Origin of the sequence: Motilimonas eburnea (genome assembly GCF_021295345.1) — a bacterium.
Lineage (GTDB): Bacteria > Pseudomonadota > Gammaproteobacteria > Enterobacterales > CBDFNC01 > Motilimonas > Motilimonas eburnea.
In genome coordinates, this window is sequence record NZ_JAIMJB010000016.1 from 1 (window position 1) to 57,671 (window position 57,671).

The 57,671-nt window shown below is 47.1% G+C and carries 13 protein-coding genes (1 of these 13 running past the window's edge); 1 reads left to right on the top strand and 12 read right to left on the bottom strand.

Annotated elements, in window-relative coordinates:
• The 3 genes from K6Y21_RS15245 to K6Y21_RS15255 all read right to left on the bottom strand — a co-directional run.
• Positions 1-104: helix-turn-helix domain-containing protein (locus K6Y21_RS15245; protein ID WP_233072809.1), on the bottom strand; the 104-nt coding region annotated here is incomplete at its 3' end.
• Between the two features lie 509 nt (positions 105-613).
• Positions 614-2,491 carry a MobH family relaxase gene (mobH, locus tag K6Y21_RS15250; RefSeq protein WP_233072736.1) on the bottom strand — a complete coding sequence of 626 codons (1,878 nt, stop codon included), beginning with the start codon at positions 2,489-2,491 and terminating at the stop codon, positions 614-616.
• Entirely contained in the window at positions 2,460-2,885 is a 426-nt protein-coding gene (locus K6Y21_RS15255; RefSeq protein WP_233072738.1) for a hypothetical protein, read from the bottom strand. The genes mobH and K6Y21_RS15255 overlap by 32 nt, the downstream gene beginning before the upstream one ends.
• Before the next feature lie 324 nt (positions 2,886-3,209).
• Here K6Y21_RS15255 and K6Y21_RS15260 point away from each other — a divergent pair, with 324 nt between their 5' ends.
• Entirely contained in the window at positions 3,210-3,917 is a 708-nt protein-coding gene (locus tag K6Y21_RS15260; RefSeq protein ID WP_233072740.1) for a S26 family signal peptidase, read from the top strand.
• Position 3,918: 1 nt separating this feature from the next.
• Here K6Y21_RS15260 and K6Y21_RS15265 read toward each other — a convergent pair whose 3' ends face one another.
• From K6Y21_RS15265 to K6Y21_RS15305, 9 genes are all read right to left on the bottom strand, one after another.
• The gene (locus K6Y21_RS15265) at positions 3,919-4,389 is read right to left on the bottom strand and encodes a hypothetical protein (protein WP_233072741.1); all 471 of its coding nucleotides are present in this window, start codon (positions 4,387-4,389) and stop codon (positions 3,919-3,921) included.
• A 9-nt stretch (positions 4,390-4,398) separates the two neighbouring features.
• A complete protein-coding gene (locus K6Y21_RS15270; RefSeq protein WP_233072742.1) occupies positions 4,399-5,241 on the bottom strand; it encodes a hypothetical protein in 843 nt (280 codons plus the stop codon).
• 243 nt (positions 5,242-5,484) lie between these two features.
• The gene (locus K6Y21_RS15275; RefSeq protein ID WP_233072743.1) at positions 5,485-5,700 is read right to left on the bottom strand and encodes a hypothetical protein; all 216 of its coding nucleotides are present in this window, start codon (positions 5,698-5,700) and stop codon (positions 5,485-5,487) included.
• Between the two features lie 209 nt (positions 5,701-5,909).
• Positions 5,910-6,815 (bottom strand): hypothetical protein, encoded by a 906-nt coding sequence (locus tag K6Y21_RS15280; protein WP_233072744.1) that lies wholly within the window; start codon positions 6,813-6,815, stop codon positions 5,910-5,912.
• A gap of 13 nt (positions 6,816-6,828) precedes the next feature.
• Positions 6,829-13,191 (bottom strand): hypothetical protein, encoded by a 6,363-nt coding sequence (locus K6Y21_RS15285; RefSeq protein WP_233072745.1) that lies wholly within the window; start codon positions 13,189-13,191, stop codon positions 6,829-6,831.
• Between the two features lie 15 nt (positions 13,192-13,206).
• On the bottom strand, positions 13,207-16,497 hold the full coding sequence (locus tag K6Y21_RS15290; RefSeq protein WP_233072746.1) for a peptidase associated/transthyretin-like domain-containing protein: 3,291 nt from the start codon (positions 16,495-16,497) through the stop codon (positions 13,207-13,209).
• 66 nt (positions 16,498-16,563) lie between these two features.
• A complete protein-coding gene (locus K6Y21_RS15295; protein ID WP_233072747.1) occupies positions 16,564-17,451 on the bottom strand; it encodes a peptidylprolyl isomerase in 888 nt (295 codons plus the stop codon).
• Position 17,452: 1 nt separating this feature from the next.
• On the bottom strand, positions 17,453-18,289 hold the full coding sequence (locus K6Y21_RS15300) for a peptidylprolyl isomerase (RefSeq protein WP_233072748.1): 837 nt from the start codon (positions 18,287-18,289) through the stop codon (positions 17,453-17,455).
• Positions 18,290-18,409: 120 nt separating this feature from the next.
• Positions 18,410-57,671: the 3' portion of an Ig-like domain-containing protein gene (locus K6Y21_RS15305; protein ID WP_233072749.1), read on the bottom strand. 5,825 nt of this gene lie beyond the right edge of the window; only the last 39,262 of its 45,087 coding nucleotides appear in the window; the start codon falls outside the window, past its right edge; it ends in the stop codon at positions 18,410-18,412.

Sequence of the window (57,671 nt, forward strand, 5' to 3'; positions counted from 1 at the left end):
CGATGGCACTGAACAGCTTTAGCTATTTCAGAAATCGAAACTCCCCGTTCCAAAAGAGCAGAAATCTGGTATCTTCTGCCTTCGGTCAACTGCTGATAATTCATGGTAGTACTGCTTGTTTCTTTGGGGAGAAGAGCGTACCACTTTCAGCAGTTGGCTTCCTCTTCTACGCCTTTCCATGAATGTCGCACTTATTATCTGAAATCGGGCGTTACGAAACTATAACTCCCTAAAACTGAGCCAAGCTAATCTTTTGCAAAAGCCTATCTATTAAGGTGTAAGTATGTATTGATGCGTTCCAGCGACTACGTTCACCCAAAACCATCTTCAAGCCTGAACTAATTTTGCGTAAATTATGATGTTTTATTTATTTTTATTCAATGTAAATATCAATATAATCAGCAATAAGCGATATTTAGCTCAGTAAAGCCACTCTAGACAACGTTGTAAACCATAAAGCAGCCAAATTTTAGTTAAATTCGCTATAACTTATCGATTTAAATATCAACTTATCTCTCACTTGGCGGAAAAATAAAAACAACCCTCCAACCTGATGCGAATAATATTGCATGCAGTTTATTTTCATTATTTATAATAACGATATTGCTTCATGCTAAATCATGGGAGCCAATCCCCACTCTAAGGAATTGTTATTTTCTGGTATCTCATCAAACATCAAACGTCCATCTTTTAGAGCTATCACCTTCATCATTAAGCGCTTTTTTTTACCCTTAATCAAAACTGTCAACTCATTATCACCTGAGAATCCGGTAAGCGTTTTCGGATGCATTTTGATTAGGTACTGATGATGAATCGTTTTTTGTATCTGGCCTCGGCTTTGACCTTGAAGCTCTCTAATAGACTCTATCAATTGCGGGTTTTCATTAACAAACATCTTAAAAATAGAGGGGGTAACCAAACAAACCTTTCGCTCAAGAATATGAACTAGGCTGTTTGGCTGGTTATAAGTGATTTGGTTATGTTTGAGCATAAGCTTAATCCAATTATTCACTTCAACATCCCACGCGATGCTAGTTTTGCCGTCTTTTAATGGATTACTTGCAAGTGGGGCTATGCTATCTGGCAAACGGCTTTTCACATTCTTTGTCACATCGTTTAATAACGATTCATGTGATATTTTCTCTACTTCGTTGGGTTCAGTTTCTTTTTTTTTAGGTTCAGATTGAGTTTCTACTTTGGCCTTCTGTTTAGGGTGTTTTTCAACTTCATCATGTAAAGACTCTTGGGGTTTCAAGATTTCTTCAACAGCTGTAGACTCAAATCTTGTTACTTCGGTGATTTCCCCCTCAAACTCACCCAACGTTTTCTTTGGATCAATCTGCTCTTGGTCTATTACAATAAAGCTTAAGGTTTGTTGCCACACATCATCATTTTTGAACTTCCTATCGACAATCTTGAAGTAGTAAATTGCTTCGCCATCAGCGTTTCTAATGAGCAGGTTAGCCTCATTTAGCATGTTGATAATAGTAGTTAAATTCTTTGGAGTTGATGCTTGCACCGACTCATCTGCAAACATTTTGTTTCTGAGCATTTCTGCTGCTAGTTTGCTCACCAGGTAAACTCGGTTATTTTTGACCCAACCAGCTGCACCTGCCACATTGAGCCTTATTTCACCTTTTTGTAGCTCATCACGCAAAACTTGCACCAATTTGCTGGTAAACATTGATTCCGTATTGACTCTACTCTGTTGAAATCGATTGGAATTGACAGGCATAGCCGCAACCTTGCTGATGTTCTCTTGAACAGATTCTTGATCAGCACTTTTCACCAGTTCGCCCAGCAATCCCGCTTTCCCATACTGCCCAGAAACCGCATACACCCAAAGCAGGTAAAGCTCTTGATCACTAAATAGCCACATTTGGGCTTTTTTAGGTATCAGAAATGGAAGGACTTGTAGCCCAGCAATTTCATGCGGCTTTTGTGCTCTGTTACTGTTTGCTTTCCAAGTATACGTTTGGCCAATAGGCATATTTCCCAATGTTGGAGTCCAGATCTTTGGCTCATCTTGATTTTGAACCGTGTGAACGACCAGCAAATCAGTTATCACTTTCCCAACATCATGCAACAATGCAGCACTTGACACGGCGTAAGTAAAAATATCTGCCTTTTGGCTAATAAGATCTTCTTTACCGCCTATCGGATAGAGTACGCCACGCCTTGCTCTAACTGCATACTTCATAGCTTCTAGCGAGTGATCTAAAAGTCCCCCTGCATACGAATGATGATCCCCCTCAGATGCAGGCAGACTTTGTACGAATGTGACGAAATTAATGATTAACGAGCTATAGAGCTCTTCCCAGTGATTTTGGCTAATTGATATAGATTTATTTATCTCTTTGATGAGGCTAACTCTTTGGGGGCACTTTAGTAACTCAACGCCACTTAGCACCCTATTTTGAAACTGCCTTTTATCATTTTTACTTTGATGTAAAGTGTGTTTACTGGAGCGTTGCTTGAGCCATGAAAGCATAATTCTTTTCTTTTTTTAATCGGTTTATAATAATCAAGGGTTTAATTATGGGTTTAGCTGAATGCTCAATTCGTAGCAAGCCACATTGCGAGATAAACTCTTCAAAAGGTTGCATTGCTGGTTGCCAAAAATCACAAAAACCTAGCTCTTTACTGGGTGTTTTTGCATAAAACGATACGCAAAAAATGGATAACTCATGAATAATACTGTATAGCTGTTCAATATTTAGCTGATCATGCTCATTCAGATACTTTTCGACTTTTTCAGTTAATTGCTGATTAGGCTCGTATGAGTTATGCAGATAGCGCTCTATCCCCTGGTAGTGAGTTAACAACTTGTTGATTGGGTGAATCTCACTCTCCAGCCCATTTTCAGCTAAGTATTTTTTCCACATAGCGCACTCTTTGGGTGTTTTTTCGGTTAATCTTACTGGCTCAGTTTGCTAAGCGAAATAGAAAAGCTGGCACTCGGCCTTATTTTAGGGGTAGGTTTTTGTTGCTACACAATCACAAAAAGAAAGTTTTTTACTCTGATAAACAACTTTAAACCCAGTTTTATAAAGCACCATAAAAACCTTTCACAGCTTTGAGTAGCGGTGTATATCTTTCTTGTTTAAGGTCGAAATGATAAATGGATGAGAGAGGGTTACCTCTTCGAAAAATGCTTTACATGTTAACATCACATAAAAATTCAACTGATTGATATCAACCAATATCGAATGAGCAAAACAAACCTATCCCCTTTGATATTAGGGGTATTTATCCCCGGCAGTGCCTTGCTATTCACTCATAAGCCTATGCGAGTGATGTGGCCATTGGTGATGGCTTTACTTTGGGTGGCAACCCTTGCTATATCAAGGTGGGTGCTAGAGCCCATTGGTTTTACACTGCTCTTAGTGGGTTTATTCGGTATTCATTTGCTAAGCTATGTTGCCGCCCTTATTCTCTTTCGCCGTGATGGGCAGGCTTCGGTTAGCCTTAAGCGCTATATTGCTTTACTCATGTCAACCTTACTCTATTGCGGGGTGGCTTATCTTTGCCACACCTATAAAGCACAATGGTTTGGCTTTGCTTTTTACCATATTCCGTCAGCATCTATGACTCCTACACTGCAAGTTGGCGATGTGGTGGTCGTCGATACTTGGTCCAATCAAGCCAATACGATAACGACAGGTGATGTGATAGTGCTAAAACGCAGTGCTAGCGACTTGGTATTGGCAAAGCGGTTAAAGGAGAAAAGAAATAACAATGGCCAATGGGAGTTGTATCTCGCTGGCGATAACCCAAGTGGCAGCGTGGATAGTCGCCAATTTGGCTGGGTTACTTCCGATTACATTATCGGAAAAATATCTTTTGTTTGGTTTTCATTCGAAAATCGGCATCGGCTGTTGTTATCACTTGAACCGATACCATTAAACGAGAAATAAACTACTCGATATCTTCAAACGTGATTAAAAACGGAAAGTCAGCTTGAATGGTGTCAGGTATCACAGCTAGCCATTGTTGCATTTGACTATCATCGACCATATCGCCTTCTTCGCTGTCAAAATCAGCCTCGGGGCCGCCGGCAAAAAATGCCACTCGCTCACCTTGTGGATTTTGCGCAAAATAATACTCTCCGCCATATTCGTCTCTGGCGCGCAGGTATAAGCCAATCCCTGTGGCTGTTTTTGCTAACCGCTTAACGGTGGCGACCCAATAAGGTCGAGAAAAGTGAAACAAACCGCTGTCTCCTTTTATCTCTAGCTGATCAAAAAAGACATCGCAGTCATCATTAATGCTTTGTTCGGCTCCAGCGAAGGCCACTAATTGCTCTAATCCAGTATCGCGGTGCTGGTTAAAGCTGGCCACTACTTCAGCACTTGCCTGTACCACTACACATCCGTAAACGTCTGTCATTGGTATTCCCTAATTTACGCCTTTGTTACTCACGGAGGATGACTGGTTAGCCAAGGCTTCGGCTCTTTGCGCACCGAGCTGCCATGCTTGCGTAATATCATCTTGGCGTGCGATATATTGCTGAGCAACCTTTAAGGCTTGCCCAGTTAAATTGCCAAGCGCTAATTCTTCTTCAACCAGTTCAAGTGTGCTGGCTAACAACTTTTCTACACGCTTTCGTTTATCAACTTCTGTTACAAAAGATAAGGCAGACAAAAAATAGTTATAACGTGTCAGTACGGGGATCCATGTTATTTCTCCTTCTAACAATAACTCGATGCGGTATAAAAAGCCGGTACACCAATCGTATGGAAAGGGAGAAATTCGCTTTACTTGGTCAGCATAGGTTTGTGACTTGATAAGCTGATAGCCGCCACTAAAAAAGGCCGAGATAATAATATCGCAATGGCTTTGATACCAAGGCAGCTCTAGCTCTCCTTTTCGACAACTAAAAACAAAGCGACTTATTACCCTTGCTCGTTCGTCATCATCGAGTAGCGGCGAGTTAAACAGCGCTAAAAACTCGTCTTTGCTGGAAAAAGGTGTCAACAAAGTCAAGGTGATAGGATCAATATAACCAAACTCTTCGCCATACATAAAATACTGCTGATAAAGCTTGCGCTCCGCTTTGGGGGTATCATCAAAGCATACTTTAGCAAGGCGTTGCCAATCACGCTCGCGCTGAGCTAACCACTCGGGGTCATCCAAGTGCCAAAAGCCAAACGCGGTAATAGCTTGTGTCCTCACCTCTGGCCCTGTTCTGCGATCGGGCGTGATCCAAATTTCTGGCGGCGCTAACTGTTCCAGTGTCATACTGACTCCCTATCAAAATACCAAACGCGTATTAGGGCCTGAGTGTTGTTAGCCATTAAGCCCAAGCCAAGATTATAAAGTGGTTAATAATAAAGAAGTTTAACGATTTACCGCAGATGAAATTCAGATAAAGTTGACCTTGGTCGCACTCAAACTTAATCCAAATAACAAGAGACGGATTATCACGGCAAAAGGCGTTTTACATTGACTATCGCCAGAGCAATGTCAGGCGTTTAACGCAAGTTATTCATCCTCACTGGTCAGTTTGCATTCCATGTCACTCACCGGGCAGGTTTGTAACCAAGGGATAAAGTACTTGATTAACTGCTGCGCTACGCCCGCTCCCGTGACGATGTTGAGCGAGCATTGCTGCCCGTCCACCTTATAGGCGGCAACCCTGTGAGAGCTGTAATAACCCTGTGGGAGCTGCAGTAATGCAGCGATAAATTGTGTGCGCAAATCGCACCATGACTGGTGCGCCAACAGACGCCAAAGCAGCACAAGCAATAAGGTATTATTTTAACTTACAACAATAGTCACAATTGCACTATCACCTTAATGCTGCCCCTGCGTATCGTTGCTGCGCATTAGCTTTCAAGCAAAGCAGCGAGAAAAGCATTCGACTCGCTGCTATGCTTTTGGCGCTTATCCCCAAAATACAGGTTAACCTAGCGCTCACGCACCCAAGGGTCATTCACTTCAACTTCTCCCGCCTTCACCTGTTGCCACATTTGCTTAAACTCGGGTCGACATTCCAATTCATCCAGCCGCTTGCGTAAATAACGCACGGCATTGGCGCGCGGGGTGTCGCCCTCTTGCTCAAGGTCGAAATGATAAATGCGATAAAGGGCCTTTTGATACGTTGCAACACCAATGGGGTTTTGAATATCTGGGATAAAGCTTTTGTCATAAGGCAAAGAGGCTAAACACAACTCCAACACCTCTGGGTATTGAAACAAGCTGTAGCGACAAAAAGGAGAGGTATTAGACTTGAGCAACCAAAACCCCAAAAGCATAAAGCTGATGTACCCATCGTACCTAAATACGCCAGCAACAGCTTCAAGATAGTGGCGCTCAAAACGAAAGCGGGGCTTAAGTTGCGCTTTGATATAGTCATGGTCTTGGTACATTACCCGAAACAAGGTGATGTTCTTTTCCCCCACATAAGGATGGAGAGCGGCGTAGGCCTCAAGGTCATCATCGAAATCCCGACTAAAATAACTTAGCTCGGTTGTCATAAATTCGCCAAAACCACTTGGAATATCCTTAGGATGAATCAGTTTAGATTCCATATAAGCCCGATAGGCCTGACTCAACACAGCAACGTCATCACTGGGGTGAAGCCATAAGAACAAAAAGAGATTCAATGGCCGAGGCGACTTATCCCAGTCTTGGTATTTTTTCCAATTTGGTTGTTTGCCGCGCAAAAAATACTGCTTGATGGCATTCACTTCGGTTTTTTTGCGCTGTATTAGTAGCATGGGCTCCAACTGCTCCCACTTGGCTTTACGCTCGGCTACCCAAGCCTTGTCTTTGGTGAGCCAGTCGCTGGTGTCGAGTTGTTCTAAATCCATATTCGTGCCCCAATCATTCAACATCTAATAATTCTTCTTTCACAGCTATGGCAAGCTCAGAGCCAATAACGTCCAATAATTCAGTGAAGTATGAGCGTGTATTACGCAGCTCAACATAGGATTTAGCCTCTTTTTCACAATCCGCTTTTAACAGACTCTCTGAAGATTGGCTGAAGTTGTACTGTAAGTCAGCACTGGCTACATCCGTCGGTTTTTTACATGCTTTGGCGATGAAGTTTTCCAATTGCCTTGGCGTAGGTGGTTGCCCTTTGTTTCTAGTACCGTTTGGTACTTTGAAATCTTGAAATAACCACAACAGCTTATGACTTGGTTTATATACTGTATCTCCCACCTCTAAAATCAAGCTCTTGTGATTAGGGTCTTGGGTAATAAAGTGCCTATTCAAGCGGTAATCGTGGAAAAACTCACGATAAACGGCATTCCCCCGACTTGCCCCTTGACCTGGGTTAACCTGTCCAGTTGGCTTGATACTGCCACTAATTGTCGATTTACTGTATGACTTAAGCTCAACCCACGTTTCTTGTAACGCCTCTTCTTGTGCTTTCTCGAGCAAAATATCTACTTGCCGAGCGTATGCATTACCTTGCTGAACACCATTGGTTAAGTAATAAGCTGGACGAACAGTATCTATCCCTATCACTTTAGGAAATGTCTCACTGTTACCTTGGTGTAAAGCGTGGTAATAGGCCGTTTGTACGATTTGAAATACGGCACCATTAGCATTACTAATATTGTTAGACAGCACATTATTCACCAATGCGGTGATCTGACTACCATTTTCAAGTTGCAGTCGACCTTCAGTATATTCCTCGACTAAATACATCACACTGAACATAACCAGCCAGCGATTGACCCGCCAATCTTTGCTGTTTGCTACAAACTTTTGCAAATTACGTCCGCCAAATGAAGCAAATAAACGCAATGAGTAGGTACCACTCGCGGCTATTTTTTTCAAGTCAGCGTTGCGCATCACATCTCGAAGAATACTGGTCAATTGCTCTGCATCTTCTGTATCGATAGCTTTAACAACTTGCCGAATTTTTGCTTTCAATTTGTCGGCGATATTTTTAGTCGAGCCTGCATGAGCTGCTGAGATGAAATAAGAAAGGGGTAAAGAAGCAATGGCTTGCTCTTCTGATGCATTAACTTGACTTGCCAACACATCCAAGCCACCTTCAAGTCTTACTACTTCAGCTATGTATTCAACCCATACCCACAAATCATCTTCACTTTGAATCGCGGACATGAAAAATTCGAAAATTTCTGGGTCTTCGTATAGTTCAACAGCAATTAAGATAAACGGCAACATATCGACTAACTTTTCAGTTTTACCACTTAGCCCAGCTTTAGCGGCTGTTCCCATGGCTCCGGCAAAGTGTTTGGAGCCTGGAAATCTTCGCATACCATCAACCACTTTTTTGATTGGCCCTAACAAGGGCTTAAGCGGCTTAGCTACGGGAATGATGGTTGCCGCTCCAATGGAAGCAAATGCTAATGTCGTTGCGTCAAAGTTTTCCCAATCTTGGTTGTAAAGATAAACCAGTTGCTCACCTATGATGATAAAGTCTTCATAAGGAATAAAAACAGATACCGTGGTTTTTACTCCTTCCCACACCGAGTCCCAACTCCAAGCGTGAGCCGATGACATGATAAAACCAAGCGGTAATCCAACTTGTGCGGTTGGTCGTTGTGGTGAAACAGTAAATAGGTATTTAAGAGCGACTTCCTGATACCCAGCTGTTGTTAATAGCGATGCATAGTTGCGCTGGGTGTCGGTAATTAATGCTACGCGTAAACTTTTCAGTTGACTATTTAGCATTAACTTACCTAAGTTGCCCTGGCTTTTTACGGTAATTTGTTGGTTAGTTGACTGTAACGTAGTGCGAGTGCTGCCATCGGCGAAGGTGATTAATGGTAGGCTGCTGTAATCATAAACCCTGAATCCTCGGATCACCGCATCTAAACCACCCATGGCAATATCGCCCACGCTTGGTTGCAAGGCTCCATTTAATGTTAAGGTGTGCGTTTCACCGTTTACATATAAGACTAACTCATCACTGGTTGCCTTTGCTGCAACACTGTGCCAGCGGCCCAAGGTTGCAGGCACCTTAAGGGTTTGCCTGCCGTTTGACGTTCCCACACTTAACTCTAGCTGCTGGCCATAATAACTGAGCTTCAAACCACTGCTGGCATAATCTAGAATTTGGCCTTCGCCAAGAGGCTTAATATCGAGCCTAAAGCCTATATTTTCTCTAAAATCCAGCAGCGCATTAGCGGTGACCGTCATGGTACTATCAGCTAAGAATGCTGCGCTTCGCCCCCCCCCCAGAGGGTGATCATTGACTAGCGTGACGCCTTGAATTAAACCAGGGTTAAAACCATGGCCATCATTGAACTGATAACCATTATAGCCATAGTTAATTTGATTCATCGTGATAGATACTAGCGGCTCTAAGTTAGGATCGGCCATATCACCAATACTCAGAGTATCACCCACTTCACCGCGCACATTAACCGTCGCTTCGACTTCATAACCTGCAGTGGTTTCAACGCCATAGGCATCCATTGTCAAAATGCCTGCCGTCGATTTATCTGCTAACAGCATGGTATCTTGAGCATCAATTGAGCGCGATGAAGGTGATTTAACTTCATATTCATGCTGAGCAATACCGACAAAGCCTGCCTGGGCAACCCACTTATCGGAAACTTCATTCAAACCCGCGGTAAAGGTGGTTTTTATTTGGCCGTATGCATCGGTAATCAATTCTTGCTCTTTAAATAGTCCCTTACCCGCCGATAAGCTAACCGGTACACCAGCCGCTGGTTGCCCACTCAGCGTTGTCACCTTGACACTAACCTCAGTCGTTTCTCGCTTATTTAAAGTCGATTTTTCAGGTGTAATTGTAACCGTTAGGGGCTCTATCGCTAACGTGGTGGACGCCGTAACACCTTCACCTACACTAGCAGTAATAACCGTTTCATCTTTAGCAAACTCACCACCAGTAAAAATGGCGTAGGCGACACCATTTTTCGTTAGCAAGTCATGCTCTTTCATTACTAAACTATCTGCAAATTGAATGCTGACAGCCGTACCATCTTCCACTAAGTTGTTCGCTGGAGAGCCATCTCTCACGGTAAAAGTTAACTTGACGTCACTTTGACCTAGGGTTACGACGCTGTTAGCTGACTGCTCTATGGTAATACTTGCTGGTTTACCAGCTAACACTTCAACCGTTTTCCATTGAGCATTGGCTGATGAAGCACCTCCTTCTCTTAAACTAACGGATGCGATACCTTTAGCACCTTTTGTACTGGGCATGACTAAGGTGTTATCAAAAATGCCAATATTATTGTTTGGTTGTAATGGTTGTGAAAAGTTACCGTCCCCTGCAATTGACCAAAACATACTATATGGCCTCTGATCTTCTTGGCTTCGATTCGCATATCCCAAGACACCCGCTTTTAGTTCAACAACAGGGTTATCGGCGGTGACGTAATAGGTATCTTTAGTTTCATTGTTATCACCAATCAGTCTCGAATGAATAAATATATACTCAAAAGCATATTCCCAAAGAATGTTTGCAGAGTCATTGTTGGCAAATAAGCGAATACTGATAAAGTCTTCAACACTGAGGTCACTCAACACACTCAAATCATCAAAGGTGACCTGCTTGGTGCCTTGGTTAACGCTCGCTTTCACCTCTAACCCGTTAATATCAAAGATGAGCTCTTGCTCGCCATTAATAGCCCAAGCATCCAAAGCAAGGTTTTCATCAATCGCAATCAGATGAAGCAGATCAAGTAATTCATCGGTTGCTGTGATGACGGGAAGATCTTGGTTTATTATATTTTCTAGCTCCCCTCCATTAGGCTTACGGTTTATCTCATCGATCTGCAAAGTGTACTGACTAAACTGATACTCTGGGCGATAAACATAGTGATAAATCGGGTCGGCTTTGTACCATTCGAAATCTGGGTTGGCACTTTTTTGTGCATTTAAATTGTCTTGAATGGCACTGGTTGCATCTTCATCAAAGACGGGTACCTTAAAGGGCACGAACTCATCGGGGCGCTGACCCAATTTGCCTTGGTGTCTGCCGGTTGAGCTAAAATCAGGAGATTCGGCTTCGGGCTTGGCATGTACCTGCACATAAAAGCGTTGGTTGTCTACGTTGTCGCGAAATAGCATTAACGCTTGTAATTGAATGCCTGGGAGCACGGAGAATTGGCTCACTGAGCTGGCGTTATATTCTCCCAATACCTGATCATCAACTAGACTAGCCAGCCTAGCTGTATAACCAAAATCACTTAACACTGCCGGAATCGGTGAGCCGTCCTGGTTAGTCCATTCGGTATAAAGAGCAAGGAACATGTCCTGAGTTAAGCCCGCCCCTTCATTACCAATAAGGTATTCGTCAATTTGCCCTTGGTTAAGGCCGAGTTCTTGACGGGTTTTACGCGTTGACCAGACCTTTAGGTTCGGTCTTGTCATTTTTAGTTCGTCGATAGGGAAGCTAAGTAGCAAGCTCCCCCCTGTTGCGGCTTTAAGGCGCACCGGCATAACGCCCATGTAACCCGTTACACGGTTGATGGCATAGACTTCAACCAGCTCTCCCGCTCTTAAATGGTCGGCTTGGCGCTGCTGAAATTTAGGCTGGATATGGCCGTCTATCTGCCATTGGCTAAAATCTTGGTAGGTTTTGTAAGATAGCTCGGTAGCTAGGCCGCCACGTAATTTAACTGTGTAGTTAAAGCGGCCGTCTTTTATGCCGCTATCGAGTTCATCAACGGGGATCCCTTCGCGCTCATACACCAACTCACCGTTAGAGCTGCGAACCACATAGATATCGGTTTTTAATAAATCTTCTTTGCTGATTTCGGCTAGTTTACCAAAGTCATCGAAGTTATCACTCCAATCGGCTTGACGGGTAAAGTCTGGCTCGATTTCAATGACCCCCAAACTCGCCAGTTGGTCAACAATACCGGTATCGTCTTCACCTTTTTGCCTAAGTTCAAATAGCTGTTTCTGCAAAGCATGGGCGCTATCAAGCTTAGCCTTTATCTCTGGCGGTAGCTCACTACCTGATAACCAAACCCCCTGTATCTCTTCTGCTGCCGGGTTAAATACGGCAACATCAGGTTGTTCTGGTTCGTCAGCAGGCACATATTCAATGCCGCCAAGTAAAAGTGTGTCTGGAGTGCCATCTGAATCATAATCGCGATTTTGTCTGGCAATACGGTATAGCTGCTTGTCACCGGACTCTTTATAGCTTTCATAACGAGTTTCGCTGCCAATCGGCACGTTTTTACCGCCTTCAACTACGCTAGCAAAACCATTGAGTACAATAAGGTCAACCGGAAAATCTATCGCTGGCTTATAAGTTGATAAACTCGCTTTAATGGGGATCACGCGATGGTCATAGACTTCGTACCCCATACAGAAGTCATAATCATCACGCATCATGACATAAGGCATAATCCCATCATGATGTGGGTTAAACCTTTGGTAATACATGGTTGCCCAGAAGGTTGTGGTGTAATGAAATGAGAACCCTGGGCAAGGCGGCAATAAATAAGTGAAGGTATATTTGCCTTTTTCGTCGGTTACACCGCCTCCGGTGAAGCCCATTTGTAGCGGTACACCCGCCAATGGACCGAAAATTTCATCGCTACTTTCACGACCTGAGCGCTTATTTGCCTCGCTCATTGGAGCACTAGGATCACCATAAAAGCCAACACGAAAGCCAATATTGTTTGGGCTTTGAAAGATCACTTGCCCTTTTGGGTCAACCAACAAAGATTTACTATTGCCAGCGATGCTTTGAGAAGGATCTAATTGATACTTATCAAGTATCAAAAACTCCCCACTGGTACTAAAAATACGCTTTTCATTGACCACTAACACATGGGTATAAGGAGCACTGATAGGCTGCTTATTCACCGGCTTATCATCAATAGTGAAAAAATCAGTTTGATTATATGCCTCCACTGACATTAATTTCGGCAGGTCAGCATTTTGTTCCGAAGGTGTCATGTGATGCTGATAGCGAGCTTGGTAAGCAAGAAAAGTATCAGCAGACGTTTGCCAAGCATCTTGCCACTCAGGTGAGGCTAATGAGCCAATGTAGCCCACCTCTGCGCCCGTTGCGCCGTCTATTTCAACATATTGCGGGTGACCATTATCAAGCGCTAAGGCACGAGTAAAGATAGCGCCATGCTTCCAATAAAAGCTTGGCATATAAGGCCCAGGAATAGGCGAAGCCAGACCAACGGCATGAATGCTTTGGCTGTAGATAGCCGACATTAGCATTATCGCAAGTAGTAAGTACGCACGGTACATCTTAGACGCTTTCATGTTCTATCCCTGACTCTATTTACTTGATGCCGCGAGAGTTAATGCCTGCATTAACTTAGCCACATTCCATTGTTCGCTAATATATTTTTCAAATAGGGGTTGGTGCGACGGATCCACACTGGCATAGGCAATGTAATCAAGTCGCTTAAACTCGGTGTTGCCCACACTCACTACCCTGTGCTGCTTAATTTGCCCTGCGCCAACCGGGGTGAGCGTGGCACCATCAGCCGATGCCCCAAGCAATAACACATAGGTGCTTTCTTCTGGCAAGTATTCGTAGCCGCCGTTAAGCCGCGGCAAGGCAAAGTCCACCGCTAACTGCCCATCCACTAAAATGCCCGTGGGCTGTACCGCATAACTCCATAAAGGCATGGCCGCAGGGTTTAGCTGCACGGTTAACTGGTGATATTCCAGAAATTGGCCTTGAACCATGGTAGCAAGGCTGGTTTCAGGCAGGGTAAAACTGGCTGCCTGAAAGTCCAGTTTCAAGGCGCCATTCATCAAGCTATTCACTTGATTTGCCTGCAAAGTGGTAAAGCCTGATTGGTCGGATATCGGCGCTAAACGTTTAACTGAAATTTGGTTAAATCGACCTTGGCTAATGCGTTCACGACTCTCAGTGCTCGAGTAGCTGGCTTGATGCATATTAGGGTTAAAACGGATCAAGTAGTTGCCTGAACTAATTTCACGCTCTTCTTCAGCGGTAAACCTAAACTGGTAAGCCCCGTCTTGGTTGGTTTGCGCGGTTTTGTTTAAGGCCGGAATGTCGACCATGGCCCCCACCAAAGGTGAGCCGTTAATATCAAGTACATTACCCGTGACTATGGTCGGCAATAAGCGGGTTTGAAACTCATAGTTTGCCAGAGTGGCGCCGTCATAGCTCAATGCCACCGTTACCCGTGCGTTGTAAGCAAAAGGTCGTGCGGGGTAAAAGGTCAGGCTTTTATTGCCAGGTAATAGTGAAACCTGACCAGCCACTAATTCATTGGCGCGAGCGACATTAACGAGCTGATGCCCCTGACCATTGAAACTATCCGCTCCGGGTTGGTCCATATCTTGGTAGGTCAAGCCTGATGCCGTTTCAAACACTTTCAAGTCAAGCTTAGCCAGTTCAACGGCCTTGTTAAAATGCAAGGCTAAAAAGCCATTTGGCGCGGCGTCTTGGCTATTCATTTGCGGTTGAGTGCCCACCATGGCCAATTCGGTGGCCGTTGGATCAACAATGGTCAGCTGCGTGGTTTGCTTCGCGACCTCGTTGCCATTGCCATCCAGCAGCACGGCATCTAATGCCATGTCTCCGACGCTATTGTCTAAGGTCAATGGAAAGGAGAAGAAGGCCGAACTCAGCGCGTGTTGCGCTTGCGCGACTTGCTTGGCACCTTGTCGTAAACTTAAGCGAATGCTGGCTGATGCAGGCAATTGCGACAGGGTGCCACTGACCATTAAGGGGCCTGAGCCCAGTAATATTTTGCTGCCCGAAGTCGGTTGAGCAAGATTAAGCAGGTAACTTGAATCAAGTAAATAACGCAGGGCTACATCGCCCTTATTACCGGCTTGGTCATATGCCTCAAGGCTAACAATGTGCTCTTCACCCGGTGTTAACTGCATTTCATGATTAAACTGATAACGGCCGATACCTTTGGGTGATAAGCTGACGCTTTGGCCATTGATTAATAAGCTGGCTAGGTTGGCGTCGATGACTTCCCCCTGCAAGTTAACCGACTGTTCAATCACGGTATTCAGGGCAGGATAAGCCAGTACTGAGTTAGCTAACTCGATGATGGGTGATACGGTATCGCGCTGCCATTGCACCGATTTTGTGTATTCACGATCATTCACATCCACCACCTTGATATCAGCGGTGACGACATTGCTTCCCTCGGCAAACTGCTTAATCGCACGCAACTGGTAGTAGTTCATACCGGTAATATTATTGCCAACGGACTGACCATCTAAGCTAAGCTGCTTTATGCCCGCTTCTGCAATAATATCGGCCACCAGCATAAAACTGGCATCACTCAGTTGCTCAAATTCTTCTGGGGCAAGAATAACCACCTGCGGGCCGAGTGAGTCAACTTGCTCGGGTTGATAAAACAGGTAAAGCTTTTCCACCAGCTCATCTTGATCGCTGGCCACGGTTAACGCTGAAATATTTAAGCCTGATATTAAATCTAGGGCATGCGTGACGAACTCATATTCATTGGCTTTAACTTGCTGTAATTGCTGTACGGGTTTGCCATCTAACGCCACGCTAATGCTGTTTGAGGGCTGTTTTAATACAATCCGCCCTCTGACGACTGGGTTCGCTTGGGTTAGCAATTCACCTTGGACAGGAGCGGTAAAATTCACCACCAGTGGTGCATTATCTAGGGTGCGACCTATATTAAAATACTCTGCATGCTCAAAGCCGTTACTGTCCGTTAGGATTAACTGCAGCTGATTATTCCCTTCCAGCAAGGGCACGGTGATAGACCAACGCTGACCATCAATGCTGCCCGTGATCGGCACCCCAGCAATACGTCCATGCAAGGCTTTTACGCTACCTAGCGCCAAGTTGGTTTCGTTTGGCGAAGAGCTGGCCGACAAAACCATTCTACTTCGAGCAAGCGATCTTGGTTGAACAATAGGCGCAACCGTTTCAACTAAGGTACCTGTTAATGTTATTTCGCTGGCACTGATATAGCTGACCGGCGTCTCTAATCTCACTTCTACTGTAGGAGTAGGCTCTGTACTGGGTTCAACAGAAGGCTCAGTAGATGGGGTTGTCGAAGGACTGACCGTTGGCGCTAATGAAGGCTCAACCGAAGGTGTCAATGATGGCTCAGTTGAGGGCTCAGTTGAGGGCTCAGTTGAGGGCTCAGATGATGGCTCAGTTGAGGGGTCTACTGAAGGCGCCACGCTTGGGCCTAGCGATGGGCCCACCGAAGGCTCAGGCGTGAGGTCTGGCGATGGTTCAACCGACGAATCAGGCGTTGGTGCTAACGATGGCTCAGACGTTGGCCCACCCGAAGGGGTTGGCGAAGGTTCACCTGATGGGCGCTTAGAAGGTTCAACATCTGGCGGAAAAGTGGGCCATGGCTCATAAGTGGGCAAACTGCTCGGCCAAACGGGAGGGCGAGTTGGCCCAACGGTCGCAATAATCGGAGGTTGAACAGAAGGTGCAACACTGGGCTCGACTGAGACACTTGGAGGCTCTGTTGGCACCGCAGGCTCTTGGGATGGCTGTTTATCGTCGACAGAATCACTGCCACCACCACACCCAGCTAATAGCAAAACAGCTAACGTTACTAGTAACTTAACTAGCATAGTTTTACTTTGCTTTAGGTTTGCGCACAACATTCGGTCTCTCCATGACTCGGGCTGACTTAGGGCTTACCGCTCAACGACGACTTCAGCCAATATCTGCGAAGTTAACTGTTTTAATGCATCTCGTGTCGCCATTGGCGCAAGGCGAGTTCGGATCTCTTCTTTTACCAACGGGTAAGCTTTAGCTGGAATCTCTGTTTGCTTAAGCACCTTAACGACGGTTAAACCGTCTTGGCTAAAATGACTTTGCCCCACTTCGGTGGCTTGCAACAGCTCGGCTAATTGCTTAGGTAATAACGACACGCGCACTTCCGCATGCTGAAAACTCACTTGCTCAGCGTATTGATTGGCATAGGCTTGCCAATCATCCGACTCGGCAATTTTTTTGACGGTCGCGGCCAATAATTGTTTTGAGCCGTGCTGTTGAGGCTTGGCTTTGATCAGCAAGAATTCTTTTTTCCAGTCTTGCCCAAATAAAGGTAAGTTCTCTTGGTAATACGTTTGTAAAGCTTGCTCTGAAACCGGAGTAACGGATAGATGCGCTTTTAAATAACGTTTTACCAGTAACTCTTCTTGGTATGACTTTACCGCCAATGCCAGCTCAGCTAAATCGGCCTCACTCATGGCCGCTTTCGCCTCGTTTGCCATCACCCGGCTAACGATAAGGCTATCGAGCACTTTTTTCTGTAGTTGCTCTGTTGGCTCAACTAAATCGGCACCTAACTTATTAAGCGCGTATTCAAATTCATCAACATAAATGTGCTGCCCATTGACGCTGGCAATGACCTCTTGCGCTGACGTTTGCGGCGCTGGGGTTGCCTTGGCCTGCTGCGGCGGCGCTTGCGTGTTAGCATTTTGGCCACCACAGGCCACTAACATTAAACTTAACCCTAGGGTTAAGCCAATGCTTAAACTAACACTTAGCCCTTTGTTTAGTAACCCGTTCTGCTTCATCTTACTTCACTCGCTCAATGCTAACTTCAGAGAGCAACTGCTGACGGGTTTGCTGACGAATTTGTTGCTTTAATTCGTAACTTAGCTTGCCTTTGAGCTCCTCTAATGTTGGCGTAAACGCTTGCTCCGCAGACAAAGGCGTCACAATATGAAACCCATATTTAGTCGCGATAGGCAGAGAATATTGGCCCGTTTCCAAACTAAACGCTTGGCTTATAGATGCTTTTTCCGCTTGCTCTTTCCCGACCCAGCCTAGCTCTCCGCCTTGTTGCTTAGTGCGTTCATCTTCACTGTACTCAAGGACGATCTCGGCAAAGTCAGCCCCAGTATCAAGCTTGCTGTAAGCCTCTTCGGCTCGATTTTTTGCTTGCAATCGCTCAGCATCCGATGCCTCTTGGGGGACACGAATTAAGATATGGGCCAGCTTACGCTTGGTTTGGGTAAGCTCGTTAACGCGTTGCCCATACAATTTGGCAATGGCTTCATCGCTGACTTCATCGGCCACCGCCAGCTGTAACTGCTGACTGATTAACTGATGCTGTTGGTAGCTCGCCGCTTGTGCTTGGATCTTGTCCAGATCCACTTCACCACGGCGAATAACCGCTTGGCTTAGTGCCAACTGCTCTAAGTACTGTTGTAATGCTTGTTCTTGGGGAAGCGCTTGAACGGCACTGTTTTGAATACTCAACCAAAGCTCAAAACTGGACTGCGTCACCTCAACGTCTCCCACTTTCGCCACTACGCCTTCATCACTGCATGCAGCAAGTGACAGGGATAATGCCAATGCCGCCATTACCTTTACTAGCTTGCCCGCTTTTCCCACTTCTGTTCTTAGCATTTTTCTCTCAAACTTCGATTACAACTTTAAAATGCCGACAATTATGCCACGCACCTTTATATCAGTCACATTTATTTGACTTTTAGCTCACCCATTTCTTGCATAATTCATGCTTTTGAACTATGACCCATTCGCCACAAAGAGCGAGTCGAGCACGATGGCATCATCATTCGCCGCCGCGATAAACTCCAACCGCACCAATTGCACATCGGTGAGCTTAAGATCTAACACGCCATCTTGATTACCTGACATACAAGGCCCTTGCTGGTTATCTAACCAAACACATAAGCTGGCCGCCTCACTACCTTGTAGCTGGTAACTGACGCTCAATAGCGACACGCCTTGCTCAGTCACCGGCACAGTTAAACTTGCCATTTGCCCAGTGGACAATGGCGTGCTCACTGCGGCATAGCTGCCCTGTAAGTTCGCATTAGGCATCACTTGCAGGTTCGTTAACGTCCCCCCCGCTTGATTGAAGCCTTGACTGTCACCCGCTTCAAAATCAAACCATTGCCCCAGCGGCGCGCTGGCTGAATCATTTGGCACCGTTTGAACCAACCACTCTTGATAATGACTAAAGCCGTCCTGATCCGTATCCGCTTGGTTGTCGGCTTGGTGCAACAAGGTGCCATAAGCGACCTCCCAGCCATCAGGTAATTTATCGCCATCGGTGTCTTTAAGCAGTGGCGAGCTCAAATACACAAACTCTTGTGCATTCGTTAAGCCATCGCCGTCAGGATCATCCAATGGGGCTGGCGTGAGGTTGGTAAAGTATTCAAGCTCCCAACCATCGACTAACTCATCGCTATCGCTATCAGGTACCGCGGGTAACGTGACCTTGTCGACCCACAGTTGACTGACACGCTGATTTGGATGGCTAAAGTGCCAAACAATATGGTTTTCACCCGCTTGGGTTGCGAAGGTCAAGAGCTCGCCTTGTGCCTTACCACACCAAGCGTTTAGCACTTCCATGCCGTTGACGGTGACCACTAAGCGATCGCTTTCATCATCACAGCCAGTGCCGTATTCAAAACTCGCGATGTCATCGGCCGCGGCGATGAAGCGCACCGAAGCGGTACTTGAGCCAGCCTCACGGGCTGGCGCTAATACAAGCTGCTGGGCAACAAACGGTCGAGATTGCACGCTAACTTTCGCTTCACCGGCTTGGTGCCAATAGAAAGGTGTGAGTGTACCCGCTTGGAAATCGACAATAGTCGCATCAGGATAAGAGCTATCAGAGCGCCAATCGGTCAACATCACAAACTCCAGCTTGTTACTGAAACCATCACCATCAAGATCCAGCAAGGTGTCATCTAATTTCGGATTTAAGCCGTTGGCAACCTCAAATAGATCTGTCCAGCCATCGCCATCCGTGTCTTTATCTTGCGGGTAACTTGGACTGGTTAACACATAAGACGCAAAATGGGTGAAGCCATCATTATCATGATCGCGATTCGCATCCGCCATCATCGGATTCGCGCCATTAGCGATTTCCCAATTATCATCCATGCCATCGTTGTCACTGTCTGACTTAGCTGGGTTGGTTAGCCATTGCAGCTCTTGCAAGTTAGTTAACCCATCACCGTCGGTGTCTTGATCTGCAGTTTGGTCTAAGTGACCAAAGTAGCGGATCTCAGCGCTGTCTAATAAGCCGTCGGCGTCGCTGTCTGCTGTGGTTGGAAGAACCAGCTCGTCGAGCGCAATCGTGCCTTTCGAATTACTCCAAGTATCGTGGAAGTTGGCTATCAACTTAATATTGGCCGCCCCTTCAGCTAGGTAGAAATACACCGGCGTCAGATCATTAGCGTAACAGGATGTACTGGTCACATCTTGGTCATTAACCATCACTTTCACATAAAAGTGTCGGTCAACACAGTAAAGATTAAATCTGACGTAACCACCCAATGAATGGATCCAAGTTTCAGCAAACGCATTATCAGAATTACTGTTTCGGGTAGCGACAAGGCTCAGGCCATCAAACGCCTCATTGAATGACGCATGACTCCAACCACTGAGGTTCCATTCCAGCTGGCTGTCCGATTCAAAGTCTTCTCGCATCACATTAGCTAATGGCGTCACATTTGCATCGCGATTGGCAAAGAAATGCGCCATATAGGTTAACTCCGAGCCCGTAATATAGGTATCGGCATCCTTCACTTGGTAATCACTGCCATGCTGCATTTCCCAGACATCAGGCAAATCATCGCTGTCCAAGTCACGATCCATCGGGTACTGACATGTCATATCAGTGGCACACGCCTCAAAGCTGTTTACCCCATCGATTTGTTCAGACTGTGAGTTCATCGTTGGATCAAGCCCTACTTTGATTTCCCAATCATCGGTTAAGCCGTCACCGTCAGTATCGGCCTTAGCGTAATGAGTACGATTTTGGCTTTCCTGTAAGTTAGTCAAACCGTCATTATCAAGGTCGTCCTCAGCCAACAGAGACAAGTCCCCCCTCATGGCGTATTCCCAGCTATCACTTAAACCATCGTTATCACTGTCAATTTCACCTGTGGTCACTATGTTATCTAGGTACAGATTGGCATCGCTAGGCGCGCTCCAGTTTAGTTCAATGCGGTTTTTACCTGCCTCTACAGGGATCATGACCGATTGCGCCGATAGCCCTTCAAGCTCGTCGAATGTCATCACGCGTACCGTCTTATTGTTAAGCTCCACCCTTAAAGTGAAACTGGCCTCGACTGATGCTGATTCAACTAAATAATCAAAGCTAACAAAGCCTGCTTGTTCAAAGTGCCAGTATGTTCTTAGCCAGCCAGATCCCGGTTGAGAAACTTTTAAGTGGTATTGACCACCAATCGCACTCTCAGGCACAACCTGAAACTTGTCCAAACTAGTATGGGTGACTTCCCGACCTATATACAACGCACCGAAATCGCCTTGCTCAAAATCAATCACATTGACTTGGGGCACATCATTCGGGTTTTGTCTGTCGGTTTTTGCCAAATATTCTTTGGCATCACTAAAGGCATCACCGTCGGTGTCTTCAAGGTTAGCGTTTTGATAGTCATAACCCCAATCCCGCTCTATGGCATCAGGAATACCATCGCTATCGGTATCAAGGTGCAAAGCTAGCTCACAAGTGAGATCCGCCACACACGTAGCAAGCGCACTTTGGCCACTGCTATCAAGGAGGCGATCAGCATCGGCCTCCAGCGGTTGTAAGCCAGCCTCAATCTCCCATCCATCAAGTAGGCCATCACGGTCACTGTCGATTTCCGTCGGGTCGGTTGCATGCTGCCATTCCATTCGATCCGTTAAACCGTCAGCATCTGTATCCACGCTTAAGTCATGATCTAATGTTTGGAAGTATTGCTGCTCCCAGCTATCTGCCACGCCATCATTATCCTCATCAATAAATGAAGGGAGTAACAGATTATCTAGCCAAACTTGCGCCGAGTTACCAGAGCCATATAAAGGAGTCATGCCTACTTCAAGTTCATGCCAACCAGTGTCCACGGAGCGACTGTAGCTTCGATAGCCAGATCCTGAGTAATAAGCACAGCGATAAGAACTGCCAGATCCATCTACTTTTACGGTTACATAACCGTCGTTATAGCGTGAGCTGGTGTATTTACAGCGCATTTTTATCGGCACTTCTACCCGGCCTTTATCAGCATAGAATCTCACCTTAGCCGTCGGCCTAGCGTCAGCATTAGGTAAGTAAATACGATTACTGTATTGCCCTGATTGCGGGTTTTCAGCCACGCGATGGGATACCGCATTATGCGTCAGTTGCCAATTCAGCGGCTGAGTTTGCTCAAAGGAAATACGATCGTTTACCACCTCAGGCGTTGAGCTTGGATCCAGCGGGTCACTGCCTGCCTCATATTCTGCACGATTCTGGTAGCCATCATTGTCGGCATCTTGGTACGCATCTGATACCAATGGATCAAGCCCATAATCGAGCTCCCAAACCGAAGGTATACCGTCGCTATCCGCATCTCCGGTTAACGCACATTGAGCATCGTTGTAGCAATCAAAGATGTCAGCATAACCATTGCCATCAAGGTCTAAATCGGCATCACGGCTTTGCAGATCACGTTGATGCTGATATTCCCATTGATCCCTTAAGCCATCACCATCGCTATCAATCATAAATGGGTTAGAGCCTAATTGCGCTTCAAGATAATCAGATAGCCCATCTTCATCTTGGTCATTCAGCTCAGAAATTTCTGACTCAAGATCGTTGAAGTAACGGTATTCCCAACCATCGAGAATGCCGTCATGGTCATGATCGGGGATGGCCGGAATGAATAAGTCATCAATCACGGCCCTAAACTGATAGTAGTCATAGCTAAAGAGTGATATTTCTAGCCTCACCTTCCCTTCAGGTAGTGAAATAACAGGTTCACGCGCATATTGGCCTAAACTATTTCGCGAGTTATTACACATAAACTCCGTTCGAACTCCATTAACGAGCATACGAACTTGAGCCATGTTATCGCAAAATTCACTATTAACGATCTCACCCGATTTTTTCCCTTGGAACCCGAGCTTAAATCTTAGGTCACCACCATTACTATAAAATTCGGTATAGAAAGTGCGTGGTTGGAATGAACTCAAGGCAAGTCCACCCTGTCCTAACTCGGTTTCCATGATAGGCGCAGAGGATGAATCACCGTAATGGTACCAATAGAAGGTATCGAGTTCCCCTTGCTCAAATCTCAGCAAGGTACCAGCAAGCTCAGGAATCGACGTCGCATCTTGGGTATCACTGCCAAGCGCCAATTCGGCTTTATCACTAAAGCCATCATTGTCTTTATCCGTTAACCGCTCGAGCGCTAACCTTGGCTCTAGCCCCTCTGCGACCTCCAAGCCATCATTGACCCCATCGCTATCCGTATCTGGATTAAGTGGGTTTGTCAGCGCTTGGTACTCGGCCAAGTTACTTAGGCCGTCATTATCGCTGTCGGTATAACCGTTCACCGCACCCGCAAGATGATCAAAGAAGGCATATTCCCAGCTATCGCTAACACCGTCTCCGTCTTCATCTGCACTGGCAGGAAGTGAAATATTATCAACAGCCACGCTTGGTCCACCAAGCTGTTGCAGCTCGGTCATAGGTAAACCATGGTATGAATAACGGAACTTCCAGGTTAGCTTATGACGCCCTGGCGATATCGGGAAGGTCACTTGCTCATTAAAGTTGCCTCGTTGCCAAACCCCATTTTCTACGGGTTGATCATCAATCAAGAACTCAATGTAGAGGTAGTAGTTATTCACTGACTCTGCCCTTAGGTCAAAGCCCACATAACCGCCCTTACTGTCGATATATAGACTTGTTTGCTGCTCAGACTCATAGCCCGACATAAAGCCTGGTTTTAACGCAAAAGAGCCGTCAACGGTATTTTCACTGGCAATGGTCGCCAACCCTTGGCCTTCACTGATAAAGCTAAAGCCTTGAGACGTCCCATCGTTAAAGTCGATCAGAGTTTGTTGCGGTACGCTGGCCGTATCCAGTGGGGACGTGTTGGCGTAGATTTCAATGATATCTAGGTATCCGTCACCATCACTGTCTAAGCCAGCATTACTTAAGCTTGCATCGAGACCAAAGATGATCTCTTGAATATCACTGATCTTGTCACCATCGGTGTCTAACGCTGAGTCGATGTAACATTGCTCTGCAATACAAGCTTGGTAATAAGTTTGACCATCTTGATCCGGATCCATTAAGCCATCGGCTAACATCGCGTTAGCGCCATTGTTAATTTCCCAAAGATCAGGCATGCCATCGCCATCGGTATCAGCACTTAATGGGTTGGTGCCTAGCTCATGCTCCTGTTCGTTGTTGAGGCCATCATTATCCGAATCTTCATTGGCGGCGACGATGCCCAAAGCATCAAAGTAGCGATACTCCCAGCCGTCGATAAAACCATTTCCATCGGAATCTGGGGTCGCAGCAATAAACAGATCATCAATACGCTCAATATAATCATAAGATGAAGAGCCACGCGATACCGCCCAGCGTAACTTATTGCGCCCTTGCGCTAACGTAAAGACCTCAAATTGTTCATTGCTATTACAGCCAGTTCGCTTGTTAACACCGTTAATCGTGAACGTAAAGTTACCCGAGTCACAACTTGCATGGCGATTAAAGGCCACTACCGCATTGTCAGTGGTGACATTGACTTCGGTTTCAAACCACACCACTTGCGCAATGTGTCTTAGTTGCTCCGATTCCAGCGCATGGACACCCGATACACTGTCATTCGTTTGCTGGCGACTAAAGCGCATTGGCTGCGACGTAAACCAAGCAAAATGAGCCAAACCTTGTTGCTCAAAGTCTTGCATGATCCCAACAGGCACACTGTCTTTATCATTAGCAAAGCTACCCGCTAACACTTCAAAGCGGTTGCGATAGCCATCACCATCATAATCATCAATGGCATCACGGGTTGCCGGCTTGGTACCGTACTGCACTTCAGCCACATCTGTCATGCCGTCATTATCCATATCGCGTTGCGTTGGATAGCCCGGTGTCACTAAGATATATTCAGCTAAGTTCTGTAGCCCATCGCCATCAATATCCCCATTGCGATCGTCATAATTTACTCTCAAACCTTGGTTCGCTTCCCACACGTCGGTCATGTAGTCGCCATCAAAGTCTCGTGTCGTGCTATAGCTTGGTGTGGCTAGAATATAGACTTTAAGCGGATCGCTGATGCCATTACAGCCCCCATTAGGGGTATAGCTATCAAGCGGATCACAATCTCGCGCGATTTCCCATAAGTCAGGCAATATATCGCCATCTGAGTCACGTTGTGGATCGTAGTCTGGGGTCGCCAATACATAGGCAACAAAGTTATCCATTGTCGCCCCAGGTATACGATCAGAGTTGTCGTATCTGAGGGGATCACTGCCGTAATTCGCTTCAAAGACATCCGGAATTAAATCGCCGTCTGAGTCCAACGTCGGGTCGTAATCCTGACGCGATAAGATGTACTCACTGAAGTTGGTTTTCCCATCCAGATCGATGTCAGATCGACTGTCATGAACAAGTGGATCAAGACCGGCTTGAACTTCATACACATCAGGCATGCCATCATTATCGCTATCACGCTCCTGCGGATAATCAGGGGTAAACAAGATGTATTCAGCAAAGTTATTGATGGCATCATCATCAATGTCCCCTGCCGCATCGTTTTCAAGTGGGTTCAACCCAACCGCAACCTCATAGACATCCGGCATACCGTCACCATCTGTATCTTTATCAACAGGGTAATCGGGTACCGACAAGACGTATTCTGAAAAGTTGTTTAGGCCGTTATCATCAAGGTCTAACAAAGCATCGTTAACCAGTGGATTCAAGCCCTGCGCCATTTCATAAAGATCTGGCATGCCATCTTCATCGAAATCGCGATCAGCTGGATAATTCGTTGCCTGCGCTAAGTATTCACTGAAGTTATTGACACCATCTTGGTCGACATCGCCATCAGCATCAGGAATTAATGGATCGGTGCCATGCTGCAATTCAAATCCATCCGTCATGCCATCAAGATCCGTGTCATCACTGTTTGGATCTAAGCCATGCTGCGCTTCGATAACATCTGACAACCCATCCATATCTAAGTCAGCTTGATCAGAGACCACTGCATTCAGGGTATTGAAATAAGTCAGCTCCCAACTATCGATGAGGCCATCGCCATCGGTATCCAACTGAGTTGGTAAACGCAACTGATCGATCCAAGCCGTGTCTGAGCCAGAGTTAACACTGCCATCTTTCACGTACTCAAAGCGTAATTGGGTGTCCCCTTCCGCTAAGGTCCAAGCGATTTGACGGAAGCTTAACGAGCCACTCCAACTGCCCATCAGCTCATCGTTGATATAGACATTGAAGTAGTCAAAGTTGGCTTCTGAGCTCAACGCAAAGGCCATGGTCATGGTGCCGCCTAAGCTGTAGAAACGCGTGCTCACGACAGATTTCTGATTATGAGTGATGGTGCCTGCACGCATAGATGAGCTTGCAAGCAAGCCTTGTTGCTCATCGGCATGCCAAGGTTGCTCACCGCCTTGCTGCCAAATCAATGGCGTAAACTGGCCAGCGTTGAAATCAAGGTACAGTCCGGTTGGCACACTTGCAGCGTCAGCCACATCTGTATTGAAGGTATATTCTTCAAACGTTGTTGCCCCATCACCATCACGATCGAGCACGGCATCTGCTGGGTCGCGTGGATCGTAACCCTGCTGCGCTTCCCAGATATCAGCAATGCCGTCACCATCGCTGTCGCGCGTAGGATCATAATCCGTTTGCGCCAGTACGTACTCGGCATAGTTGCTGATGCCGTCGCCGTCACTGTCTGCTGACACATCATTACTTAATGGATCGCTGCCATGAGCGGCTTCCCACACGTCCACCATGCCATCACCATCAACATCTTTGGTTACGTCATAGTTTGGCGTTTGATGGATGAAATCGACAAAATCATCTATGCCGTTTTGGTCTACATCATCACGGCGTGAGTTAGACAAAGGATCATTGCCGCGCAAGGCCTCCCATAAATCGGTCATGCCATCGCCATCGGTGTCTCTGTCAGCATCATAATCTGGCAATTGCAGAATATAATCAGCAAAGTTAGTGCGGCCATTACCGTCAAAGTCTAACTTGGCATCATTGACCAACGGATTTGAGCCATGCTGCGCTTCCCATACATCAGGAAGACGGTCGTTATCACTATCTAACTCGGGATCATAATTTGGCGTCGCCAGAATATAAGCCGAGAAATTAATTTGGCCATCACCATCAAGATCCGCCTTCGCATCGTTAATAAGCGGATCGCTGCCGTAGCTCACTTCCCAACCGTCTAGCATTTTATCTTGGTCTGTATCGCTATTATTTGGATCAGTGAGTGCCAAGCCTTCTTCGTAGTCTCCTAAACCATCGCTATCGAGATCACTGAGGTTATCAATATTGGCATTAAGGCCAGCGAAATATTTCATTTCCCAAGCATCAATCAAGCCATCTTGATCCGAATCAGGCTGACCCGAGACAAACAAGTTATCAATACTGATTCGACTTGCGCTCCAGCTATGTTTAACGGCTTCAATTCGAAGCTCACTAAACTTAGCTTCAGTCCTTGCTGTCAACAGTTGATAGCTGTAGCTACAAGGTTTAGAGGCTAGTAACTCATCATCTTGGTAGATGTTAAGGGTGAAATAGTTTCTGTTATGACACGAGAAACGTAAACTTAACAAGCCTGACTCTAGCTGTAGCTGGGTTTTAAAGGAAATGGTGAAGTAACCTGAACGGTATTCAGATAAGTAGGCACCTTCTCCCTGATAGGCATAACCTTTTACCTTATTCCAAGCAGTATGACTGGATTTTGCCCATAAGAAGCTTGGTGCAACACCCGGCTCAAACGTTTCAGTGATGCCGATTGGGTAAGATTGATCATCAAACGGATGCGTTGACGCAATGGATTCTTCTAGGTTAGTAAAGCCATCGTTGTCATTGTCGTTGCCACTATCAGCCTGTAATGGGTTGGTGCCATTTTGGACTTCCCAAACGTCGCTGATTCCGTCGTTATCCGCGTCTTTATCTAACGGGTAGCCCGCTTGAGAAAGGACATACTCATTAAAGTTAGTGACACCGTCACCATCGGCATCCGATTGTGCATCGCTCACCGTTGGATCTGAGCCATTAAGCACTTCCCAAGCATCTGGAATACGGTCACCGTCGGTGTCGCGATCCATCGGATAGCCACAGTTTTGATTGATACATTCGACGAGGTTGATAACACCATTGCCGTCGTGATCTTGTCTATCATCCACAACAACAGGATTGCTACCAAATGCCACTTCCCACGCATCCGGCATGGCATCAAGGTCGGTATCGACGGCAAATGGGTTGGTACCCGCTTGCGCTTCTTCACGATCGGTTAAGCCATCACTATCGCTGTCTAAGAAACGAGGAATGGTGGCATCAAGGCGATCGTAGTAGGTAAATTCCCAACCATCGCGCAGACCATCTTGATCTGAGTCCGGCTGCCCCGGAATCACGATTTTATCAAGATGAATCATATAGTTACTATTAGACCAATAGCGGTAGTTGTAATGAACTCGGACGGTTATCAGCTGACGACCAGGCTCAAGATCCAGCGCCACTAAGGCATTGTTGCGACACTGCACCTGAGTTTTACTCTCACCATCAACCAGCACTTCTGCTGCGAGGGCATCGGCTTGATTACAATTGAACCTAAAGCTAAATAGGCCACCAACACTGACGATTGGCAAAGAGATATCTCGGCTGCGTTGATTTGAATTGACATTAGCCGACTGCAACGCAAAGCTGCCTTCTGTCACTCGATTTGAAGTCACTTGCCATGGCGTAGCCGTTGAGTTTTGCCAATACCAGCGATCTAGCTTGCCACTCTCAAAGCCCAGCTTGTTGCCGCTTGGCTGACTGGTTGCGGCATCAGGGTTGGTCTGAGCGATAAACTCTTCTAAGGCAAAGTAGCTATCAGCATCATTGTCGGTTAAGCCATCACTTTGTAGTTTGGCATCAAGGTTGTTTTGGATTTCCCAACCATCAGCCATGCCATCACCATCGGTATCGGACGATAGCGGGTTGAGCCACAACTGAGCTTCTTGCAGATCACTTAAGCCATCTTCGTCTAAATCTCTGGCTTCGCTGATCTCTGTCTCGAGCTGATTAAAATGCTGCCACTCCCAACCATCGGCAATGCCATCATTATCGCTATCAGCCGTACCCGAGATAAATAGATTATCCAGAATATAGGTGTAAGGGCTGCCGTCATATCTGTGCTCTACAAACCAGCGAAGCTGATTTTCGCCCGGCTCTAACTTGAAGACCTTCTTATTCCAGCCCGTACAATATTCTCTGTATTGCTGCTGTTCATTAATGTAGAACGTCACCCAGCCATATGAACAGATCGCTCTTTGGTTAAAGCTGAGTAGACCCCCATTGCTTTGCAGGCGCAGTGTCATGCTATTGCGATGCTCGTATTGGCTAACCGCCATCGACTGGTAAGCACCTGAGTTATCCATACCTTTATCAGCAACCAAGGTCCACGGTTTGGCGTAATCATGACTAAAGAAGTAGCCTGAGGTATCTTGATTATCAAAGGTCAACATATCTCCCGCAGGGATAGACACAGGATTATGTAAGTCTGAACCCGCTATGTATTCCTCTAAGGCAACAAAACCATCACCATCACTGTCTTGCCATGCATCTGAGCTGTTTAACGGATCGAGAGACTGAGCCACTTCCCATACATCTGGAATTCGGTCGCCATCAGTGTCTTTGTCCGCCGGATAGTCTGGTGTCCCTTGAATATATTCGATCAAGTTAACCACACCGTTACCGTCGCTATCCACATTTGCGTCCGACGTGAGTGGATCTGCACCGTGTTGAACTTCCCACGCATCCGGCATGCCATCATTATCATAATCCGCATCCGCCGGATAATTAGCCACTTCGGTGATGTATTCCACCTTGTTGGCAATCCCATCACCATCGGCATCAGCACGCTCGTCCGCGGTTAATGGGTCGCTGCCATGAGAGACCTCCCATACATCCGGTAGACCGTCATTATCCGAGTCTTTGGTTGGATCATAGTCAGACGCCGTGGCGATATAGTTGATAAGGTTACTTAAACCATCACCATCACTGTCCACTGCCAAGTCAGCCAAAATAGGATTACTGCCATGTTGGAATTCCCATGCATCAGGTAACCCGTCTAAGTCAGTATCAGAGTGTCTTGGCGATGAGCCTAACTGGCCCTCTTGGTAATCCGATAAACCGTCCTGATCAAGATCCTTATCAGCCGAAATGTCCGCGCCCAAGGCTTTAAAGTACGCGAGCTCCCACGAATCACGTAGACCATCTTGATCTGAGTCGGCCTGAGTTGAGATAAACACATCATCTAATACAAGGTACTTAGTGCTGTAACTATTGGTTACTTCCAGAGCCCATTTAAGCTCGTGGCGACCTTTAGGAAGCAAGACCGTATGGCGCTTAGTGCCATTACAGTCATGATTAATCTTACTCTCGCCATTAACATACAACCTAATCCTTGCGCTGTAGTTGTAATAACAAGTCGATTTCGTTGTAAAGGCCACATAGCCGCCATCACTGTTAACGAAGGTTTTAATTTCGCGGCTACCCGATGTAATGGTTTCAGAGCGCAGCGAAGACGTGCCATTGATAACATCCTGTTGCTGAACTAACCAAGGCTGGCTGTAGTTTTGTAACCAGAACAGCGGCAACATATCACCTTGTTCAAAGTCAACTCGCTCACCTTGTGGCATGTCCGTCGCCAAACTTGGATCCGTTTGCGCAATAAACTCTTCATATGCACCGAAACCATCACCGTCATGATCAGCAAATTTGTCACTGGCTAAATCAGGGTTGTTTTGATTTTGCGCTTCCCAAACGTCAGTGAGGCCGTCGTTGTCTGTATCACGATCAACAGGGTACTCAGGTGTGGCAAGGATGTAATCAACAAAGTCACTGATATTATTGCTGTTTGCATCTAAGCTGCGATCGGCTTTATCGGTCGGATCCATCAAATTGGCGACTTCATAGACGTCAGGGATCAGGTCACCATCGGTATCCGCTTCGTTTGGATTGGTACCCGCTTGGGCCTCAGCAAAATCCGACAACCCATCTTGGTCACTGTCCTGAGTTGTCAATATTTGCCCCTCAAGATCGGTGAAGTACTGGTACTCCCAACCGTCATTGATGCCATCTTCGTCGCTATCGGCCACCGCAGGGATCGAGATATCGTCAAGATAGAAGTTACCAATGCCATTCTCATCACGGAAGTATCGCCATTGCACCGTGGTTTTCCCTGCAGGCAAGGCTATCTTGTATTCGCGGAAGGTGTTTTGACTGTCATACCTAGGGTTATAACGCCACTTTTCCTGACCATTAATGTATAAAACAAAGTCATCCCAATAGTTGTAGCTAGACTGATGGGCATACTTAAAGCTCAATACCCCGCCCGAACTATTAAAGGTGGTTTGCAATGTCGCATCACCACTGTAACCATTGGTTTGGGCGCGCAACGCAAACTGACTGCTACTGGCCGCCAGTTCCGAGCTAATACGCCATAGATCTTGGCTGTAACCCCAACGCTGCCAATGGAACGGTGCCAACTTACCTTCTTCAAAGTGAACTAGAGTACGCTGTGGTTGCTGCGTCGCATCTTGTGGCGAGGTTGAGCCATAAAACTCCTCAAGGTTGCTAAAGCCATCACCATCAGGATCTTCATTAGCATCATTTTGTAGAGGATTAAGGCCGGCATTGACCTCCCAAACATCGGGCATGCCGTCGTTATCGGTATCTTTTAACTGATCATAATTTGGCTGGCTCAGCACATATTCGGCAAAGTTGTTTATGCCATTGCCATCACTGTCTTCTGTCGCATCAGCCACCAGCGGATCCGATCCCAAGGCAAGCTCTACACCATCTGGGATCAGGTCATTATCGCTGTCATTATCATTCCAAGTGGTGCCTAGTGCTAACTCTTGAGCATTACTGATGCCGTCTTGGTCATTATCCTCATCACCGTCGTTAATGCCGTTACCGTCAGAGTCAGGTTCACGATGAGAAAATTGTCCTTGCGCGAATTCGAAGCCATTCGGTAAACCATCTTGGTCAAAGTCTGCGTCTGGATTAAACACACGTAAACGCGTGCTATTGGCCACCCTTAATGCTTTACCTTCAAGCTCGCCTGTTAACCGCACTGCGACAGCATGGTTATCATTAAAGTTGGCTTGGCTTGCATAATCAGGTAGTTGGATCCAACGCGCATTAGAGCTGCTACAAGAGCCCCAAGCGTTACATGAGCGCAGAGTAATGGCTTGCGCCGTGTCATCCAGCCACACTTGGGCATTGTCGATATTAAGCTTAGCCGGCTCTTTAATGAGCGGTAGCTGCACTCTATCAGCAGACAATACGTCGATATCCTTGGTCGCATTGATCAACAAGTGTGAAGTACACACTGGCTGCAATTCGGCTTCCACTTTATCTTTACGCGCCGAGCCTACCAAAGGTGAGTTCGCTGTTGCATATTGATAGCAATGATTAATCCCTAAGCGACCTTCTGGTACAAACTTAATCACATTGCCTTGCAAGCTTGCCGTACCTTGTAGACGGCGTCCCTTATCGGTAATAACAATGAGCTCACCCGAGCCTGCTAGTTCAACCGCCTCGTCATACTCAAACAATAGCGTCTCCACCAGCGAGTTAACTCCGGCTTCACTCCAGGTTCGCTTGATCACAGGCCCCTGCTGGGCAAAGGCAATGCGCAATTGCGCCGTGGCATCAATCGCAGCAATATCACTATGTAGACCCGCCACGCTCACGGTGACCGTTTCTAACGCGGCATTCGCTAGGCTGGTTTGCGCAATACCTTGATTAAAGTTCAGCGCAATTTGGCTTTCACCGTTGCTGAAACGCGCTAGCCCAGTCACCGTTAAGGTGGCGCCATTGATTTGGGTAAAGCGATTAACTAAGTTACCAAACCTATCCAGTAGTTGGGCGGACATCAAATATGGCTGCTTGTTACCCGCATTATTTATCATTTCTGGGGTTGCCATTTCACCCGCTTGGTTAAACAGGGCTAATTTAGCCGGCATATCGGCAACGACTTTCACCAATAGATGCGAAACAGGCTGAGCCTGAGCACCGATAGCGGCAATGTAGCGCATTTGCACATTACCATTGGCGGCCAAGTTGAGTTTATAGTTGCCCACTTGCTGCGGCGTTTTCACCTTAAGCAGGGCTTCGCCTTGCTCTAAGGTCACCCTTGCCCGTTCAACACGTTGGCCGTCTAACTCAAACTGAACCAGTGTCACGTTCGCCGAATCAACAAAGCGCACCTGCTCAGACACAGGCGTGACGCTAAATTCACTACTGCTGTCATGGCTAACTTTGTTACCGAGTGAGTCATAACCTGTCACTCTAATATTGAATTCACTGCCAGCGGTCGTATCGGCAATGGGTTGGATCTCCAAGTAAGCGAGTGCCCCTGTCACGATGCGGATCTCGTGCACCGCGCGTAATACTTCAGGGAACTCAACTAACTCGGCGCGAACTTCATAGCTATCCATAGGTAATGAGCTATTAAGTTGTACCGAGCTGGTACCATCACTGCTTGTCACACTTTGCTGCAGTGGCCAAGTGTTGCCCGATTTAATATGACGCATCGACCACTGGATCTGCTGCGCGGGCACTGGCACACCTTGGTAATCTGTTACCTGAACCGTAAATCTAGGTTGTAAGTCGACGCCCACATCCGTTGGGTTATCTGTGCCAACAGCAGAGTTAAACGCTATCTTCGACGGCTGAGTAGCCACAGGGATAACATGAACCTGACTCAGTGCCGTTTGGCCTAAGGTATCTGTCACTTGCAAACGTAATTTGATCTGGTTGTTTGCTAACTCAGTAAAGCCAAGCTGGCGCTTAACCACTAACTCATTGGTGCTGCTATCAAGTACACGATCAACCAGCACCAGCTCATTATTACCACTGAGCTGAACTAAACGTACGCCGAGATCACCCGCAGTGTCATCAATATTGGCAAAACCAGATAATGTCACCTGCCATGGACGACCATAGAAAGCTAAGCTTGGTTTTTGCCATTGAATATCCAGTGCTTTTGGCGCGGAATCTTGGAGCACTGTGACCGATTTAGTTTGCTGTGTTGTTTTACCAGCAATATCTGTCACCGTTAACGTAACCTCTTCACTCACACTGCCCGAGACGCGCTGAGCACGTGCATCTGGCATGCTAAGCTTCAGATTACTGATCGTTTGCTGACCCGATAATGGATGGCTAAGTTGCTGACCATTCCAGTTAATCGCGATGGCAGCGATGCCGAGATCGTCGGACACACCTAAGGTTAACGGCAATTGCGTTTGTTCAAGGATCTGACTTGGCAAGTTAAATTGGTTAACAATGGGGTTAGCATCGGCTTTGACATTAACATCGTAAGTCGCCGTTTGCACGTTACCAGCGCGATCTTTCACCACAACTTGATATTGCTGAAGACCTGCATCAGCCACCTGATCTTGATAGCTCAAGGTATTTTTATCAAAAGTAATGGCCAGTACTTGACCCCCTTGCTGCAATTGAATCTCAGCTACACCACTGGCGGCATCACTGGCCGTCACTTTAATGGTGTATGGGAAGTCTTTAACAGGTAGCTTCTCGCTGCCCGCCACTTGCGTAGCCACTGCAATACTTGGCTTAACGAAGTCAGAGTGACGCAAGAATTGCCCAGTAGCCGATTCAACATAACGGCCTAAACTATCTACCGCTCTCACCTTAACGAAATAAGGCTCTGGACGCGGATCTAGGTAGTGCTGATAAATAAACTCAGGCCCAAAGTGATGCCCTAGTTTACGCCATGGGCCGTCTAGCTGATCGGCAATCAGGTATTCAACCATGGTGATGGCGGTTTGGTTATCGCTAATACGCGCTTCTAATACCACCGGCATTGGCGCATAACTGTGCTCACTATGATGTAAGGTCAGATTAAAGTCAGCATCGCCTGAACCCACCGCTTGCACTTGGATCTGTCTTGGTGCACTTGAGTAGATACTACCATCAAGGCCTTGTGCCTTAGCGCTAATATTTAACTGCGCCCCATTAGCATATTGTCCTGACAGTTCATTAATCAGGCTCAATTCGGCTTGAGCAGTTCGCGCAACCAGCTGATCATTAATGTAGTAATTAACCGCGCTCAGTTCAGCACCATCGACCAGTGCATAATCCAATGCTTGGTCAAATGCTTGAACCAAGGAGACAACAGGCGACGCAATGGCAGCATCGGCCTTGTTGAAGTGGCTAGGCAATTGATAAACCGCAATACCTTGTTTTTGATAGCCAAGCACTAAACGGTTTTGCTCCGCGGCCATGGCGGTCACCTTAGCAGCCAAAGGTAAGGTGGTGGATGCTAACTGCTGTTTCGCTAGCTCATAAGCGTATAATTGGGGTGTTAACTGCTCCGTTGCCAACCACAATATGCCACGCTCTAACGCCATCGCTGATACATTCGCTAGGTCAATCGTGGCCGTTTCGCCTGTGGTTAAATCAAGCTGTGTCACTTCATTGGCACTTGCAATAAATACCACTTGTTGATTATGTGCTATGTGCTTAATTGCGTTAGCCGATCCCGCTAGCACCAGATCTGGTTGGATCCGCTGGGCAAGATCCACCTTCCAAATACTGTTGTCATCGGCCAGTACTAAGGCAATATCACCAGCAAGTGCGACTTGCTTAATGGTAGCCGTTGTCACATCAATATGTTGCTTCTTATTTAGCGAAGTGAGAGCTGAAACGATCAAACTGCCCTGAGCCGCCGCGACCACATAGCGTTCACTGGCGTTAAGATCCGTTACATATACATTGGTCAACCAAGTACTGATACCTTGGTTGTAAAGGTTTAATAGGCGTACCTGACGTTGCTCATTGTGAGCCGCGAAAACGAGCTGACCACTTGCCGCGACATATTGAGCAGCACGTGCATACGGCTTATCAAATGGCGTCGTTAACTGCCATTGATGATCACGCTCAGCGTATTGGGCAACACCATAGTTGTCTTGAGCCGCAAATACTTGGCCACCTGAAAGGGTGAGATCACTTAGTGCTCCCTTGTGCAGGTCTGCACTGTCAAATAGTCCTTGGATTTCGCTGTTGGATTGCCAGTTTACGCCTTGCTTATCAGAGCCGACTAACCAAAGAGCGCCGTCAACCCACACGTTTTGTACACTGGCTGGTGAGATAGCGAGGTGTTGCTCGGCGCGCAAGGCCAACTCTGCAGCAGCTAAGTCAAATAACCACAGCGCATTTTGACCCAGTGCCAGTAAATGTCCCTCGCGTTTAGCAAAAGCAACGGCATGAATATTATCAACCTGCTGTTGCTTGGTTAAACGATGATCCCAAACCGTGATGGCCTCACCATGCGCAAGATAGATCTTCCCTGCATCAGTGATAAAGTCCCTTGCATTAGCATCAACCATGCGCACTACGGTGCCGTGTTTGTTCACTAAGTACAGCTTGGCTTCTGTTAGCACCAACACGTGATTGTTAAAGGCGGCAATTTTTATTACCGGCGTCGCCAATTCAAGACGTTTAATCTTAGTCAACTGACCCGCTAAACTTGAATAAAGCTCTAACCCACCTTGTTGTACCAAGGCTAAGTGATCGGCAAAGCTAGCAAGGTGGCTAACATTATCTAAGCTGAGATAGCGACCAAATTGGACTAACTCGTTTTCGTCTTGGGTATCGAAGAGATACAGCGCTTCTTGCTCCACTGCCACCAATAAGAATTGCTTAAAGTAGCCTAAGGTAGCAATGTCATTGGTAAATTCTTTCTTCAATCCGCTTTGATCGAACAACTGGTGCCCTTTACTAAACCAAAACCCAGCCACATCTGGCAATACCGCACTGGCATCTTGGGCCGTTTGGCCAAGGCTAATTTCAGGCCCAGCAATGACCTGTAATGGGTAAGCTTGACTGCGTTCAATCTCTGAGCTGTCGGTAAAGCGAACAACGACTTCATAATCGCCTTGAATATCAGGTAATTGTGCTTGCAATTGACCTTGGCCAGCAAACAACAGTTGGTTGCCTTGCCATAATTCAATCACACCCTGCTTATTTGAAGTGGTGAGATTCAACATGGAGCCAGCGTACATATAATCGCTCAAGCCAATCAGAGCTGGCATGACTTGTTCAAGGGCCGGCACCACTTTTAGCGCCACTTCCGTTTCTACATACTGGTAAGCAGGGCCAAAGTATGCACGCACTTGCAGTTTATAATTGCTTAATGATGCAACCGCAGGCGCTGGCCAACGCAACTCAGCACTCGTGGCGCCCACTCTCGTTTGATACAACACATTGCCATTGAAGTCGGCTAATCTAAGTTGAGCAAACTTAAAGTCGGCCGCAGAAGCCGTTATCTGATAGCCAAACGTCATCAACTGACTAGACTCGACCACCTGGTTATGGCGCAGACCTGTGATATCCACTCCACCAGACAAGCTATTTTCTATCACGCTATATTGGCCTAGATCTGTGCCATTGAGGGCTAAATCTTGGCCTTGCTCTGCCACCGTCAGCCATTGCCATGCTTTGGTTTGCATCGCAACTAATGGCAGCTCATCGTGACCATGCTTAACGCTAATGTTACCGACTTGATCCGCACTATCTGGTTGATAAGCCATCGGGATAATTGCGCCTTGTGTATAGTTTTGGCTAACAACAGGCTGAGAAAGCTGCCCTTGGGTGGATGCAAGCCAAGAAGTGGTTAACAAGCTCTGCTCAGAGCCAAAATTAACCTGTGCAGTATCACCGAGCAAGGCATATGGCACGCGCCAACATGGGCCTGTGCAACCCTGCTGAACATGACTCGCCAGTAATTGCTGATCTTGACCCGCAAACCACACATCTCGCCAGTGAGTAAGGGCGTGACTCGACGCTATTTGCCAACCAAATGGCGTGTTGGTGAGTTGCCATTGTGGCAGCTGTTGATCAAGTCGCGTGATTTCACGACGTAGCAATTGCTGATTATCTAACGTCCAAGCCGCTTGATTTGCAAAGGCTAACTCGCCAGAAGCATTCAACCAACCTAGCACCTGTTGCTGCCATGCCATCCAGCTATTATTCAGCGTTGCGAGCTGAAGCCAAGCTATCTCACCATCCCAAACAACCGTTTGCACCGAACCTAATAAGGTCGTTTGCGCTCGTGGTGTAAAGCTCAACTCAGGTGTGAGTGAGTAACTGGTTAGGGCGAGCTGTTGCCAAGTAATCAATTGATCTTGATGTACAGCAAAGCCATCAAGCTCAGCCGACATTTGCGCAACAAGGCTCACCGCAGGGAACCCTTGCTCACTTAGCTGATACCACAATAGTTCACTGTCTGTGAGCACAAACAAGCCACGTTCACTATTTGCTAGCGCTTTAATGGTGCCATTCACGGCGGCAGATACAGGCTCAAACAGTTGATTATTTTGGTAAATGTAAGCAGATACCACCTGGCCTTGTTGCCACCAAATAATATTGCCCGTGTTACCGATTAACTCGCCAGCAAAGGCTTGCTGTAGCTGACCTTGGCTCGAGTGTACCAACAGCTGGCTTTGACCAGCTTGGCTGACTTGTGCAACCACAAACCCATGATTGGCGGATAATGCTTCCACCTTACCTTGTTGAGCTTGGAGCAATACATTAGATAGATCTCGGATCTGATAGCCACCATTGAGGCGGTTTTCGGCCCAAACGGGCTCACCTTTCGCATTAAGCTGTAGCAGAGAGCGCACTTTGCCCGCATCAGTGGCTAATGGCAGCTCAGGCGTGACCGATTGCCAAGGCTCACTGAAGTAAGCTTGTTTCGTAAGCGTCTTCGTCACCGCGTTTTGGTTACCCGCTAAATCTTGCAATACCCCAGTCACAGCGAGATCGTCGCTGGTATTAGCCACGGGTATTATTTGCGGCTCAACACTGAATACTTGCTCAGCATTGCCATCTTTAACCAAGTTATATGATTGGGTACTGTAATCCGTCATCGCCTCAGGTTTTGGCTGTGCCATATACACGCCTGTACCCGCTAGTACTAGTTGATCAGGATATAACTGCAAATTAGGTTGCTCGGTGATGCCAAGATCGGCCTTAGCATTCAAGTACACGCTCGTGGTCACGGGTGCACCTTGATAGCTCGCCTCGGCGCGTAATACGATCACCGCGTCTTTGCTGACCTTAGGCAAGCCTAGGCTGACATCCACCAACAGGTTCTCTGCCGAACTACGCTGCACCACGAGAGGAGCAGGATTCAGCGGATGATCCGTCTGCGCTGCCACATCAACGTAAATCGTTGCTTGATCTAATTCACTTAGCATCAGTTGTAAATCAAGGGTTTGTCCAGCAAACACTTGCTGCCCAGATTCAAGGCCTAAGATCTTAATGGTTGGCAACGCCGCTTCGGCCTCGTAAGGCTGTAGCTGTAAGCTGGCAACTTCACTTTGCAGGCCATTGAGATCCGTTGCTCGCGCCGTCACAATGACAGGATCGAGACGATCAGCCGGTAACGGCCAACGTAATAAGTTCGTGTTTCTTAATTGCTGACACTCACCCGCAAGCTGGCCTAGCGCCGGCGCATCGACACAGATTTCGACGAAGTCGATACCAAAGCCATCAAAGGCTCTAAACAAGATATCGAGATCCTGTCCGCGCGGCACATGGGTATTGTTAGCCGGCGCTAAGAAGCTAAACTCTGGCGCGGTAGCATCAGGGTTTAGCTCATAACTTTGGTTAAACTCAACTGTGTTTTGCAATGAACTTTCGCCAAACGCAGCGCGCACCTTAACAGGGATCGTCGTCACACCAGACGCAGATAGCTCAGCTAACGCCGGTTGCTGGGCGGTGACCACAGCCGCCGCAGAGGCGCTGTCGTAAGTTGCCGTCAACCAGCGACCACTATTATTCAGTTGCAGCCAAACTTGGGTGATCAAGGCCGTATCACCAGTAAAGTTAAGCTTAAATTGAGTCACTTGTTTTTCTTCTACTGGGGATGGCGTCAGCTCCATCGCTGGACGGAGCTGGCCATCTTCCAGTTTGATCTCGGCACTAGCAACAGGGAAACTAAACACTTGCTCAGACCAATTGCGGCCATCACCCACCCTGACCTTGATGGCCAGCTCGGTAATGGCGCCAGTCATCAATAACTCAAATTGACCCGCCGTGGCTTTTTGCCAGTTAGTCAGGTAACTCAACCCATTGTCACCTGAGATGCGGTACTGGTAAGTCAGTTGTTCACTTGCTTTGTAATTATCCACAGCATTGATGGCGAGCCAGTATTTTCTACCTTGTTTAAATTCACTTGAGTCGGTTAAGGCTTGACCTAAACCCGAATCAAACAGGGTGATTTGACTTGGCGCGAGTAAATCTTCAGCTTGCCAATCAAAACGGATTTCGCCGTTTTCGGCATACTGATTATTTGCCACTGGGTTACCACTTAAATCCGTCACTCCCTGAATGCGAACTTGATAACGCGCATTGGCAGCAAGACGCACATTGTCTTTCGGCGCCAAGCGCAATTGCTTGCCATTGACTTCAAGGGCGCCGAACTGCGCACTAACATCTGTGGTTGAGCCCGCTTGCTGATAACCAAGATCGATTCTGCTGACGTTAAATTGAGCTTGGTCACTCACCTTAATTAGCTCAGATGCCGTCATAATCAAGGCCGCACTTTCTGACATCGCCTGTGTTAATGTCATCTTTGGTAAGCTGGTATCAACTGCCGTTAAGCTCACAGCAGAGCGCACAACTTCGCGGCTCACTTTGTTGACTAACGCAAGTTGATAACGTTGACCCACTATGCCTACAGGGCTAACAAAACTTAAGGTATCGCCAACCAGGTTAAATTTAACGCGGTTCACTTGGCTTAACTCTGTGCCTTGTTCCGCAGCCACCCAGTGCGCATCAAAATCAGCAGCGCCACCCACAATTTGAGCGGTCACGGTATCGCCACCTAGGGCACTGATCGTGGTCGCATCTGGACGCGTCGACACCAGGCTGGTGATCTCCAGAGGCTTGGTGACTTGGATTGCAGCAGGTAACACCATCACGCTGTCAGCGGAACGTAATTTCAGGGTGTGATATCCAGCAATGTCCAAGCTGATATCTAAACTGATACGCTGCTGGCTTGGCTCGTAGCTAAATTGCCCTTGGGTGTATTCCAACTCAGATATTTCAATTCGCTCTACCTGATCTAAACCATCACCTAAGATGTGCAAAGTACTTGGTTTCGATGCTACTAAGGTGCTTGGCGATAACCAGCGCACAGCAGGTGGATTAACACCAAACTCATTACTTGCAACCACTATCGTAGGCAAGTCAAAGTGCACCTTGGCACCTATCACCTGAGCTTGATAATCCCCTTGCAACTTAACTTGATAAGGTTCGGCAAGTTGCCACAACTGACCATTGGTGTAACTCAGTGCGCCTTGTTGGTAATGGGTCACCCCTGTTAACGTATCGGCTTTTTGTAGCGCGGATACGGCGATTGAGACCGTTGACCAAGCAGAGTTATCCCCCGTAACCGCCAGGGTGAGAGGCTGATTCTGCTCGCCGATTCGACGTGGGTAAACAGCGTCAATATTAGCAACAGGGATCGCGACATTGGTATAACGTCCGCCATTATTCCAAGCGAGGGTACCTTGATGCCAATTAAAGCTTGCAGCACCTTGACTTAAGTTCGACTCGACTTTGATTGTCGCCAGCGCCTTAGCCACTAGCTGGTAACTTTCTTGGCCCAAGTTCAGGTCGTACAGCGTCAACACGCCGCCTCGAGCAACTACCATCAGTTCACCCGACATACTCACTTGTCGCCAAGCGGACGGTAGCTCAAGTGCGCCAATCAAGGCATATTGACCAAACTGCAATCCATCCCGATGAAGCAGCTGCATTCTGTCTGCCGCCAAAATAGCAATGCGATTATCCTTGACTAATAAACCGCGCACCGCCGATAAACTGTGGTTATATTCCGCCGTTAAATTCGCCAGGTCATCAACCGAGCGAACTTGTAAGCTGTCACTGTTGAGTAGATAGATCTGTCCTGCAGAAACCACATATTGCACTGTTTCAGCCAGATCCACATCAACCACAGGTTGCCATTGCTGCGCAAATACTTGGCTTTGGTATAGCGTGTTCGCTGCAGATGCAAATAACTTACCCTCGGTAAGGGCAAACTTATCCAACGCTAAACCAGATAAGTTATTTAAGGTATTAACCAGCTTAGGCGCATAGGCCGTGGTCATATCGTACACGTAAACATCTTTACGACTTGCGCCTACCAGTACGAGATGATGCTCATCGAGTAACGCCGTCACCATAGACTCTGGCGCAATAAAGCGGGCTATCTCTTGTGGCACTTGACCCACTGCTCGGCTGTAAATGACAACTTGACGTTGCTTCAGCGTCACCATCAGGTTGTCATGATAGGCCACCTGCTCAATTTGACTCAGGCGCGTTCGCGCGTTAAGCACCGCACTCACAGAGTTATCTTGGGCTAAGCTAGTTTGCGCAAATTGCTCATTACTTAAGCTAATTTGCAATGTGCCTAAGTGATGGTCCGGTAACTGGAATGCCAACATGTCATGTTGTACTAAGTTAACCAGCTCTATCTCTTGGTTATTCACCTTCACCCGTGTCATGGCCGCTAAACCATTACCGCGAATGGCTAACCAATCTCCGGCATTGTAAATGGCTTGTTTTTGCGTCGCCTGTAATTGGCCTTGTTGTACGTCATATAAGCCAATTTGTATTATCTGTGGATCCGTAACATAAGTAATGGCATTGGCCATCACGGCGGTAAAGTCGCCATTGGTCACCGCGATACCCGCCACCTTATTTTGCGCAGGTTTGTTAGCTAGTCCCGGCACGCGAAGCTGAATTTTATCGCTGGCCACAGAAATAATGTCTTGCTCTGGCACCTTGATGCCGCCAATAAGCACCTGACTATCTTGGCCAAAGCCACTACCAAACACACTCACTTCTTGGCCACCGCGCCAGTTCACCGTGTCATGGCTAAGTGCCACCAAAGTCAGAGCCTGTGCTGAACTTGCAATCACCGGCCAGGTCACCGAGCGAGACAAGTTCTGTCCATGCAGATCCGATACGCTTGCGTCCACATGAACTCGGTATTCCTTACCTGCTAACAGCGGTGTTCTCGGCAAGATATATATGCTCGCGCCAGAGGCGTTAACCTGTTGAGTCAGGATGACATCTTGCTTAACCCCATCTAACGTTAAATAGATATTACCCGCTTCAAGAGAGGCGCTATCGAGGATCCGATTGAAAGACAATTCGATGGCTTGATCTTTCGCTAAGTAACCAGCCGCGCTTGGCGTAAAGCCAGTTAAGGCAAACTTATCGGCCACCACGGTTGCCAACGCACCGCCTAGGTGAGCAATGTTTTGCTCACTGCCAGTCGCAATGGGGTTTTCAGTAATCTCGCCATTTAGGAATGGGTAAGCGGTACCGGCATAAATTGCCTTATCGCCTTTCACTAGGCTCGTTACATTACCCGGTAGCGAGTAGTAATCCATTAAAGCGGGCGTATTAGTGGTCGCCCCATTGAGCCAATCACTGATATCGTATTGCTGGATATCGCCCTGGCCGGCGGCCACCAACAAGGTATGACCCAGCACTTGCATCTGCTGTACATTGGCCGTGGCATTATTGCCCAACAGGGCTAATTTAATCTCACCAGCCGCAGGCCAATTGTCGCCTTGGTTCAATAGCAATTGAATACTTGCACTTTCGGCATTCGCCACCAATAAACGGTAGCCATCAGTCCAAAATGCACCCGGTCTGATTTTCGAGCCCACGCGATCAACAAGGTTAACCGTTTGTTGATTACGGTAATCACCACTGAGCAGCTCTATGGCGCGTAATTGGTGCTTGTCAGCCAAGCTATACCAAAGTTGGTCTTGCAGCAGGAACACTGCACTTGGCTCGCCACCTAAGTAATTCTTGTCGAGCAGCATAAGCTGGCGCAACGCACCATTTTGCCAACGGTAGACACTGATCCCGGCTTTTTGAGCCACAAATACATTATCACCGGCCACCAGCATATCCGATGCCGAGCTGACTAGGGTTGTTTCTTGTAGCAGTAATGGATCCGCAGCTAAACGAACGTCGAAACTATAGAGTTTATTGCCCCCTAATAAGTACAGCTTGTCTTGTTCTTGCATGAGCTTAACAAAACCTTTTGGCTGTAACTGTACTTCAAAGAAGTAAGGCACACTGCTGTTGGCAATCTGCTTTTCAAGTATCTTAGGCGCCACGGGGTCGGAAATATCAGCCAGAACCAAGCGTCCATTTTGACTCGACAAGCGTTTAACCGTTTGTCCTTGTTCATTGACCAGATCTAAATCACCGCCCGTTACGGCATAAACCAGCTGTTGATTCAGTGCAAGGGCCGCGATTGGGCTTGATTTATCTGAATCAAGATCAACCTGACCCGTGCTTGCTCCGGTGTAATAATAATCAGGTTGGTTAGCACTAACTTCATTGTCAAAGCTAGTATTGATTAAGGATACCTTGGTCTTACCAAAGCTGCCCGACGGCGCGATCACCCTCGCTTTGGTCGCTGACAGCAACTGTAAATTGCTGGCTAGGCTGTCACCGAATTTCACCTTCATGCCATGGCTAAAGCCACGACCGTATAAATACACCCAATTGCCCCCTCTTAATGGGCCACTGGCTGGGGAGATGTCATCAAGCTCAATTTTAGGCAGTAAGGTGATGGCACCGAAATAGGTATCGGCTAAACCACTGGCCAGTTTTTCCACCGTCACAGCCAATGCCCCTTCACTGCCTGCAACCGGCAGATTAGGCATGGTGAAGTGGATCCCTTGATCTGTCACCTTGGTTAAATAATCGGTTGGTACTAGGGTGTTACCGACAAATAGACGGATCTGTGCTGCATCCGTGCCAAAGCCAGAGCCAACCACCACACCTTGCTCACCTTGCTCGCCATGGAAGTATTTATTGACCGCGACATCATTGACTAAACGACTCACACCAGTAATCTCTGGTTTAATATCGCTCGCAAAGTCATATTGGTATGAAACCGGGGCCGTGAGGTAATGGCCGTATAAATCCGTCAAGGTTTGATTTAGGCTTAATGTTAGCTGACCTTGATAATTGAAATCAGGTGCAAAACTCACCTCGATGAACCCGCCCGATAATCGGTTACTTGCTTCAACTTGGTAAGCGGATTCCACTAACGGATTTTGGCTCGCATCCAGTATTGATAGCGCGCTATTTACAATAGACGGATCTGTATTGATCAAGTTATTAAACTTAATTTTAATGCGGCTATTTAGGCCTAATTGGGCACCGGATTGATAGTTAACGGAGGCCACCGCTAAGTGCTCAGCACTGCTCATTTGCAGACCTTGCTCGGTTCCTACCCACAAGGCACCATCGCTACTAACAGCGCTGTGCGCAGCGTTAACCTGCTGCCACGAACTCAGCACTAATTCGTTGTCTTGCTCCACTAATTGAAGTAGCTCGCCATTAATCGTTAGGCTGACCAACCCAGCGGCAACCTGTAGCGAAACATTCGATTTGCTATTTAGCTCTCGCTCAATTGGCCAACTTTTCACTGCTGCTTGACCGCTAAAGTCGGTGATCACACTGAGCCACAGCTGCTCTTCAACCTTATGGACGACATACAATTGCTTATCCAACCAAGCCAGCTGTAATGGCTCGCCGACTAGACCTGAGCCTTCGCTAGCAAAGTTAATTTGATTAAAGCCAGCCGCAGGCGCTAACACATCGGAAGCAAGGTTGAAGAAACGAATGTAACCCGATTGTGGTTTTGAAGCCGCCACTGCCAACACGGCAAACTCGTGATTAATGGCGACATCTTGCGCTACATGATCGGGCAATAATCGCTGTTCAATCACTTGTGGCTGACGGACATTGGCCACATCCACTGACACTAACCCTGAGCCTTGTGCAGCTAAATACAGCATAGCGTCGGCCTTAGCCATACCGGTAACGGCATTCGCTAAAGGCAATTGGGCCAATCGCAATGGCACCTGTCCATTACTGATGTCATAAACTTCAAGACCAGCCTTCATCAAGAAACGATTACGCCAATTTGGGGCCGCGCCTGATTTCACTCCGACAAACAGCTGGTTGTCATCAACAAGCATGGCTCCCGCCACCATTGGCGGATAATTAGGCAGATCAATGCTGACACTTTCACCTTGAGCGACAGAGATTTCACCCACAGGGATTTCTTTTACGCCGCTACCATCAGGTAAACGCAGCAGCACTTGATATAAACCAGGCTGTGGCACACTCGGTAAGGTAAATGAAATACGCTGTAACGAGGTGACATCATCTTGTAAATCTATGGTCTGCTGTGACTGCGTGCTATCAAACGGAGTCATGCCAGTGTAAACCTGATAGTCACCCGTATTGGCTTTTAATACCACTTTCGTTCCCGGCAAGATAACCTGCTTGGATGCCGTAACTGTGACACTCGGGTTACTGCCATTCTCAGCAGAATCCGGCGACAGCTGCCAGGTGATAGACTCCCCTTCTAGGGCATCCGCCACAATGATCGCGCCATAAGCATACGCATTAAATGGCCCATCACTCACTCTTAAGTGATGCAGTCCTGCGGCCAGTGGTAGCCCATCTAAGGTACCTTGAGGTATTTCTAAGGTATTGCTATCAAGCCAAACATGGCTTACCGGATAATGGTCGACATAAACCTGTAACCCTTGTTCACGGAAATGAGCTCCTTTAAGCACAATGGCATGCTGCTCGCCTTGGTAAAAACGCCCCGCTTCAACATGATCAATCACAGGTTGAATACTGGTTTGATTCGCTACACTAAAGCCCAGCTGATAGGGTGCCCATAAACCTGTTCCGCGTAAATTACTGACATCGGTGATCTTGAGACGGTACTGTCCTGTATCACGAACAAAAGACACGGCAATCGATTGCTCATCAAGGCCGATGACATCCGCATTCACCTTACTCCATTCGCCTGTGCCAGCATCACGGCGCTGCAATTCATAGCTAACCGTTGTGGCATCAATGGCTTCGTTGAAGTGAATGGCTAATGGCGTTTGCTCGTTGGCAGCCAAGTAACCATCAGCCTCAACCGAAGCCGACGTCACTAAGGCAGCCGGTAATTCAAATACACGTAGCCCTTGATTGGCGGAAACCGCAAACAAGGAGTGTTTGTATATCTTGGCATCCTTGATGGTTTCTTCATTACCCGCCGAAATGATCCGCGGCGCTAATGGCTCGCTAATATCAACAAACAATACCCCTTGCTCAAGAGCCACCATTAGGGTTGAGCCATAAAGGGATAATTTAACCGCGCGGCCCATCTTACTTTGCAACGCCTGATCCAATGCAATACTGGCTTTGGTTGCAGGGTTATTAAGTGCGATGATCTCTATGCCTTTATCCGCGAGGGCAACGATCAGATAATCACCATAAACCAAGATATCTTGCGGGTTAGCCGCAAAGCTAAACTCAGCCGTTAAGTTGTGATCATATAAATCTATCGCGGTCACTTTACCCGCATCTAACTGATAAGCCGGTTTAAGTGAGTAGTCACTACCTGGATACCAACCACACTTGACCGGATCCCAAGCCATTGCGCCATTTTCACCGCCAGCGTACAACCAACGGTCGCTGCGATATAAAGCACGGCCTTGTAATAAGGGCAGCTGTGAAGTCATCACCACAGGATCGTTTGGATCAACATACGAGGCAACCGCCACGCCATGTGACCCATATTGAGCTTTTTTGACACAACCATTGCCTTCGGCACTGCTCGCCACTGCCAAGTTGGCAAAGACACTGCTTCCCCATGCTTCTAATGCATCAACATAGAAGTTGTTGAAACTCAATTTATTAAGCTGGTTGGTCCCATTTTGTTCATCAAAATTAAACCGCACAATACCGTCGGCACCACCTGCCAAGTAAAGGCGCTTATTGGCGTTACCTTGATTACGCTCTAGCACCAATTGCGGCGCTAAAGAGTCAACGGAAATCGCGCCTAAGTCGGCTAATGTCAAGTTAGGCGATAACAAGTCCAGTTCAGCAAAATTGAATTCGCCGCCGACGAGCTCAGGTTTTAGCGGGTCCTGAATATCAATAGTGGCTAGGCGCTGTGCTTTCGCCACAGGCAATTGCTCAACTCGGGTCGTCGCACCGTCACTAAAGGCACTGATTTGCCCACTGAAGTAACCACCACCAACGACGGCAACACCGGTTTCATTATCAATTTCAATATGCTCAGGACTCACTTGATATAGAGTCTGATGAGTATTTTGATTTAAGCCATAACCAAAGCCAGCCTCACCCACTAATTTAGCTTGGTTACCGTAACGATCTGATGCACTGACATCGACTTTGCCAGACGGACCGCTCGGCGTGACCACTCTGATCTCTGTGGTAGAAAGCACTTCAACTTGGCTTGCAGCGAGATCACCAAATTTGATGTTCAAGCTATCGGTCACAGAGCTTCCCGGCTCAAAACCTTGACCATAGATCTTGACTTGGGTACCACCGATGGCAGGTCCCCAACCGGGCACAACCTGTGTCAGCTTAATGGCATTATCGACCATCACTGCGCCCGCTAATCGAGTTTGATGCCAAACCCCAGCCACACTGTAACTTAGGGTAAGATCGTATAAGCCAGCCTCGGCCATCGCAGGGACGTTGACCATCAGGATCAGGTTTGTTTGGCTCTCGCCCTGTTCTGAGCGTGTCACCGTCAGGGGTTGATCTGCCAATGTCAGCTTGATCTTCGACAGATCATTAGCAAGACCTGACACCGCAACCTGAACGGTGGCCGGGTTGTCACGTTCAATTCGACGTGGGAACACAGAAACAATCTCAGCCGCTTCACTGCGCTGACCTAAGTAAGTCAAGTTAAAGCGCTGCTCTCTGGCTAATTGATACAAGGTCAAACGTGAACCATTATTCAATAATTTATCACTGCTTATACCTGCATCAACCACGAGTGTAAGCCTTTCACCTACGCTCACCTTGTGTAACTGTTGAACCGCTAAGCTCAGCTCGATGTCATTATTATTGAGCAACACAGTGACCGGTAAAGGCTCGCCATTTTCTTTATAAAGCATGGCTTTATTAGCGTTATCAGGATTGGTGTCGATTGCTTTATTAAAGCGCACCACAACCTTAGCTTGCCCATCAGGTTGACGCTGAATAATGCCATTTTCTGGGTAGACAGAGTGAACCTTTAGAATAGCGTCGGGTTGTGACTGCACCACACTAAATTGACGACTGTCGACACCGCCTGCAAAGACACCATAATCACCCGCCGCCAGCACTTTAAGTTGGTTACCACCATAGGCTTCTAGCTCTGCAACAACAGCCGGCTCAGCTGGCAATGAAATATCTAAGGTAATAAGACCCTTGCTACCTGCTGCTAGGTATAGTGTGTTACCGACAATATCCAGATCATAGATCCATCCCCACTGATTGTTGCGATACACCACTTTAGCAGCAGCGGGATCGTGAATATCAACCACGATGATCCCTTGCTTACCCGCAGCAATATAAGCATGCTGCTTGTGTACTCTCACCTTAGTGCCGGTTACTTGTAGTTGCGACAGTGTGCTCAAGCCAGTTTTGGCACTCTTAGTGACCAAGGCAAAACCTTTCGAGCTTAAGTTCGTTTCGTTATCGAACAACTGGTTTTTGCCGTAGTTGAAATCACCACCTGTCATGGCATAAATGTCCGCAGCCCCTGCTGCAGTAGGCACTTTAGCCGCAGAAAGCACTGCAAATGACGTGGCTGGCATATACTGCTCCGCCAGGTACAACTTACTGTGTAAATAGCCATCAATCAGACCTAAGCCCGCGTCTGCCGCAGCCACCATTAAGCGCTGGTTGGTAATCGCGATTTCTTTAACGCCTTGGCTTGCAAGAGGCAGCGATTTCACTAAGACAGTTCGCGCAGGATCCAATTTATCAAATGAGTACAAGAACACTCGAGCTTGCTCCGCACGGCCTTGACTATCGAGTTGAACCGCACTGACAAATACACGATCCATACTTTGTTCAAAGTAACTGGCGACACCCACAGCAACAAAGCCTTGAGGTAACTTAATGTGACTGATCAAGCGATCATCCACACCATCACGATTGAGATCGACCTTGTTTCTTAATTGATCTAAATTCAGCGGAACCTGGTCTGACGCGGTGTAACGTGATGCATCAATATCAAATACCGCAACTCCCTCTTGGCCCAAAGCGGCAAACAAATAGGTTTGTGATGGGTCAATATCGACATCATATACTTCTGATTTACGCTCGTGAGAGATAACACTTTGCACCGGCTGCTGGTAAGTAAATGCCTGCTCCAACACCGCACTCTGGCGGTTATTTAGCTGTACTTTCACATCTACGGTACCGATGCGACCGCCCGGCGTGACCACTTCAACACGTTCGCTGTCTAACACTTTGATATCAGCAGCACTCACAGGGTAATCACCAAACCACACTTGCAATGCTTCGCTGCGGATACCTTTACCCGTTAACAGCACCTTAGTGCCACCGTTAAGGGAGCCTTGCGCAGGGCTAATGCTTTCTAGCTGTAATGCTTCTACGTATTGCAGCGCTCCCACTAACTCGGCTTGGGCGCCACGCTGATCAACGACGCTAATTGCTGCCGCCCCCGGCACGTTTGCCGGAGCCATGATGGTGACATAACCTTGCGCTAGATTTTGCTCCAGTACCTGCGCATCTACGCCAGCCACTTTAACCTGAACATCACCCTCGCCATGCTGCAGTTCAATTTTAACTTGTTCACCGGTGCGCTCTATCACAGCAGGCGTCACTTTACCTATCGTCATCGGTAAACCACCCGCTAAGGCCGTTTTAAAGTTAATTTGATAGTTAATTAAGCCTTGAGTACGACGCGAACCTGCCGCCTCTTTTAAAATCAAGGCATAATGGGTGCCAGGCTTCAAATGCTTAGCCGGCTTGATGCGCAGCACTGAACCATCAATTTGTAAATTAATCTCTTGCTCGATTCCCGCTTCAGAGCCATCGACTTCAATTAATTTCAGGTATGAGTCCAAATCAGCTTGTGAGCCTAACGCTTGGCTAAACTGCAGCTCTAACTCGTTATCGGTTAGGAAAGCCATTTCGCCATTGTCTGGATAGCTAGCGACTAAATCCAATATTTGGCTATCAACCAAATTAACCACCGCGTGCTGGTTATCCTGATAGAAAACCGAATAAGCAATCACACCATCTTGGGTGAGTACGATCGGATCTGTGCTAGCAAACCCAATCTTGTTACAACCTTGCTCTTCCACCATGGCATCCAGTAAGGATACTAAGGCTGGATTACTGACATCATAGACAGAAAGGTAGGCATCTAGGTCGCCCTTACAAACAAACTCGCCACTGTCATGACGCGTCAACCCAGCAACTAAGGTGCGAGTGGCTGAAATACCTCGTTTGGCGCCTGGAATGGTAAAGCCAAATTGACGCAGTTGTCCCTCTGCTTTGAGGTACTCAGGCTTGCTTGCATTTAACACCCGAATATTGTTTTCCAACACAAATTTGTGCGGCTCAAGTAAGGCACTGCGGCCCGCAAAATTGCCTTGGCCAAGTTGCGGCGTACCGGGTTGTGTTAAGTCAAATACCAGACGCTCCCCAGATTGGGTGGCCAAGTGTAGGTAGCCTTGCGAAACTTGCATATCTACCAGCGCTAAGGCTTGAGTGCGTCCCTTAATAACACCTTGTTTGAGCACCTTAACCAACACAGGCTGAAGTGGGTTTGACACATTAATAATGGCCACCCCTTGCGTTGCCGTTGCCGCCAGTATTAATTGATTGACCCCAGCCAGCATGCTGATGCTTTGATCGAATGGCAATGCTAACGCATAGCGATAATTGCGCAGCTTCACTTCCCCATCTTCACCTTGTTGTGGCGTTAGGCTGGTTTCTTTGTCATAAACAAACAGCACAGTTTGATCATCAAACTCGGAATCCACAAGCGGGAAGTCGTAACCTCTTGCAGCAACATAGACTTGCTGCTGATGCAAGAGTAACTTAGTTGGGCTCACGTCTTGGGGCAGGTTGTAGTATCCCAAGCCATGACGTGGTGCAGCGTTAGCCAGATCGTCCTTGGCATACTGCAATAAACTGATCCAACCTGGCACGTATGTTTCTTCAATCAATCGAACATCCGTTAAGCTCGATGGATTCTCACCTTGATGGCCTCGACCCAATACGTAAAGTAGCCCCAACTGCTCATCGGCAGCAATATCTTGCACTGTACCCGGTGGTAATTTGGCGGGGTTGAGTAAGTGATCATCAGCCTTGTCTAAATCAACATGTGGGCTAGTCAGGATTTGCTTATTGATACCAAGTCGGCCATAGAACAAGGCGTTGGTCTTAACAACACGATTACCTTGCTGATCAGCTAACTCAATATCAACAAAACCACGATAGCTACCGCCCACGGCAAAATCAGCAACGTGCCATTGCAGTTGCTCGGCACTCACGAGGTTCAGCTTGTCACTGTCTAATGTAAACTTCTGCGCTTTTGATTTATCACCCGATGGCCAAGCCGTTAAGGTTAAGCTTGAATTAAAACCTAAGCCGGTTACCACCACCTGATCATTGGCATTTTGCTGATTCGTTCCCACAACAGCAGGTGAAATATGACTAATTTCTAAGCCATCGACATAAATAAAGCCGCCCAATACCGTATCTGATAGTCCTGCGCTGCTGGTCATGACCACCGCCGCTGAGCCCGCATAGTTAGCAGGTGTGATCACGGTAAAGACAGTGCGTTCGCTATCTTGATTGACAGAGTCAACAACCGCAGGACGGTTACCTATGGTCACGACACTGTCTTTGTCGAAACCGCTGGTCGTAATCAATAGACGTGTACCGCCACTAACATGGCCTAAGTTATTACAAGTATTGTTGTCCGTCTCAGTACAAATTGACACGATGTCGGGCGTCACGACATCCTGACCACGGGTTGTAAAGCTAAACTGATAATCACGCGATAACGGGTTACCTGACATCGGCGTTAACCCCGCCTTCACCAATACGGTATAAACCGTGTTTGGTTTAAAGCTAAAGCCTGCCTGTGGCGTCAATTGTAATTTGTGTTGATGAACTTTATCTCCTTCGCTGACAAATTGAATTGCCACGCGATTAACTAAGGTTTCACCAAAGGGTAACTCTCCTTCAATCAGCTCAATTTGGCTGGCATCCGGCAACGATGACAATAAGTGAGAGAAACTCAGCTCAAGCTGACTGTCTAGCGCGACACTCACCGCATCCATCACAGGATAATGGGTAAGTACCGTTAATTCAGGTAGCTCTAATCGATTAATACCCGATTTACCCGCAGCAATCTGCACCCCATCACGCGCAATGGCAATATCCGTGATGGCAAAGTCCTCATTGCTCGCGTGGCGATTGATCATGACAGGCGTGGTCGCATCAATGCCGACTTGTGCTAGTTTTTGTAAATCGACCACCTCGACTAAACTTTGCGCTGGCATGTCTTCTTGATCGTCATACAGTACAGAAGCAAAGGCCAGGTTGCCCGAAACCATGACATCATAAGCCCCCGCCGCCGTGAGATCTTGGCGTTTAGGCTGGAATTCAACGGTGTTTAAGTGACGTAAATTAAACGGGTCACTGATGTCAAAGATATCGAGTTGAGCTTCTAAACCCACCGTAGGCATGCTGCTAACAAAAAGCTTATCACCCTGGATAAACAAACGATTAGCCACACCTGACGTATCTATGGTCGCGATAATAGGCATACTTGGGTCAGAGGCATCTGCAACCACAACACCTTGCTCTGAAGCCGCAATAAAGGCGTAATGCTTAGCAACCAATACATCACGGGCATAGCCATCGGGTTTGATTAAACCAACGTGATATGGCGCGGCCAAGTTACCTATATCGATCACCTGGATGCCGCCGTCACCATTGGCCACAAACACCAATTGATCTTTACGGAATATGCCATGAACTTGGTCATGTGGTAGTTCAATTCGACCCGCTAACTGATACGGCAAACCGAATTGGAAATCACCATTGCTTTGATTGAAAATCAATAACTCAGCCATTTCATCTTGGTAATACAGCTCACCGCTGCCTTCTGCCGAATTACCTTGATCCCAGTTAGCCTTAATTTCACCTTCCAGAGATGACACAAACGGTGATTGTTCGCCTGAGTTCACCACGGCAGATTTAGCCGCAAACACTAAGTTTTCATCGGCTTGAATGCTGCTAATGGTACCCGCAAAGATTTCTGCACTGCCATGCAGTAGTTCAGAATACAGGAAGTAGTCGCCAGTTTGATCCGATAACGTTTCATCCACGGCGTCAAAGATATAAATACCGGTTCTCGCTTCGGCCAGATCGGCATCATTATTCAATGGCAGAGGATTTTGAGATGACCAAGCCACCACCATGGCACCCGTGCGATTCGCACCACGATATTGATCAACCGCGTTATAGTAAACGTCTTTTGCTAAGCGTTTATCATTGCCATTCGCGGCAAGGAAACGTCGCTCTGACACGTTTAGACCCACTTCATATACAGCTTGTTTAGCCACGGTGTGGTTGGAGGTCACAACGCGATAATCTAAACGAATACGTTCATTATCTTGGTATGAGCGAGACAACACTCGCCCATCACTGAAATCACCATGGTAGATGTATTGGTGAAGCTCAGGTTGACTGAGCGGTGTGGTATCACCTGGCTCACGCGTTTCGTTGCGTAATAAAAATTGTTGCGCAGATGCAAGCTCAACCCACTGTCCGTTAGGTGCTTGATATTCACGCGTCCAGCTCAGCTCAACTTGTTCAACGGCTAAGCCAATATCCTCTACCATGACAACGGCTTTTAAGGTTTCAGCCGTGGTCAATATGTCTTGGTCTATCGGAGACAGTAAGGAAATTTTTGGCACTATGGTGTCATCAACCTGACCTACCAGAATGGTTTGGCTAGCACCGCTTTGGCCTAGTACATCATAAGCAATCGCCTGTACTATCACACCATCGAGCACATCCGGAATGGTTAGATAGGCTTCAAACAAGTGCTCATTCGCAAACCCACCTTGGGCTTGGTTCAGGTTTTGGTAGCTATAAGCGGCTGGCTTATCGTTGATGTAGAACACCACATGATCAACGCCTTTTGGCCCAAGATCGTCAAACACTTCAACTTGAACATGAATCGGCTCGCCATTTATCACCACGGAGCGACCATTGTCAGGCTTAATGATCCTTGCCGTTGGCGCCTTATCTTTGGCAACGTCAAATTGGGCTAATGCCGCCGACATCTCACTGCTATTACCATTAAGATCAATGGCAGCCGCCTTAAACCGAACTTGGCGACCCGCCAAATACTCAGGGACTTGGTAATCAAACTGGAATGGCGCAGCAATGTCTTTGCCTATTAATGTAAAGTGCTCTTCACCCGCTTGATCTACCACGGCAGCATATAAGCTGACTTGGTCCACACCCGACTCAATATCCTTGGCATGAACCTGCAACACAATTTCACGTTGCTCGGTAATGCTTTGCGGCTGCCCCATATCAAAACCGCGATAATCCAATACCTTAATGGCCGTGACTTCAGGCGGTTGGTTAGTCACTAAGCTAAAATTGGCCGACTCATGGGATACATTACCCTTACTGTCAAACGCCGTGACTTTAAATTGCATGGCCGCTCTGTTTTGTGGCTGCCCTAAGTACTTTTCTATGGTTTGAACTGGGATCTTGCCAAAGTGTTTACCACCGAGAATAAACGCCTGATACACCTCTTCATCGGCACTAAATTGGCCATCATTATTTTGATCAGCCAATAGGGCTAAACGCACGGAAGCCACTTCAACGTTGTCATGGACTTCTACTTGATAAGGCAAGGAGCCCATTTCAGCCACTTGGGTATTGACGCCACTCGGTTGCAATAGACGGATCTCGGGTGCGAGCACGTCTTCAGCCACTTTGATCGTCACGGCATCCACACTCGCCACCGTGCGTCCAGCACCGCCTTGTGCAAGCTCAGTTGCACGGGCAGTTAATATGAGATCTTGGCCAGCTTGACCTAAAGGAACATCAAGTAAAAACTCAAACGGTGCAACCAGATCCGTCAAGGTTTGGGGGCCATTGACTAACCCTTCAATGTCCAGTGCAACACTGTCGATAGCAACATCATCCACCGCCGAAACTTGAATATGAAGCTTCTCGCCTTCGGTGAGTTGATGGCCGTTTAATGGCGCGGCAATTTTCACCACTGGCGGCTGATCCGCTACGATCTCTAAGGTAAAGGTTTCACTAACAGAGTGCTTATCAAGATCGCCATACTTGTCACCATAGGTATCGATAGCAGACAAGGTGACCGTCATTTGATTGTTTTCAGGATCAAGGGCTGGCACATCAAGCTTGAACGAATAGGGTGAATTGACTAGCTTTTGGGTCTTAATTTCAGTGCCATCTGCCATCACTGCCTGCATATTGACGTAAGCGACGCCCACGTCATCAGCGGCATTCACGTGAATAAATACAGGATTATTGGCTACCACAGTCGACCCCGGTAAGGGCTCTCTCACATCAATCACAGGGCGCTCATCGGGACGAACCGTGTATTTTCGCGTAATCGATTGTGAGCTAGACGTGTCAAATGCCGTGACTTTAACCCAAGCGTCCGCACGTAAAATATGGTCTACATTAATTCCTGGGAAATAAGCATATATTTCATTTAAGGTAGGAACATGGATCTTTTGCTTATAAACCTTAGTATCTATGCCCTCTGTGGTCAGTGGATTGAAATCCATGGCCTCAATGTCACGAATGGCAGTTAACGGCTGATAATCTGAAGTCAGGTATTGACCATCGCGAGTTAAAATGCCGAATGCGGTGTAAGTGTGTAACGATTCAACTTTAACGTTGTCCACACCAGAAAAAGCCAAGGTGAAATCAGATGCCTCAGTTGGACCGTAGCTAATTTCAGGGCCATTGACTAAAGCGACTGGGGCAATTTCATCGGCAACCACATTAATAGCTATCTTGTGGTCATTCGCATAGCCATCGGAGTCGATAACTTTAATGACTAAATCAGCTTGCTCTATGTTGCGCATCAAGCCAGCTGGCACTGCAAATGTAAACTTACCACTGATGGCATAAGGACTTGACGGTTTACCATATTGCTCAGCGATTTGTTGTGAATACAACTGTTCAAAGCTGTCGTAAATAGCAGCAAAGCCGGTGGCAAATTCAGGTGAAGCGAGTAATTGGGGATCTAGGGTAAATTCTGCATCGGTGATCTTTTGACCCGCAAGCCAAATTTCAAAGCCTGCGTCACCAGAAAAGGCAGAGGTTAACTGGCGATCATCAGCGGCGACAAAGGTCCCTTGTAAACGGATCGCGCCAGCAACAATGGCCTGCCCATCGGCAGGAGAAGTAATGCGGACTTCAGGTCGAATATTGGTCACCGAATGCACGATAAAGCGCTGTGTCGCAACATGGCCATAGCTGTCGGTCAGTTCAACTTCATATTCAACCGAGTCCCCACCGATAAACTGAATTTCAGCAGCCACTTTGTCTTCTAGCAACGGCATTTCAAAGCACTGATATTGATAGGCTTTATTGAACACTTGCGTTCGACTACTGCCATCAGAGGCAAGTTGATAGATGCTTAAATCCGCTAAGCCCGCGTCATCATTAAGCTGTAAATCCAATTTAAAGGTTTCGCCATTACGCAACCAGAACTCACCATAATTAATTCGGCTAACGTCGGTAATGACCTTTTGATATTGCCCATTAACCCGATAC

What these genes read in the sequence shown, in the direction of transcription:
- K6Y21_RS15285 (WP_233072745.1), bottom strand. Translation starts at nt 13,191, where the DNA reads ATGAAAGCGTCTAAGATGTACCGTGCGTACTTACTACTTGCGATAATG.
- K6Y21_RS15260 (WP_233072740.1), top strand. Translation starts at nt 3,210, where the DNA reads ATGAGCAAAACAAACCTATCCCCTTTGATATTAGGGGTATTTATCCCC.
- K6Y21_RS15255 (WP_233072738.1), bottom strand. Translation starts at nt 2,885, where the DNA reads ATGTGGAAAAAATACTTAGCTGAAAATGGGCTGGAGAGTGAGATTCAC.
- K6Y21_RS15265 (WP_233072741.1), bottom strand. Translation starts at nt 4,389, where the DNA reads ATGACAGACGTTTACGGATGTGTAGTGGTACAGGCAAGTGCTGAAGTA.
- K6Y21_RS15295 (WP_233072747.1), bottom strand. Translation starts at nt 17,451, where the DNA reads ATGAAGCAGAACGGGTTACTAAACAAAGGGCTAAGTGTTAGTTTAAGC.
- mobH (WP_233072736.1), bottom strand. Translation starts at nt 2,491, where the DNA reads ATGCTTTCATGGCTCAAGCAACGCTCCAGTAAACACACTTTACATCAA.
- K6Y21_RS15300 (WP_233072748.1), bottom strand. Translation starts at nt 18,289, where the DNA reads ATGCTAAGAACAGAAGTGGGAAAAGCGGGCAAGCTAGTAAAGGTAATG.
- K6Y21_RS15280 (WP_233072744.1), bottom strand. Translation starts at nt 6,815, where the DNA reads ATGGATTTAGAACAACTCGACACCAGCGACTGGCTCACCAAAGACAAG.
- K6Y21_RS15290 (WP_233072746.1), bottom strand. Translation starts at nt 16,497, where the DNA reads ATGCTAGTTAAGTTACTAGTAACGTTAGCTGTTTTGCTATTAGCTGGG.
- K6Y21_RS15270 (WP_233072742.1), bottom strand. Translation starts at nt 5,241, where the DNA reads ATGACACTGGAACAGTTAGCGCCGCCAGAAATTTGGATCACGCCCGAT.